Genomic DNA, 54475 nt, shown 5'->3' on the forward strand with positions numbered 1-54475 from the left:
GGTCCTGGTGGCGTCGGTCATCTCCTCCTCCTTAGAGATGGTGCAGGTACTCGTCTATCTCCCAGTCCGAGACCCAGGTGCGGTGACGTTCGGCCTCGAAACGCTTGACCGCGAGGAAGGTCTCGACGATCTCCGCGCCGAGCCCCTCCACCAGCACCTCGTCTCTCTCCAGCGCCTCGAGCGCTTCTTCCAGCGTCTCCGGCAGGGGGTCTCCGGCCTCCGGTCCCGCGGCGTGGTAGGCGTCGCCGCCGACCGGCGGCGGGGGCTCGAGGCCCCTGCGCACGCCGTCGAGGCCCGAGAAGAGCACCGCGGCGGTCGCCAGGTAGGGGTTGGCGCTGCCGTCCCCGACCCTCACCTCGACCCGGGTCGCTCTGCCGCGCTCGGCCGGGATGCGGACGAAGGCGGTGCGGTTGTCCCAGCCCCAGTTGGCGTGGGTGGGGGCGAGCGAGTCGGGCACCAGCCTGCGGTAGGCGTTCACCGTTGGGTTCAAAAACGCCATCGCGCCGCAGGCGTGGGCGAGGATGCCGGCGACGAAGCTCCGCATCAAACCGGAGACCCCGTCCGGGTCGTCCTCCTGCGCGAAGGCGTTCTCGCCCTCCCGCTCGGCCGAGAGGTGCAGGTGGAACCCCGAGCCACCCTGGTCGTTGAAAGGCTTGCCCATGAAGGTCGCGACGAGCCCGCAGGAGGCGGCGACGTCCTTCACGGCGCTCTTCAGCCGGAAGGCCCGGTCCGCGGCGGCGAGCGCCGGGCCGTGGTGCAGGTTGATCTCGTACTGCGAGTTCATAAACTCGTGGTTGGCGGCGAAGGCGCCGAGGCCCATCTTCGAGAGGTCTTCGGCGAGCCGGCGGACGACGCCCCTCGGGTCGGCCTGCGGGCCCGCGGTGTAGACCATGCTCAGGTTGTCCACGTAGCGGCGCACCCCGTTCTTCGCCTGAGGGTCGGGCACGCACAGGAAGAACTCGAGCTCGGGCCCGACCACCGGGGAGAGCCCTATCTCCTCGAAGGCGGCCACGGCCCGGCGCAGCGCCCCCCGCGGGTCGGCCGGACGCCGCGAGTTCTGGCTCACGGGCTCGAGGTCGGCGATGCAGCAGGCCACACCGGGCTCCCAGGGCAGTGGGGTGAGCGTCGAGAGGTCGGGGTAGGCGATCATGTCCGGATAGCCCTCCTCGCCGCCCACGACCGGTACGTGGCGCAGGTCGGTGCCCATGACCGCCGAGCAGAAGGCGAGCCCGTGCTCGGTCGCCCGACCGAACTCCGCGACCGGGACGTCCTTGCCCCGCGCCACCCCGTGCAGGTCCGGGTAGATCACCCGCACGGAGGTGACCGACCCGTCGAGGAGTATCTCGGGGGCCTTCTCTTCCGTCCTCTGCTCCTGAGGTGTCATGCTCTGTGGCTCCTTTCTCTCACCGCCCGCTCGAAGAACGCGTCGAAGAGCCTGAAGGCGGCTTCCTTGGCGGCGCGTTCTTTCTCCGGCGGGGCTTCGAGCAGCGCGAGCGGATCTTCCACCCCGTAGCGGGAGAGCCTGCCGGAGGAGAGGTCCTTGCGGGCCCATCCTGCGACCACGTCGACGGTGCTCTCCGGGTGGAACTGGACCCCGAGGTGGGGCCCGAACCTGAAGGCCTGCGCCGAGCGTCTGGTGCGCGCCAGCTCCTCTGCCCCGGGCGGGGTCTCGAAGCCTTCGAAATGCCACTCGAGCCAGGGCCCCGGCGGGATCTCCTCGGGGTCTTTGGTCTCTACTTCGCACCAGCCGAGCTCGGGCTCGGGCAGGGGACCGACCTCTCCGCCGAGGACGCTCGCGAGCACCTGACCGCCGAAGCACAGCCCGAGGACCGGTACCTCCTCGACGCACCTGCGGACGAGATCGAGTTCTGCGGCCACGGCGGGTTGTTCTTCTGCGTCGCGCGGGCTGTACTGCGAGCCCAGCGAGGCGACGAAGAGGTGGCGCCGGGGGTCGGGGGGCTCGCCGTCGAGCCAGGAGCGGCTCACCTCGAAGGGGATGCCCCTCTCGCGCAGCCACCCGGCGAGGAGCGCCGGCGGGGTCCTCTCGGCGTGCTGCCTTATGAGAACGGGCTTCACCGCACCACCTCGACCTTTATCGCGGTGGTGGGGCATGCCTCCTCGGCCTCGCGGGCCTTCTCTTCCAGCGAGATCTCCGCCTCCGGCCTCCAGCGCAGCACGTCGTCCTCGCCGAGGGTGAAGATCTCCGGCGCGATCCTGGCGCACTCGCCGCAGCTCTGGCACAGGTCGAGATCCACCTCTACTTCGAGCTTCCCGTCCATCCCCACTCTCCTTCCCGCACCATACGTTCGGCGTCTTCCTCGGGGACCGCGAGCGCGACGTGCAGCGTCTGGGCGGAGACCTGCGGCCGCTCGCCGGGGCCGTGAGAGAGGTCGACGTCCCACTCCTCGACCGTGCTGGAGAGCCTCCCTATGCCCTCTATCTCGACCTCGACGACGTCCCCGGGCTGCATGGGGCGCGAGTTGGCCGGGGTGCCGGTGAGGACGACGTCCCCGGGCTCGAGCGTGATGAGCCGGCACAGGTCGGCGAGCTGGTAGGCGACGCCGAAGATCATGTCGTCCGAGGTGGCTTCCTGCACGACCTCGCCGTTGAGGTACGTCCTGAGCGTGAAGTCCTCCGGGTCGAACTCCCCGGCCGGAACGACCGCGGGCCCGAGCGGCAGGAATCCGTCCTGCCCCTTGACCCGCAGCATCGAGCCGCGGTCGGCGTGCCGGAAGTCGTGCAGGCTGACGTCGTTGGCGCAGGTGTACCCCGCCACGTACGAGAGAGCCTCCTCTTCGGGGACGCCGTGCATCCTGCGCCCGACGACGACCGCGAGCTCCCCCTCGTAGTTGAGAAACCCCGTCCCCTTCGGACGCCTCAATACACCCCGGTGCCCGCCGAGGGAGCTGGGGGGCTTGAGGAAGTACGAGGGATGATCCGGCACCCTGGCCCCGTACTCCTCGACCCGGCTGCGGTAGGTGAGGTGCGGCGCGATTATCTTCGAGGGCTCGGCGGGCGCGAGATAGACGGCCTCCTCCTCGGAGATCCTGCCGCCGTCCTCCAGCGCGATCACACCTCCAGGCTCCAAAAGACCCCAGACGGGCCCGCCCTCGACCAGAACCCTCACCCTCGGTCCCCGCGAAAGATCCAAACCTTCCTCCTTCCTAAATCGTGGATAATGTATCCAAAAAGAGGGAGATTGTCAATGGAGTTTTCAGCTTGAATAAAATATCCACACAATTTAAGATCGCATGCATGTCGAACGTAAGGAGCGCTGCGGGTGGAGGGCCCATAGACGCGTCTTCGGTCGCGGACCGGGCGTACGAGCGGATCAGGGAGTACGTGCTCGGGGGGGAGGCCGAGCCGGGGACGAGGCTGGGTCAGGTCGAGCTGGCGGAGAGGTTCGGCATCTCGCGGACGCCGGTGAGGGAGGCGTTGAGGAGGCTGGCGGACGAGGGGCTGGTGGAGTTTCAGCCGAACCGGGGATATCGGGTGGCGGATCTCGGGCTCGAGGCGGTTTTGCGGCGGCTGGAGGTGAGGACGCTGCTCGAGCCGGGGATAGCACGGCTCGCGGCCGGTCGCAGGAACGGCAGGGACATAGACCTCCTGTACGGGGCTATAGAGCAGGAGGCGGCCGCCGACGACGGGGTGGAGGCGCACGATGCGAGCCGTCAGTTCCACATGCATCTCGCGCGGGCGACGGGCAACGAGGAGCTGGTGAGGGTCTTGGGTTCGCTCTGGATCGTGGAGGTGGGGCGCAGGCTCCTCTCGCGGCGGATGCTCACCTCTGACTGGAAGGACGAGGACGTCGCGGAGCACCGCCAGATAGCCTCGGCCGTCGCCGAGGGGCGTGCGGAGGACGCCGAGAGGCTCATGCTCGAGCACATAGAGCGGGCAATAGGCCACTGGAAGTACGAGTGGCAGAAGGGGTGAGCGGGCAGCGGCGCGGCCTGGACGCTACGGCTTGCCCGCCGGAACCGCCGAGACCACGGGGAGGCCGAGGGGACCTTTGAGGACCGTATCCCGGCGGCCGGGAGTAAGGCCGGCCGAGCGGAGCATGCGAGAGGCCACAGCGGGCGTACGGAACTTACCATGCAGCTTCATCGGGAGGAGCATCACCCGCAGCCAGGAAGCGGCAAAGATGTCCACCAGGACGAGAGAGCCTCCCGGCGCCAGGACCCTTCCGATCTCCTGGAGCCCTTTCTGCTGGTCCTCCCAGTGGTGGAACGAGACGGTGCTGAGGACGAGGTCGAACTCTCCATCATCGAACGGCAGGTGCTCGACCGGAGCGCAGACGAGGTTCGCCGGTGTCCCACCCTCCCTGGCCGCCTCGATCATGCCGGCCGCGGCGTCCACCCCGACGAGCCCGGCGTCGGGGAAGCGCCCCGCCGCCCGGCGCAGCAGGGCCCCCGTTCCGCAGCCCACGTCGAGCACGCGGTGTGGCCGCGGCGCCATACGGGAGGCGAGCCGCAGGGTCGCCTCGTGTACCGGCTCGAAGAAGCTGGCCTGCAGCCCGCTCTTTTCGTAGGTCGGCGCCCACCGGTCGAAGCGCCCGACGTCCCGGTCTCTCACGCGCCCTCCACCTCCCTCTCCAGCTCCGAGATCCAGGCCAGCTCGTGCTCGATGGTGCTGCGGTGGAACGAGATCACCTTCGCCGCGTAAGGACTGCGCCCGTCCCCGACGCGCGGATCCATCTCGACGGAGCGCTCCAGATGCTCCTCGAGAAACTCCCGCCTCGCCCGCAGGATGCTCCTCCTCTCTTCGGACTCCAGAAGCTCGAAGAGCGCCACCCTCACCATGAACTCCGCGTCGTTTCGCGCCAGCTCGGGCGGAAACTCCCGGAGCATCTCGCCCAGAACCTCCCGCCCCAGCCCCGTCGCCCGGTAGACGTGCCTGTCCGGCCTGCCCTCCTGACGCACGACCTCCTTCTCCACCGCCCCCATCTCCTCCAGCCGCCGCAACGCCGGGTAGAGCTGGTTGTTGTTGAGCGCGAACTCCCGCCCCAGCACCCGGCCCACCCCCCGCTTTATCTCGTACCCGTGCAGCGGTCGTTCGATCACGCTGCTAAGGATCAGGATATCCGTGTACACCGCTCACTCCTTTATGGATTAATCTAACCTAGGTTAATGTAACCTATTGGATTGGACCGGTCAAGGGACGTGCGCGGTGGGGTGGTTTCGGTTATGCTTTTCGGAAGAGGGTGCGTCTGGTGCGAGGGAAGCCGGTGAGAATCCGGCGCGGTCCCGCCACTGTGAGCGGCGATGCGACACTCCGCCTGGGGGCTCTGCCCGGTCACTGGGTCCTTTCCGGGGCCTGGGAAGGCTGCGGGGGAGGCGCTTTGGAGCCGCGAGCCAGGAGACCTGCCAGGCGCCTGAGGTCGCAGGCTCTTCGAGGAAGGAGTTCGGGCGTGGTGATCTTCTGGTCGCTTCCCGCCGGGCCCTAGAGGGCTTTTCTCTCGGGCTGGATTTCCGAGTTCGTTTCGAGGTGGGGAGGTGATTCTCTGGCATGTTCGTTAGGATGGTTTCCGTCCTGCGCGTCGTGGTGGCGTTCGCCGTGGTGGTGTTCGCGCTCGCCGGGTGCGGGGCGGGCGGGGTTTCTGGAGGGGGTTCTTCCGGGGGCGCCACGCAGGCCCGCGGTGGTGCTTCGGGGTACCCGGTCACGGTGACCGACTCGCTCGGGAGGAAGGTCACGATAGAGAAGAAGCCCGAGCGTATCGCCTCGATGGCCCCGAGCATCACCGAGACGCTCTTCGCGATCGGGGCGGGGAAGAGGGTCGTGGGGGTGACCACCGCCGACGACTACCCGCCGCAGGTCGAGCACATCACGAAGATCGGGGACTACAAAGGGGTCAACGCCGAGAAGGTCGCCTCGCTCAAGACCGACGTGCTCTTCATGTCGTTTGCGACGACTAGGCAGCAGGCGGCCGACCTGGAGAAGAAGACCGGGGCGAAGGTCGTCGTGATCAACCCGGAGAGCGTACGGGGGGCGATAGCTTCGATCGGGACGGTCGGGAAGGTCGTCGGGGACGAGAAGAAGGCCCGCGAGGTCCAGCGGCACATGCGCCGCGAGCTCTCGCAGGTGAGGAAGGAGGTCAGGGGGCTGTCTCATCCCACGGTCTTCTACGAGGTCTACCCCAAGCCGCTCCAGACGGCCGGTCCGGGCAGCTTCATAGACGACGAGATAAAGCTCGCCGGCGGGAAGAACGTCGCCGCCGGGGCGAAGAGCCCCTACCCGCAGTACTCGCTCGAGGAGCTCGTGAAGCAGAACCCGGACTACTACCTGATCGGCAGCTCCTCCGGCGATACGCCCAAGAAGGTCGCGAGCCGTCCCGGTTTCGAGGCGCTCAAGGCCGTGCGTGAGGGGCACGTCGAGGTCATAAACGACAACCTCACGACCCGTCCGGGGCCGAGGATAGTCGAGGGGGTGAAGCAGATCGCGGAGGCGATACACCCCGGTGCCTTCAAAGTCCACAGCAAGAGATAGCCTCTGGGTGGGGGCCTCCGCCGCCGCGCTGGTGTTGGTGGCGGTGCTCTCGCTCGGCGTGGGACCGGCCTGGCTCTCCCCCGGCGAGGTCGTGCGGACGCTCCTCGGGGGCGGGGACGAAGTCTCGCGGGCGATAGTCCTGCAGATCCGTCTGCCCCGCATAGCCCTCGGGATGCTTGTCGGGGGGGCGCTCGGGGTGAGCGGGGCCGCGATGCAGGGACTCTTCCGCAACCCCATGGCCGACCCGTACGTGGTGGGGGTCTCGCCGGGGGCCGCGCTCGGGGCGGTGCTCGCGATAGCCTCCGGGGCCTCCTTCGGGGCGGCCGGGCTCTCCGCGGTCCCGCCCGCCGCCTTCTGCGGGGGGCTCGCGGCGGCGTTCGCCGTGGTCGGGCTCTCGCGGCGCGGCGGGCGGTTTCCCATCGCCGATCTGCTGCTCGTCGGGCTCGCGGTCGGGGCCTTCGCCGCCGCGGTCTACTCGTTCGTCATCCTGACCTTCGCCGACCAGAGGATCTCCTCGGTGCTGTTCTGGTTGCTGGGGTCTCTGGCGCCTGCCGACTGGCGGAGGGTGGTGGACGCGCTGCCGTACCTCGTCGTCTCTTCGGCTGGGCTCCTGGCCCTCTCGCGCAGGCTCGACATCCTCTCGCTCGGGGAGGAGCAGGCCACCTACCTCGGAGTCGGGGTCGAGCGGGTGAAGCTGCTCGCGATAGGGTTCGCCGCGCTCGGCGCCTCGGCGGCGGTCGCGGTCAGCGGCGTGATCGGCTTCATCGGGCTCATCGTGCCGCACGTCGGCAGGATACTGGCCGGCCCGCGTCACGCCCTGCTGTTGCCGGTCTCGGGGCTGTGGGGGGCGGCTTTCCTCGTCGCCGCCGACGACGCGGCGCGCACCGCGATCCCCGCGATCGAGATCCCGGTCGGGATCATAACCGCCCTGTGCGGGGCGCCTTTCTTCGTGTATCTGCTCTCCAGGAGCCGCAGGCGTGGCCGGCTCTGGTGAGATCGTCTTCGAGGTGCGGGGCGTGCGCGTCGCCTACGGCGCGCACGAGGCGCTCTCGGGGGTGAGCCTGGAAGTGGGAGAGGGGGAGATGCTCGCCGTGGTCGGGCCGAACGGCAGCGGCAAGAGTACCCTGATCCGGACGCTCGCCCGGGCCCTGCGGCCGCGGGAGGGGGTGGTGCTGCTCGACGGCAGGGAGGTCGGGGATTGGGATGCGAAGCTCTTCGCCCGCCGGGTCGCGGTCGTACCGCAGGAGGGGGCGCCGGCCTTCGACTACACGGTGCGCGAGGTGGTCGAGATGGGGCGCGCCCCCTACGAGGGATGGCTCTTCCCCTCGGACCCCGGCGCGCCAGGGGCGGTCGGGCGGGCGATGGAGGACGTCGGGGTGTGGGATCTCGCGCACCGGAGGATGACCGAGCTCTCGGGCGGGGAGCGTCAGCTCGTCGCCCTCGCCCGGGCGCTCGCCCAGGAGCCCGAGGTGCTGCTGCTCGACGAGCCGACAAACCACCTCGACGTCCGGCACCAGCTCGCCTTCATGCGGGTCGTGGAGCGCCTGGGCCGCGCCGGGGCGACCGTGGTCCTCGTCGCCCACGATCTCAACCTCGCCGCCCGGCACGCCTCGAGGGTCGTCGTCATGCGCGGCGGTGAGGTCTTCGCCGCCGGTGTCCCGAGCGCCGCGCTGCGCCCCGAGGTGATCCGGGAGGTCTTCGGGGCGCAGGCGGAGGTCTTGGTCTCCCCGGCGACGGGGGATCTCATCGTGCAGAGTACCGCTTCCGGGCGGGTCACCGGGGGCGGGATACCGGAGGTGCACGTGATCTGCGGCGGCGGGTCCGGATCTCTTCTGATGCGCCGGCTCAGCGAAGAGGGGGTGGGGTTCTCCGCCGGCGTGCTCCCTCCTGGAGACCTCGACCACGCCGTCGCCCGCGCCCTCGGGGCGGAGATCGTCGAGGCGGAGCCCTTCGCCCCCATCCCCGGCGAGGTGCTGCGGCGCAACGCGGAGGCCGCACGCTCCGCGAGGCTCGTGGCCGTCTGCGGTTCCCCTCCGGGCGGCCGAGTCGTGCTCGGGGCGGCGTTCGAGGCGCTGGAGGAAGGGATCCCGGTCGCCGTGGTGGACCATCACGGAGGCGGGGACGCCGCGCCAGCTGATCTGCTCGAGGCCGGCGCGTTCGAGGCGGGACCGGAGGACTTCGTCCGGGAGCTGCGCGGCGGGATCGGCGCGCGGGGTGGCCGGGGGGAGGGCTAGTAGAATGTCTTGGGTGGTGAGTTCGAAGCAGAGAGCGAGGGGCGTCCCTTGAGGCGGCTCGGCGTGCTGATGAGCCGCAAGGAGATCGTACCCGAGCGTCTGCCGGGGAGGGTGGCGGTCGTCATAGACGTCTTCATGGCGACGACCACGCTGCTCACCATCCTCGAGAACGGTGCCCGGCGCGTCTTCCCGGTCGGGAGCCTGCAGGAGGGCGAGGAGGTCTACGCCCGGGTGGGACCGGAGGCTCTGCGCGGCGGGGAGCAGGGCGCCGAGCGGGTCGAGGGGTACGACTTCGGCCCGCTGCCCGAGGAGTACCCGCCGGAGAAGGTCGCCGGCAGGGACGTCGTCTTCCTCACGACCAACGGGACGAGGGCTATCTCCGAGGTCGCCGCCGCGGACGTCGTCCTCGTCTCCTGCCTGCGCAACGCACCCGCCACGGCGCGCTACCTCGAATCCTCGGGGGCGGAGGCGGTGTACCTGGTGTGCGCCGGATCCGGGGGGCGGTTCGACCTCGAAGACTTCCTCGGGGCCTCGGCGATAGTCTCGCGGCTCGACGTGGAGGAATGGAGCCTCAACGACGCCGCGATCCTGGCACGGGACTGGGCCGGCAGGCTCGAAGACCCGGTGGCGGTGCTCGCCCGCTCGCGCGCCGGCCGGTGGTTCGTCGAGCACGACCGGATCGAGACGCTGCGCTTCGCGGCGGACGTCGGGGCGAGCGAGGCCGTCCTCGAGGTGAGGGACGGCACGCTGCGCAGGGTCGAGGAGACGGGTGGAGGTTCCCGGGCGGCTGAGGACGAGCAGGGGGTCTGAAATTGGCTGAAACCATAAAGGTGCGCGAGGGCGAGGATTTCGACAGGAAGGCCGTCGAGGAGTATCTGCGGCGGCACATCGAGGGGCTGCCGGAGGGCAGCCTCGAGGTCGAGCAGTTCCCCTCCGGGGCCTCGAACCTGACGTATCTTCTCAGGATAGGCTCCTGGGAGGGCGTGCTCAGGCGGCCGCCGCTCGGCCCCGTCCCCCCGAAGGCGCACGACATGGAGCGCGAGTCGAGGCTGCTCACGCGCCTCAACCCCGTCTACCCGCTTGCCCCGAAGCCCTACTTCTACTGTGAGGACCGATCCGTCATCGGCGCGCCCTTCTACGTCATGGAGCGCAGGCGCGGCATCGTCATAGACGACTCCTTCCCGGAAGGGATGGAGCCCACGCCGGAGCTCTGCCGGGGCATCTCCGAGACGCTCTGCGACACGCTGGTCGGGCTGCACGCCGTCGACTACCAGGCGGCGGGGCTCGGGGACCTGGGGCACCCGGAGGGCTTCCTCGAGCGGCAGGTGGGGGGTTGGATCTCCCGCTACGAGCGGGCGAAGACCGGGGAGATACCCGAGGTCGGGCCCCTGACCCGCTGGCTCGCCTCCGACATCCCCGAGAGTCCCCCGCCGACGATCATCCACAACGACTACAAGCTCAACAACCTTATCCTGGACCCCGAAGACCCCACCGAAGTCCGCGCCGTGCTCGACTGGGAGATGGCCACGGTGGGGGACCCACTCTTCGACCTCGCCGTCTCCCTCTCCTACTACGTCGAGAAGGACGATCCGCCCGAGATCAAACGCGTGCTCCCCACCGTGACCGACGCGCCCGGCTTCATGACCCGCGAAGAGTTCATGCAGCGTTACGCCGAGAAGAGCGGGCGCGACCTCTCCCGGATGCACTGGTACCGGGTCTTCGGCTACTTCAAGCTCGCGGTCATCCTGCAGCAGATCTACGTCCGCTGGGTCCGCGGCCAGACGAAGGACGAGCGGTTCGCAACCTTCGGCGATCGGGTGAAGAACCTCATCCTCTACGCCTATTCGCTCTCGCGTTCCTCCTAGTCCTGCGCCGGGTCGGAGGTAGGGCTCACCAGTCCGTGCATGAGGAGGGCCGAGGCGGCCTCCGCCGAGAGTGGCTCGGAGATGTGGTTCCCCTGCCCCAGCTCGCATCCCATCTGGCGCAACTGCCCGAGCTGGCGGGGGGTCTCTATGCCCTCGGCGACGAGCTGCTTGCCGAGGGCCCGGGCCAGCCCGACGATCCCGGAGACCAGGATCGCATCCTCCGGGTTCCACTCCAGCCCCTCGACGAACACCCGGTCCACCTTGACCGTGTCTATGGGGAAGCGTCGCAGGTAGGAGAGCGAGGAGTATCCCGTGCCGAAGTCGTCCAGCGCCAGCCCCACGCCCAGGGATTTGATCCTCCCGAGCAGGTCGACTACCTCGGATGAGTCTTCGACCAGCACCTTCTCCGTGATCTCCAGCACCAGCCCGCCCGCCGCCAGCTCGTTGCGCTCCAGCAGGTCTTCCAGGTACCCGGCGAAGCTGCCCACCCTGAGCTGCATGCTCGAGACGTTCACGTAGACGCTCGGGAGGAAATCTCCGGCCTGCGCCTTCTGCCACTCCCCGGCCTGCGCGCAGGCCTCTTCGAGCACCCGACGGTCGATCTCCAGGATCATCCCCGTCTCCTCGGCCGCCGGGAGGAACTCCTCGGGCAGCAGGGTGCCACGCTTAGGATGGTCCCAGCGCAACAACGCCTCGATACCCCGGATCCGGCCGGTCCTCAGGTCGATCAGCGGCTGGTAGAGCAACCGTAGCTCGTCCCGCTCGATGGCGTGTTTGATCTCCTCGCACAGCTGCAGGAACTCGAGGGCCTGACGGTTCATCTCCGGGTCGAAGATCGTGTAGTCTTGCCCCTTGTCTTTCGCGTGATACATCGCCGTGTCCGCCTCCCGCAGCAGGTCGGAGGGTGCATCGGATCGGGAGGAGCTCAGGGCGATGCCGATGCTGCTCCCGACGAAGACCTCGCGCCCGGCGATGGTGAACGGCTCGCGCAATCCCCGGGTGATCCTCTCGGCGACATGCACCGCCTGCTCTTCGTCCTCTACGCTCTCCAGGAGCACCGCGAACTCGTCCCCACCGAGACGGGCCACGGTATCCGACGGGCGGACGCAGGACGCGAGGCGTGCCGCGGCGGCGACGAGCAGGTTGTCTCCCGTTTCGTGGCCGAGGGAGTCGTTTATCAGCTTGAAGCCGTCGAGGTCGAGGAAGAGGATGCCGAGGCGTTCTCCCCTCTTCTTCGAACGTGAGAGGGCTTTCTCCAGACGTTCCAGGAAGAGTGCCCGGTTGGGCAGGGACGTGAGGGTGTCGTGGTAGGCCTGGTGTGCCAGACGCTCCTCCAGCGCCTTCCGCTCGGTGACGTCGCGCAGCACCAGCTGCATCGCGGCCTTCCCTCTGTAGGAGATGCTCATCGCGGCCGCTTCGACCTCCAGCGTCTTGCCGTCGAGCCGTACCAGCCGGTACGTGTAGAGCTCGCTGCGGTACCTGTTGCTGTATCCCTGGGCTATGCGCTCCGCGGCGACCTCCCTGTAGTCCGGGTGTACGAACTCCAGAACCGCGTGGCCCACGATCTGCTCCGGCTTCGAGGCGCGCATCAGCCGGAGCCCCGCAGCGTTGACGTACTCCACCTTGCCTTCGCTGTGCACCACGACCGCATCGGGGCAGAGCTCGACGAGTCTCCGGTAGCGCTCCTCGCTCTCGGCGAGCCTCTTCTCGGCGAGACGGTTTTCGGTTATGTCCCGGGCGACGAGCAGGCATCCCGAACTCTCCTTTCCCCGCGCCGGCAGCGGCCAGCGGGAGACCGCGTAATACCGGTCCCGCACTTCCACCTCCCGGCTCTCCCCCGGTCGTATGCCCGCCCACGCGGGCATGACCTCCGGGAGATCCCTGCCGAGATGGTTCTCCCCGGAGAGGGCCGGAAGTCGCCGGGCCGCGGGGTTGGTGTCGACGATGCGCCCCATCGGGTCGAGGACTATCACCACTTCGCCCATGTGCTCCAGGATCATCTCCCGGGCTATCGGGATCACGTCGAGGAAGCGGAAGCGCGAGACGGCCCACGCCAGGAACATCCCGCCGATGGAGAACGCGACCGGCGTGGTGTCGAAGTGGCGCGGGAGCCCGGAACCGGAGACGTAGAGCAGGTTGCCTATCCACGGGCACAGGAAACCGAGCAGAAGGGTCACGCTCTGCTTTCTGTAGAGACCGCTCCGCATGAGGGGGAAGAACGAGGCGAAACCGAGCAGGATCAGGACGTAGGAGTAGACCCAGTAGACCCAGAAGGCGTCCCCGTGCTCGACGACGAGCATCCTCACCCCACCGAGGCTGCCGATGCGGAGGCTGCGCCAGATCAGGTGGTGCTGCTCGTTGGTCAGGACGAGGCCGAAGGTCACCAGCGAGGGGATGGCGAGCAGAGGCCACACGAGCGGGGGGAGCCTGCGTGCCCGCCCGGTGTACAGGGTGGCGAACGCGAACAGCGCGAGCGGGATGGCGCAGATCGCCGCGTACTGAAGCTTGGCCCAGAAGATCTTGGCCCCGAGCGAGTAGGAGGCTATCTCGAGCGCGTACCCCACGCCCCACCAGGCCGCGGCGATCATCATGAGGGCGAGCGCCATCACCCCCGGTACCCGGCGGCGTGGCAGCACGTAGAGCGCCGCCGCGGCGGAGACGCACGAGGAGAGGACGAGGACCAACTCGAACGGGGAATACTGCAGCCTGATCAGAGAGAAAAGCACGTTTTCGATCATGCTGCAGTATATCTCCCTACACTGACCTCAACCACCGGTGGGGGTGCCCGAAAGCTTCCCCGAACAAATATAATGAATCTTCCGGCGCGATGCCGCCAGCAGGACGTTCTGCCGTCTCGTCTCCGGAGGGATATGCATGGAAGAAGTCGGACACGCTCTGAACGGTGAGCAGCTCTCGCAGCTCGCCCGCTACTTCGAAGAAGCCGTCACCTTCTCGAAGCACATGGGGTGCAAGGTGGAATCGGTGGAACCGGGACGCTCGGTGATATACCTCGACGTGAAAGACATCCACCTCAACGGCAACGGTACGCTGCACGGCGGGGTCTACTCCGCGCTCATGGACAACGCGATGGGGCTCGCGGTCTCGGCGCTGGCCGGTTTCAGGACCGCGACGATCGCGCTCAACGTCAGCTTCCTCGGCGCGGTGCGCGAGGGGCGCATAACCTGCCGCTGCGAGGTGGTGCACCGTTCGCGCCGGCTGGCGACCGCCGAGGCGAAGGTCTACGACGGGGGTGGGGAGCTGGTCGCCCTGGGCACCGGTACGTTCCGGATCTTCGAGAAGCGCGGCAACCCCATCGTCTAGAGAGAGGAGGCGGTACTCTGTGGGTGCTCTGGATCTCTTCCGTCTGGATGGGAAGACGGCCCTCGTCACCGGAGGGGGACGGGGGCTCGGACGTCAGATGGCCGAAGCCCTCTCCGAGGCGGGAGCGAACGTCGTGATCTGCTCGCGCAGGATGGAGCAGCTCGAGGAGGCCCGGCGGGGGATGGAGAAGGCCGGGGGCAGGGTGCTCGCCCTCGCCTGCGACGTCACCGAGCCGGAGGACGTGGAGAGGGTGGTCTCGGCGGCCTTCGAGGAGTTCGGCGGCGTGGACGTCCTGGTCAACAACTCCGGGGCGACCTGGGGGGCGCCGGCGGTCGAGATGCCGCTGGAGAAGTTCGACCACGTCCTGCGGGTCAACGTGCGGGGGACGTTCCTGATGTCTCAGGCGGTCGGGCGGCGCATGATCGAACGCGGGAGCGGGGGCGTGATCGTCAACGTCTCCTCGGTGGCCGGGCTCGTCGGCGGCAACCCCGAGTACATGCAGACCGTCGGCTACAGCTCCTCCAAGGGCGCGGTCATCTCGATGACCCGCGATCTCGCGACCGCCTGGGCGCGCCACGGCATCCGGGTCAACGCCGTAGCCCCCGGCTGGTTCCCGACGAAGATGTCCCGCGGGCTGATGGAGATGTTCGGAGAACGGATGCTCGCCGACATCCCGATGGGGCGCTTCGGAGAGCCGGACGACATAAAGGGCGTGGTGGTTTTTCTTGCCTCCCCGGCCTCCTCGTACATGACCGGCCAGACGGTCGTCGTGGACGGCGGGGCTACGGCCTGGTAGGGGGTGCCTTGAGGGATCGCTACATAAACAACCTGCGGGTCGCGGTCGGTTCCAGCGGCGTGCCCTACGGCTACACCGTCACGATATGGACCTCGGGTGCCCTGCTCGTGCATGCGCACTATCTGCCGAGCCTGCTCGACGCGCTGCTGTTCATGGCCGGGGCGGTGCTCGGCTACGGCTTCGCCTGGTTCGTGGCCTTCGGCAGCCCGAGCGTACGCGCGGAGGTGAAGCCGCGGGGGCTCCCGGTGTGGGCGAACCTCCACTTCCTCTCGATAGGATCGGCCATCGGGCTCTCGTACCCGATCTCGCACGGCCTGCAGGACGTGCTGGCCTGGCCTGCGACCAGCTTCGTGGCCACGACGGTATACCTGCTCGTGCTGGGCATCGAGTTCACGGCGACGGAGAGGAGGCGCTAGAGGGGGCACGCCCGGTGGACGCGACCCCGCGCAAGCGTAGAATATCTTCTCGTGGCGGCTTTCTGGCTGGAGGTGGTTTCGTGCCCGATGTGACGGTCATAGGCGGAGGGCTCGCCGGGAGCGAGGCGGCCTGGCAGGCGGCCGAGGCCGGCTGCCGGGTGGAGCTCTGGGAGATGCGCCCCGTGAAGCAGACCCCGGCCCACCACACCGGCTTCTTCGCCGAGCTGGTCTGTTCCAACTCGATGGGTAACCTCTCTTTGGGCACGGCCTCCGGCCTCCTGAAGGAGGAACTCCGCAGGCTCGGATCTGTGGTGCTGCGCTGCGCCGACGCCAACAGCGTCCCCGCGGGGGGAGCTCTGGGGCTCGCCCGGGAGAGCTTCTCCCGGGCCGTCACCGAGGCCGTCGAGGGGCACCCGAACATAGAGGTGGTGCGCGAGGAGGCCACCGACATACCCGATGGACCCGCCGTGATCGCGACCGGACCCCTCACCTCCGACGCGCTGGCCGAGAAGATCACCGCGCTCTCTGGCGAGAGGCTCTACTTCTACGACGCGGCGAGCCCGATCCTCTTCCGCGACTCTCTGGACGACGAGAAGATCTACCTGGCCTCCCGCTACGGCAAGGGTGAGGCGGCCTACCTCAACTGCCCGATGGACGAGGAGGAGTACTACGCCTTCGTCGAGGCCCTGACCACCGCCGAGCTCGCCCCGATAAAGGACTTCGAGGAGAACATGTACTTCGAGGGGTGCCTGCCGGTGGAGGTGATCGCCTCCCGCGGCCCGGACACTCTGCGCTTCGGCCCGATGAAGCCGGTGGGGCTGCCGGACCCGAGGACCGGAGAGGAGCCCTTCGCGGTGGTGCAGCTGCGGCAGGACGACGCCGAAGGGCACCTGTTCAACATGGTCGGCTTCCAGACGCGCCTGAAGTGGGGCGAGCAGAAGCGGGTCTTCCGCATGATCCCGGGTCTCGAGAACGCGGAGTTCGCCCGGATGGGCGTGATGCACCGCAACACCTACATAAAGGCGAACCACACGCTGGAGGCCACCATGCGCCTCCGCACCGGGGAGCCGCTGTTCTTCGCCGGACAGCTCACCGGGGTCGAGGGCTACGTGGAGTCGACCGCGATGGGCTACATCGCCGGCGTGAACGCCGCCCGGGTGGCCCGCGGTGAGGAGCCGATAGAGCTGCCCCGGCAGACCATGATCGGGGCGCTGGCCCACTACATCACGACCAAGGACGGGACGCTGCAGCCGATAAACTCCAACTGGGGGCTCGTCCCTCCGGCTCCGAAGAAGGAGAACGGGCGCCGCCTCGGAAAGCAGGAGCGCCGGGAGCGGCAGGCCCAAATGGCGCTCACCGCCCTCGACGAGTTCCTCGGGGTCAGGGCGGCCGGGTAGGAGAGGCGTTCTCTTCCGGCGGGAAGCTGCTGAAGAAGAGCCGCTTGAGCAGCTCCCGCCGGCTCCTCACGCCGACCTTCTCGAAGACGTGCGAGAGGTGACCCTGCACCGTCGACTCCGAGATGTAGAGCGCGCGGGAGATCTGACGCGTCGAGTGGGCGCGCAGCACGAGGTTCGCTATCTCCCTCTCCCTCCCGCTCAGCCCGTAGGCGGCGACGTTGATCCTGGCGAGCTCCCTCGGCCCGCTCGGGGCGGCGACCACGACCGTCTGGGTCGCTGAGCCGTCCTGACCCTTGCCGATCGAAGCCTGCAGCGAGAGCCACCGCCCCGAACGCCCCCGCACGTGCAGGTGCGGGACCATCGATTCGTCTTCACCCTTGCGCGGTGCGAGCGTGCGCTTCAGCATGCCGACGAGCGCCCAGACCGCCTCCGGCAGGTCGCTCCCGTCTTCTCTGTAGGGCTTACGCATGCCCAGCTCCTCCAGCCACCGGTCCATCCCGCCGGCTCTCTGCACTACTTGCCCGCGACGGTCCAGGACGAGAACCCCGATGGGCTCGCCGTCCGAGGTCCTGCTCCCCGTTCCGGAGCGCAGCGCCGCCGCGCGCAGGCCGGCCGTGAGGTGCGGCAGGATGCCTTCTATGAAGGCGGCCTCCTTTGCCGAGAAGTCAGGATCACCCTTCTCCCATGCCAGGCACAGCCCACCCCAGAGCTCGCCGTCCATCGTCATCGCCGCCCGCATCTCGTGTCCGAACCCCCGCGGCCGACCGAACTCCCTGTATCTCAGCGCCCGCTCCAGCCTGCCCCCCGTGCCGTCGGAGAGGCGGGCCGTGGCGAGACCCTTCCTCGCCATCCAGCCGTACTCGTTCACGTCGTCTTCGAAGTAGATGTGCTCGAAGAAGAAGCGCACATCCTCCCGGCCGCCCATCTCCCGGTTGAAGACCATCGGGCCGGTCGGGACCCCGCTCAGCGGGTCCATCACGCTCGCCGCATAACCCTCGAAGGGCACCACCTTCTTCAGCAGCACCACCGCCTCCCGGAGAAGCTCCTCCGGGGTTCTCTGCGCATGCGCCACCCGCTTCATCCCGGCGAAAACCCGCTCCCCGGCGATGCTCTGCACCCCGGTGCGCCCGGTTATCCTGGTGAACGGCAGGACCGACCTCCTCTGGGAATTTGCTACTTGTGTTGTGAGGCATTCTAGCAGGGGGGAACGCGTGGGGAATCCGCCGTTCGGGGGGTGTTTCCTCGTCCGTGGCCTGAAAACGGCAGTTTTCTGCTATATCCCCGGTTCTTCTCCGGGGGTAGAGTGAGCCCGAAGTAGCAATATCGGGTGAGTAAAGGGGCGCCATGACCGAGCGGATGGCCGCCGGGAGGCTGGATTTCGAGGAGTTGCGCCGGGCGAGCGAGCAGGGGGATGCAGAGGCTTTGATCTCCCTCTACGCCGACGACGCCGAGCTGCAGATCGTCAACAAGAACACCCCGCCGAGCCTGCCCTGCCTGCTGCGCGGCAGAGAGGCGATAGCAGACTACCTGCGGGACGTCTGCGGTCGGGAGATGATCCACCGCATCGAGGGCGAGGTGATCGGGGAGGATCGCGCCGCGTTCAGGGAGGCGTGCGAGTACCCAGACGGGACCCGGGTCCTGGCCGCGACGACGCTGGAACTGTGTGACGGCAGGATCGCCCGGCAGGTGAGCGTCGAGGCCTGGGACGAGTAGGAGACGCGATGGAGCCGACCGGCGCGTTTGCACCCGCAGTCCTCGAGAGATGGCGCAGGCGCGAGAATCTCCTGCCGGGGGCCTTCCTCGCGGCGCTGGCCGCCGCGGGCTGGGCATACACCATCCATCAGGCGCGAGGTGCGGGGATGGGCGAAGCCACGGGCCCCGCCCTCTTCCTGGCAGGCTGGGCGACGATGATGGTCGCGATGATGCTGCCGGCTACACTTCCCCTCTTCCTGCTCTACCGCACCCTCTCCCGCCACCGCTCCGGAGCGGGCGTGGTGGCCCTGCTCGCCGGCTACCTCCTCGTCTGGATCGCCGCGGGGCTGCCGGTCTACGCCTACAGCCTCCTGATGGAGGGGATGAGCCCGCTGCTTGCGGTCCTGCCGGGGCTGCTCCTCGTCGCCGGCGGAATCTACCAGTTCACGGCGCTCAAGCGTACCTGCCACGTCCGCTGCAGCAGCCCGCTCTTCTTCCTGATGCAGCGGTGGCGCGCGGGCCCGTCCGGTGCGTTGCGGCTGGGGGTGTTGCACGGCGTGGACTGCCTGGGCTGCTGCGCGGGCCTCATGGCCGGGCTGGTCGCCCTGGGGATGATGAACCCAGCCTGGATGCTCACGGCGGCCGTCATCGTCTTCGCCGAGAAGACTCTGCCCGGCGGTCACCGCCTCGTGCGCCCTCTCGGGGTACTGATGATCGCGGGCGGCGCGGTGATCCTGGGCACTGCGCTCTCTGGAGTATGGGAAGCCGTGTGAGCCCGCGGAGAGACGTGGTGGTGGAGCTGGACCTGCGGGGGAGCATCTGCCCGGGCCCCACGGTGGAGACCCTGGCCGTGCTGAAGTCCCTCCCTCCGGGAGGCAGGCTCACGGTCATCACGGACTACCCACCCGCCCGGCAGACCATCCCCCGCCTCGTCGAGCAGAGGAGGTGCTCCTGGCGGATAACAGAAGATGATGGGAAGACCTTCCACATGGAGATAGTGAAAGGCGGATGAACATGGAGAGAGCCGACCGGAGACCCCTGATGTACGTGGGGTTGCACGGAACCGACGATCCCACGCTGGCCACGCTGCCCTTCCTCGTGGCCACGGGCGCCGGAACCGAAGAGATGGACTGCTGCATAGTGCTGGTGGGAGAAGCGGCCAGCCTGGCCAAGCCGGGCATGATCGACGCCGTGCACGGCGTGGGCTTTCCGCCGCTCGGGGATCTGGTAGAGAAGGTCAGGGACCTCGGGATACCGGTATACGTCTGAGGCTCGTGTGCGGTCGCCCGGGGGGTGACCGAGGCGGACCTCGCAAACCTGGGAGCGCGATTCACCGACCCGGTGGGCTTCTCCCAGATGGCCGCCGAACGCAGCGTGGTCTCGTTCTAGGAAGAGACGCTGCACACGACCCGGCTCACGACGGGCGGGAGAAAGGAGAGACGGATGGCGTGGCGACTGATGGGAACCTTCTTCGAGAACTGTTCCTGCGACATGGTGTGCCCCTGCTCCACCTCGGGGCTGACGATGCCGGCCGACCAGGAACGCTGCCGGGCGGTGCTCGTCTTCCACGTCGACTCCGGTTGGATCGAGGGCGTAGACGTGAGCGGGCTCACCGTGGCCGTGCTCGCCGACACGCCCCGGGTCATGGCCGACGGCGGCTGGCGGGTCGGGCTGTTCATGGACGAGGCGGCCTCCCGGGAGCAGGCCGGGATGCTCGAAGCCGTCTTCTCCGGGCAGCTGGGCGGTCCGATGGAGCTACTCGCCCCTCTGATCGGGGAGATGCTGGGCATGGAGACGGCGGCCATCGAGTACGCGGACGATGGTCGACGCCACCGGGTGAAGATCGGGGATTTCGCAGAGATCGAAGTCGAAGACTTCGTGCCACCTCAGACCCCGGAGGGGGAAGTCTCCAGGCTCACGGGGATATTTCATCCGGCCAACTCGACGCTGACTATCGCCCGGGCGACCAGCTCCCGGGTCTCAGCCTTCGGGTTGGAGTTCTCCAACGTGGAGAAGAACGGGCACTCCGCCCCCTTTGCCTGGGCGGCGTAGCACTGGAGTGACCGGTTGTGTGGTTGATGGAAGCGAAACGAACGGACGTGAGGAGGCCGATCTATGGCAGAACGAGAGAACACTGTAGGACGGACGCCCGCGGAGGAGGTCGTTCGGGAATTTGCCGGACGTTTCCGGGGCGAGGTGATCCTGCCGGATGATGAAGGATACGACCCTTCCCGCAGGGTCTTCAACGGCATGATCGACCGGCGCCCGGCCATGGTGGTCCGCTGCACCGGTGTTGCCGACGTGGTCGCCGCCGTCCTCTTCGCCCGGGCGGAAGGGCTCGAGGTGGCGGTCCGCGGCGGCGGGCACTCGGTCCCCGGCTACGGGACCTGCGACGGCGGCATGGTCATCGACCTCTCGCCGATGAAAGGCATGTGGGTGGATTCGGAAGCCCGAACGGCCCACGCCCAGGCCGGTCTTACCTGGGGCGAGTTCGACCGCGAGACGCAGCTCTTCGGGCTCGCCGTGACGGGCGGGAGGGTCTCCAGCACCGGGATCGCCGGGCTCACCCTGGGCGGTGGGAGCGGCTGGCTGGAGCGCAGCCTCGGCTTCACGGCGGACAACCTCCTCTCGGTGGAGATGGTCACCGCCGAGGGCGCTTTCGTCCGGGCGAGCGAGACCGAGAACGCGGAGCTCTTCTGGGGCTTGCGCGGAGGCGGGGGCAACTTCGGCATCGCGACCTCCTTCGAGTTCCGGCTGCATCCGGTCGGGCCGATCGTACTCGGCGGGATGCTGCTCTACCCCGCGGAGCGGGCCCCCGATCTCCTGCGCTTCTACCGCGACTTCGTCGAGACGGCGCCGGAGGAGCTCGGTGGGGGGTGCGCGTTTATCACCGCCCCTCCGGAGCCGTTCATCCCCGAGCAGGTGCAGGGGACGAAGCTCCTCGCCGTCATCGTCTGCCACGCGGGACCCATCGAGGAGGGGGAAGAGGCGATCCGGCCGCTACGCGAGGCCTTCCCGCCGGCGATGGACATGGTCCAGCCGATGCCCTACACGGTGGTCCAGACGCTGCTCGACGCTGCCAACCCTCCCGGGATGCAGCACTACTGGAAGGCGGGCTTCATGAACGGGTTGCCGGACGAGGCCATAGACATCATCGTCGAGAGCGCGCTGCGGATGACCTCGCCGCTGACGGCGCTGGCGCTCTTCCCGATGGGCGGTGCGATCTCCCGCGTGGGAGAAGACGATACCCCGCTCGGACCGCGGGGTGCCCTCTACAACTACCACGCGCTCGCGCAGTGGGCCGACCCGGCCGGGTTCGAGCAGCATGCGGGCTGGGCCAGGGAGCTCGACGCGGCGCTCCGACCCTGGACCGACGAGCGCATCTACCTCAACTTCATCGGCGACGAGGGAGAGGAGCGCGTACGCACCGGCTACGGTCCCGAGAAGTACCGGCGGCTCGCCGCCCTCAAGCGCGAGTACGACCCGGACAACTTCTTCCACCTCAACCAGAACGTACGGCCAGCGGGGTAGAAGGGGCGCTCTGGACACGAGGTCGGACGCGGTCGAGGTGAACGAGCGGGGCGCGTGCATACCCGCACCGGCGATTTCACCTCGGTGACCTGCGCCGTTGCGGCAACCTGGGCAGCCCCCGGCCCGCCGGCCGGGAGACGACCTCCACCGAAGAGCAGGCGGACGATGCGGAGGTGCGGGCCCTACAGCTTCGCCGCAACCTCCTGCTCGAGCGCCGTCTCCAGGATCGTCGCGACCAGCTCGTCGAAGTCCAGCCCGGCGGCCTCCGCCGCGAGCGGCAGCGTCGAGGTCTCGGTGAAGCCCGGGATCGTCTTCACGTCGAGCACCCACGGGGTTTCACCCTCGAGGACCAGGTCCACCCGCGCGAAGGACGAGCAGCCCAGCGTCCGGTAGGCCGTGAGCGCCGTCTCCTCCACCCGCGCCGCGTCCTCCGGCGGGATCTCGGCGGGTATCGCGAAGTCGGTCGCGCCGGGGGTGTACTTCGCCTGGAAGTCGTAGTAGGCGCCCTCGGGCGGTCGGATCTCTACGAGCCCGAGTGCCCGAGGCGGCTCGCCCGGAGGCTCGAGGATCGGCACCGCTATCTCCGTCCCCTCCACCCAGCGTTCGAGCAGGATCTTGGTGTCGTAGCCGAACGCCTCGTAGACGGCATCCGGGAGTGCCTCCGCACCCTCGACCCGGCTGAGGCCCAGCCCCGAGCCCTCCCTGCAGGGCTTGACCGCGAGCGGGTAGCCGAGGCCGGAGGCCGCGGGTTCCAGCGCCGCCGCCGCGCCCATCTCGCGCATCGCCCTTCGGGTGAAGGTACGGAAGGGCGGCGTCGGGAGCCCGGCAGAGATCAGCAGCCGTTTGGCGTAGTCCTTGTCCGAGCAGCGGACGCTCGCGTGCGGTCCGCTGCCTGTGTAGGGGATGCCGAGCGCCTCGAGCAGCGCCTGTACCGTGCCGTCCTCCCCGCCGATGCCGTGCAGGCACACGAAGGCCGCGTCCGGCGAGAGGTCCACGAGTGTCTCGGTCAGGCGCTCTTCGAGGTCCAGCTCGTGCACCTCGTGGCCCAGCCTCTGCAGGGCGTGGGCCACCCGCCTGCCGGTGGCCAAAGAGACGTCGCGCTCCATCGAGCGCCCCCCGCGCAGGACGACGAGGCGCGCCACTACCCCTCCTCCCGGCCCGCCGCCTGACGGGAGCGGTCGGCGCTCTTCTCACGGGACGATCCCCTGGCTCCCCTCTCGAGCGCGCTTCTGAGCTCCATGCGGTCTCTTATGACCCCGGAGAGCAGCTCTATGCCGCGCCTTATCCTCTCGGGTTCGACGAAGGAGAAGTTGAGCCGCATGCAGTTCCGGCCCGAGCCGTCGGCGTAGAAGCCTTCTCCGGGTACGTAGGCGACGCCGCCCGCGACCGCCCGCGGCAGCATCGCGCTCGCGTCCAGGTAGGAGGGGAGCGTCACCCACACGAAGAGGCCGCCTCTTGGGTGGGTCCAGTGGACCTCCTTCGGCATGTATTCCGCCAGGGAGTCGAGCATCGTCCTCAGGCGTTCGCGGTAGATCTCTATCTGCCGCCGAACGTAGCCCTTCCAGTCGCCCTCCCGGAAGTAGGTCGAGATGATCATCTGCGAAAGGTTCGAGGAGCACAGGTCCGCGCCCTGCTTGCCCACGTTTATCTTGTGGATTATCCCCGGCTGGGCGTGCACCCACCCGAGCCTCACGCCGGGGGCGAAGATCTTGGAGAAGGTCCCCAGGTAGATGACCCGCCCGACCTCGCCGTCCTCCTCCTGTTCGATCGCCGCGAGCGAGGGGAGCGGATCTCCCTCGAAGCGCAGCATACCGTAGGGGTTGTCCTCGACGATGACGAGGTCGAACTTTCGCGCCAGCTCGAGCAGCTCCCTGCGCCTCGCCTCGCTCATCGTCACACCCGCTGGGTTGTGGAAGTTGGGGACCGTGTAGATGAACTTCGGGCGGATGCCGCGCCTTCTCGCATCCTCCAGGATCTCCCGGGCCTTCGAGACGATCATGCCCGAGCGGTCCATCGGTACGTGCACGACCTGCGGACCGTAGGAGGCGAAGGCGTTCAGCGCCCCCACGTAGGTCGGGCCCTCGCAGAGGATCATGTCCCCCTCGTCGAGGAAGGCCTTGCCGACCAGGTCGAGCGCCTGCTGGGCCCCGGTGGTTACGAAGACGTTCTCCTGGCGGGCCGGTATGCCCTCCTCGGCCATCACCTCGACGATGACGTCCTTGGTGCTCTCTATCCCGCCGGTCGGACCGTACTGCAGCGCCAGCGCCGAGTCGCGGCTGATTGAGGAGAAGATCTCTCGCAGGGCCTCCTCGCCGAATGCCCTGGTGTCCGGGAAACCTCCGGCGAGCGAGATGATCCCGGGGCGCGAGGAGCCGTCCATCAGGTCGCGCACCGCGCTGGACTTCATCCCCTTCACCCGCCGGGCGTAGAGGAAATCGAAGCGGTCGAGGTCTACGAGCGGCACCGCATCACCTTCTTCCCACTATCGCAGGGACTGACAGCTGCCCACACGGCGCGACTCTACCACAGCGCCTTCCCCAATTGTAGACTTCGGATCATGGACCCGATCTTCGTCACATCCAACCCGGACAAACGCCGGGAGGTGGAGGACATCCTCGGCATGAAGCTGCTCTCCGCCTCGCCGGAGGTTCACGAGATCCAACACCTCGATTTCGCCGAGGTGGCCCGCGCGAAGGCGGCCTCGGCCCGCGACGCCCTCGGCGATCCGCCGGAGCCCGTCATCGTGGAGGATTCCGGCATCGTCTTCCGCGCCTGGAACGGACTCCCGGGCGCGTTCAGCCGCTGGTTTCTGGAGGCGGTGGGGGTGGAGGGGATGCTCGGGATGCTCTCCGGTGAGCGCGACCGCCGGGCGCTCGCCGTCTGCGTGGTCGCCGTCTCGATGAGGGGGGAGGGGATCAAAACCTTCCGCGGCGAGGTCCAGGGAGAGGTGGCGACGGCTCCGCGGGGTGCCGGCGGCTTCGGCTGGGACCCCATCTTCGTCCCCGAAGGTTCCTCCCTGACCTACGCCGAGATGGGGGAGGTCAAGCACGAGGATTCTCATCGGGCGAGGGCGTTCAGGGAGGCGGGCCGGTGGCTTGCGAGGAGGGGCTGACGAGGACCGTTTGGCCTTTTGAAGTCTGGTATTCTTTGGATGAAGAGCGAGATGAGTTCTCAACGGGAAGGGGCCTTATGCCGGCTAAAGACGGACGCTCGGAGAACGGTGACGTAGGGGCCCGCGGCGAGGGAGCCGTGGCGACCACCCCGGAGAATCTGGCCGAGCTATACCAGAAGATGGTCCTGATCCGGGCCTTCGAGGACGCCTGTCAGAGGGCCTTCCGTCAGGGCAAGATCGGCGGGTATCTGCACGTCTACACGGGCGAGGAGGCCGTGGCGACCGGCTTCCTCGACGCCTACCGCGAGGGCGACAGGGTGATAACTGCCTACCGCGACCACCCGCACGCCCTGCTCCTGGGAGCCTCGCCCGGCGAGGTCATGGCCGAGCTCTACGGCAAGCGGACCGGGCTCGTGAAGGGCAAGGGCGGGTCGATGCACCTCTTCGACGTCAAGCGCGGTCTCATGGGCGGCTACGGCATCGTCGGAGGGCACATCCCCGTCGGGGTCGGGCTCGCCTACGCCCTCAAGTACCAGAACACCGACCACATCGTCCAGCTCTTCCTCGGCGACGGGGCGATCAACCAGGGCGCCTTCCACGAGGCGGCGAACCTGGCCGGTCTCTGGGGCAAGGACGAGATGTGCCCCTGCCTGTTCATAATCGAGAACAACCAGTACGGCATGGGCACCTCGGTCGAGCGGGCCACCGCGATGACCGACCTGGCGGCCAAGTTCGACTCCTACGCGATCGAGCACGAGAAGGTCGATGGCATGGACCTCCTCGCCGTCCTCGAGTGCGCCCACCGGGCCACCGAACGGGTGCGCGAGAGCGGAAGGCCCTACGCGGTCGAGGCCATCACCTACAGGATCGCGCCGCACGGGGCGGCCGACTTCCTCGAGAAGTACCGCACCAAGGAAGAGGTCGAGAAGTGGCGCGAGCGAGACCCGATAGGCATGGTCGAGAAGCGGCTGCTGGATTCGGGTGATCTCGACGAGGAGAGGATAGAGGAGATAAAGCAGGAGGCCAAACGAGAGGTGGAGGAGGCCGTGAGGTTCGCCGAAGAGAGCGAGGAGCCACCCGCCGAGGAGCTCTACACCGACGTCTACGCTGGGGAGGGGGAGGAGTAGATGGCCGAGACCAAGACCTACCGGGAGGCCCTCAGGGAGGCCATGGTCCACGAGATGGACCGGGACGAGAGCGTCATCCTGATGGGCGAGGACATCGGCGTCTACGGCGGGACCCACCTCATCACCGACGGGCTCTACGACAAGTACGGTCCCCGGCGGGTCATAGACACCCCCATCTCCGAGAACGGCTTCACCGGGGCGGCGGTCGGGATGGCGATGATGGGGATGCGGCCCGTGGTCGAGATGATGACCTGGAACTTCTCGTTCCTCGCGGCCGACCAGATCATCCAGAACGCCGCCAAGGTGCGCTACTTCTCCGGCGGGCAGGTCAAGGTGCCGCTCGTGATCCGCGGTCCCAACGGAGGGGGCGTCCAGCTCTCCGCCCAGCACACCCACTCGCTGGAGAGCTTCTACGGGCACTTCCCGGGTCTGAAGGTCGTCGCCCCGGTGACCCCGAACGACGCCAAGGGGATGATGCTCACCGCCATCCGGGACGACAACTGCGTGATCTTCCTGGAGGCCGGAGCGCTCTACGGGACCAAGGGCGAGGTCGAGGAGGGCGACAACGCCGTGCCGTTCGGCAAGGCCAGAATCGCCCGCGAGGGCTCGGACGTGACGCTCATCGCCTACGGGCGGCAGGTCAACCTGTGCCTGCGGGCGGCCGAGACGCTCGAAGAGGAGGATGGCGTGGACGCGGAGGTGATAGACCTCCGCTCGCTACGCCCCTTCGACGAGGATGCCATAGTCGAGTCGGTGAAGAAGACGCACCGGGCCGTGGCGGTCGAGGAGCAGTGGCGCTGGTTCGGGGTGGCGAGCGAGGTCGCGGCGATCATCCAGGAGAAGGCCTTCGACTACCTCGACGCGCCGGTCGAACGGGTGAGCGGAGCCGAGACCCCCGCACCATACGCGCGCAACCTGGAGCTTCTGGCCTTCCCGAGCGAGAAGGAAGTCGCGAACGCCGCCCGGTGGGCTCTCTACATGGAGGAGAAGTAAGTTGCCGGAAGTGATCATGCCCAAGATGGGCGACGCCATGGAGGAAGGCACCCTCCTCCGCTGGCTCAAGAGCCAGGGGGACGAGGTGGAGGCCGGGGAGCCGATAGCCGAGATCGAGACCGACAAGGTCACGATGGAGCTCGAGGCCGAGGACTCGGGTACCCTGGCCGAGCTCTACGCCGAGGAGGGGCAGGACGTCCCCGTCGGCGAGGCGATAGCCTTCATCGCCGGCGAGGGTGAGGAGGTGCCCGAGCGCGGCGGCGGGGAGGAGCGGGAGGAGACCCCGGCCGAAGAGGGTGGATCGGGTGGAGACCCCGAGGCCGCCACGGCCACCCGCGAGGAGGAGCGTCCCGCCCCGTCCACCCAGCGCACCGACGGGCACTTCCGCGCCTCGCCGATCGTGCGGCGCCTGGCGCGTGAGAACAACCTCGACCTCTCCAAGATAAAGGGCACCGGTCCCCAGGGGCGCATCGTCGAGCGCGACGTGCGGGCGGCCCTGGAGAGGGGAGGAGCGGAGGCGGCTGAGGAGCGGGAGGAGGCCGCTCCACGCCCGGCCCCGGCGCCGGAGCCTGCCGGCGAGCCGGGCACCGAGCTCGTGCAGCCGAGCCGGATGCAGAAGATCATCGGCGAGCGGATGCAGCAGGCCAAGCGCGAGATACCCCACTTCTACGCGACGATCGAGGCGGACGTCGGGGAGCTCGCACAGCTGCGGCGCGACCTCAACGAGAGGCTCGCCGACGAGGGGATAAAGCTCTCGGTGAACGACTTCGTGATGAAGGCGTGCGCGCTGGCGCTGAGGAAGTTCCCGATGCTCAACGCACTGTGGACCGGCGACGGGATAGAGGTGCACGAGAGGGTCGACCTCGCGATGGCCGTCGCGCTCGAGTCCGGGCTCATCACCCCGGTCATAAGGGATGCGGCGAACAAGACCCTCTCTGCGATCTCCGCGGAGGCCAAGGACCTCGCCTCCCGGGCGCGTGACGGGAAGCTCAGGCCCGAGGAGTACCAGGGCGGCACCTTCACCGTCTCGAACATGGGCATGTTCGGGGTGGAGAGCTTCTCGGCGATCATAAACCCGCCGCAGGCCGCGATCGTCGCGGTCTCGAGCATCGTCCGGCGCCCCGGCTTCGACGAGGAGGGGAACGTCGTGCCGGTGGACTCCATGAAGCTCACGCTCTCCGCCGACCACCGCATCGTCAACGGGGCCGAGGGGGCGCAGTACATGGCCGAGGTCAGGCGTCTTCTGGAGAACCCGATGCTGCTCGTGGTCTGAGGGCGGAACGCTGGCGGTACGAGCGAAGGGGCCCGGTAAACCGGGCCCCTTCGCCTTCTTCTCTCTGCGCCGTCGCTCCGGCTGGGTTATTCTAAGCACAAGCCGTCCGGGAGGTTCCGGACGGGGATTTCGGCTCTTTTGGAAAGGAGGAGCTGTGGCGCCAGAACCATCGACCATCCGCAACGTCTGCCTCATCGGACACCGGGGAAGCGGCAAGACGTCTCTGGCGGAGGGCATGATCTCGCTCGCATCCGGCAGGGGGTCCGTATCGAGAGGGGTCCTCGACCACACCGAGGAGGAGTCCGAGCACGGGATGACCCTCGGCATGAACATGGCCACCCTCGAGTGGAAGGGGCGCCAGGTCAATGTCCTCGACACCCCGGGCGACGGGGGTTTCATCGGGGACGCGTTCGTCGCCCAGCGGGCGGCCGACTGCGCCATCCTGGTCGTGCACGCGCAGGACCCGATCCAGGTGGTGACCGAGCGCGTCTGGCGGCGGGGCGAGAAGGAGGACATCCCGCACATCATCGTGGTCAACCACCTCGACCGCGAGCGGACCGACTTCGGGGAGGTGCTGGAGCGGCTCCGGGAGAGGTTCGGCCAGCACGTCGTACCGATGAACCTGCCCGTCGGGCGCGAGGGGGATCTCCGCGGCGTCTACGGCCTGCTCAGCCAGACGGCCTACGTGGACGGCGGGCAGAGCCAGAGTATCCCCGAGGGGATGGAGGAAGAGGTCGAGCGGGCGCGGCTTCAGATCCTCGAGACGATCGCCGAGAGCGACGACAGCCTGCTCGAGAAGTACCTCGAAGGGGAGGAGCTCTCGACCGAGGAGATGTTCGAGGGGTTGAGGCGCGGGATCGCCGACGGTGTCATCATCCCGGTCCTGGCGGCGAGCGCGGAGCGCATGATCGGGGTGGACCGGCTGCTCGACATGATCGCCGGGAGCGCACCGAGCCCGCTCGACCGCTCGCGCTGGGTGGACGAGGAGGGGCGCGAATTCTCCTGCGACCCCGAGGGGCCCTTCGCCGCCTACGTCTTCAAAACCTACGTCGACCCGTTCTCCGGGCGGCTGAGCGTGATGCGGGTGGTGAGCGGGCGCTGTCGTTCGGATGAGGCGCTCGTGAACCCCCGCACCGGGTCGAACGAACGCCTCGGCGGGATCTCGCACCTGGTGGGCAAGGAACGCGTCGGGGTGGACGAGGCGGTCGCCGGGGACATCATCGCGGTCGCCAAGCTGAAGGACACCGCCACCTTCGACACCCTCTGTCGTCCTGAGTCGCCGGTGCGCTTCCCGGCGGTCGAGCTGCCGGAGCCTACGGCGGCGTTCGCCGTACGGGCGAAGGCCCGCGGCGAGGAGGAGAAGGTCTTCGACGCGATCCGCCGGATCGTCGACGAGGACCCCTCGCTCCGCCTCGAGCGGTCGGAGGACACTGGGGAGGACATCTTCTCCGGGCTCACCCAGATGCACGTGGAGATAGCACTCGAGCGCATAGGACGCCGCTACGGGGTCGAGGTCGAGGCCGAAGAGCCGAGGGTGCCCCTCAAGGAGACGATCTCCACGAGTTCGAAGGCGCAGGGTCGCTACAAGAAACAGACCGGCGGCCGGGGCCAGTACGGCGACTGCCACATCGAGATCTCCCCGCTGCCCCGCGGCGCGGGCTTCGAGTTCGTCGACGAGATCGTCGGCGGCGCCATCCCCCGGCAGTTCATCCCCGCCGTCGAGAAGGGGGTGCTCGAGGCGATGCGCGAGGGACCGATCGCCGGTTACCCGGTCGTCGACGTGCGCGTCCGGCTCTACGACGGGAGCTACCACTCGGTCGACTCCTCGGAGATGGCGTTCAAGATGGCCGGTTCCATAGCGTTCAAGAACGCCGTCGAGAACGCCCGTCCCGTCCTCTTGGAGCCCTACGTCAAGGTCGAGATCCTCGCCCCGACCGAGCTCGTCGGGGACATCATGGGGGACCTCTCCGGGCGGCGCGGGCGTCCGATGGGGATGGACCCGCGGGGCGAGCGCCAGCTCATCCAGGCCGAGGTCCCGCAGATAGAGATGCGTACCTACGCCAGGGACCTCCGCTCGATCAGCGGCGGACGGGCCAACTTCCACGTCGAGTTCTCCCACTACGAGGAGGTCCCCCAGAACATGGTCGAGAAGGTCCTCGCCGCCAACGAGCGCGAGGAGGCCGGGCAGAAGGTCGGCTGAAAGACGATGAGGGGCCTTCCCGGAACGGGAAGGCCCCTCATCCTTCTCTTCTTCGCGCTCGTCTAGACCCGCAGCACCTTCGCCATCGGCGGGCGTTCGACTAGCTCCTCGACGTGCTCCTGAAGTTTGAGACCGTCGGGGGTCGCGACCGCGTGCAGGTAGTCGGAGAACTGCAGGAGCGAACCGGGCAGGCCCGGGTCCTGCTGCTGCACCAGGCGCCCCTCCTCGCGCAGCCTGCGGGCGACGGCCCGCAGCACGGCGTAGGACATCCGGGAGAGGTCGCGCAGGGGCTGGTGGCGGTTCTGCCGGGTACCGAGGTCCACCTGCGCCATGGCCCCGAGCCCGACCTGTTTGAGGACGTCTATCATGATCCCGGTCTCGACCGCGTACCCGGTGAGGAACGGGATGGAGTTGAACAGCTCGCGGTCCGCGACGAACTCGCCCGCGAGCGGCTGCACGAAGCCCGTTAGCTCCGGGTAGAACAGGTTGAAGAGCGGTTTGGTAGTGAGCTCGGTCACCCTCCCGCCGCCGTCCTCCTCGACGGTCTCGCCGCTTCTGAACGGCCGGCGGTAGGCCGCCTTCACGTAGCGCACCTGCGGGACGAAAAGGATCGGCCCGAGGATGCCGTAGACGAACTGCGGCTTGAAGTCGCGGGTGTCCGCGTCCACGTACATAACCAGATCCCCGCGCGCGACGGCGAGCGAGCGCCACATCGCGTCCCCCTTGCCGTGCGCTCCACCCAGGTAGGACATCAGCTCGTTCTCGGAGTAGACCTCTGCGCCGTGGCGGGAGGCGACTTCCGCCGTTCCGTCCTCAGAGTCGGCGTCCACGACCATTATCTGGTCCACGATCGAGGAGGACGCCTCCTCGTTGACCGCGTGGATCTCGTCGATTATCCCGCCGACGGTGTCGGCCACGTTGCGCGAGGGCAGGACGAGGCTCACCGTCAGGCCTAGCTCACGTTTGCGTTTTGCCAGCTCTTGCAGGTCCGAGAACTGCCGGTAGTCATATGAACGATGCTTAAACCACTCAGCAGCGTCTGCGGACTCTATACGCCTGTTGTCAACCCTGATATCGCCCATGGTGATAAATGCTAACCTGATTTCATGCGCTTGTCTAGCAAGCATGGGTAAAGCGATGGTTGAGAGTGTGGGGTGGTAGAATCGTTGTCCTTCCACCCGTGGAGAGGTTTTGCTCGTATGAGATGCAGAGAATAGCTGGTTGATATGCGTATAGTTCTCACCAACGACGACGGTATAGACGCTCCGGGGCTCCTGGCGGCCCGCCGGGCGCTGGAGGAGATCGGGGAGGTGCTCACCGTGGCGCCGGACCGCAACCGCTCCGGCGTGGCCCGGGCGATCTCTTTCGGGCGTTCGCTCAGGGTAGAGGAGCGCGAGATGGCGGACGGCAGGGTCGGCTACGCGTGCAGCGGAACCCCCGTCGACTGCGTCCGGCTGGTCGCCCTCGGGCTCATGGATTTCAGGCCGGATATCGTGATCTCCGGGATAAACCACGGCGAGAACCTGGGCGACGACATAACGTATTCCGGCACGGTAGCGGCTGCCTTCGAGGGGATCATGATCGGGGTGCCCGGGATAGCGGTCTCGCTGTGCACCGAGCGACCCTGGCACGAGAGCGCCGAGGAGGATCCTCGCTCCGAGCCGCACGAGCTGCACTTCGAGCCGGTCGCCTCGTTCACGGCGCGCCTGGCGAAGGTCGCGCTGCGGGGGCTGCCGCCGGGGCGCATCCTGAGCGTGAACGCACCCAACCTGCCGGCGGAAGAGATAAGGGGGGCCGAGGTGACGCGGCTGGGGCGCAGGTTCTACAAGGACGAGCTGATCCGGGTCGAGGACGATCAGGGGCGGGTGGCCTACGACATCTACAACCACCCTCCCGGCTACCACGACGAAGAGGGAACCGACTTCGCCGCCATAAGCCTCGGCAAGATCAGCGTGACCCCGGTCCACCTGCAGCTGACCGACGAGGCGACCATAGAGAAGATCTCGGCCTGGAACCTGGATGCTCTTTTGCCGGAAAGCGAGAGGAAAGGAAGCCGCAGGTGATCGAAGCCGCCCTCTTCGACTTCGACGGGACGCTCGTGGACACGACCGAGTTGATCTACCACTCGATGCGCCACGCGGTGCGGGAGGTGATGGGCCTGGAGCCGCCGCGGGAGGTGCTGCTCGCGAACGTGGGCCAGCCCCTGCCGCGCCAGATGGAGCTTCTGGTCGAGACCGTCGCCGATGGCCGTCCGGACCGGGAGCGCCTCGCCGACCGGCTGCTCGAGGTCTACGTCCGGGACAACATCGCCAACCACGACGCTCTGATCCGGGAGTTCCCCGGCGTGGTCGAGGCTCTCTCGCGTCTGCAGGACGCGGGGCTCAAGGTGGCCGTGGTCACCTCCAAGAGCCGGGCCTCGGTGGAGATGGCCCTGAGAGCCATCCCCTCGCTCGGCGGGGTGACGGACAGGTTCGTCACGATGGAGGACACCGCCGAGCACAAGCCTCATCCGGCCCCTCTCCTCAAGGGGCTCGAGCTCCTGGGCGGCGTCCCGCCGGAGAGGGCCGTCTACGTCGGCGACTCACCGCACGACGTCGCCGCCGCGCACGCCGCCCGGATGAGGTGCATCGCGGTGAGCTGGGGTGCGTTCTCCGAGGATGTCCTGAGGGATGCCGGCCCCGAGTACCTGGTCCCCGACGTGGGCTCCGCCGCCGATGTGATACTGAAGCTGCGGGAGGCGCGGCAGGCCGGTACGGGGCGTCTCGCCTAGAGCCGGGATACCGCCTTCGCGAGCCGTTCCAGCTCCTCTTCGGTGTTGAAGAGGTGCACGCTCGCCCGCACGTAGGGGTACGGGTCGGGGATGAAGCGGAGCACGAAGCCCCGTTCGAGCAGCCGGGCGTTCACCTCCTCCGCGGTGAGGCCCTCGACCTCGAAGCTCACCAGCCCCGAGGGGGGAGGCGTGGGGGTGCGCAGGTGCACCCGCGGGATCTCGTCCAGCATCGAAGCCAGGAGCCCGGCCCTGCGGCGGATCTCCTCCGGGCCCGCCTCTCCGCGGTCGGCGGCCTCGCGCGCGGCCCGGGCGAAGCCCGCGGCCAGCGCCGGGCTCGTCGTCGAGGATTCGAACCTGCGGGCGTCCTCTCTCAGTTCGTAGTGCCCCTCGTAGTCGAAGGGACCGGCGAGCGAGGCGTAGCCGAGGTTCGTACTGTAGGCCTTGCAGCCCGGACGGACGTAGAGCCCGCCCATCCCCTCCGGGCCGAGCAGCCACTTGTGTCCGGTGAAGGCGTACATGTCGGCCCCGGTCGCCGGCGCGTCGACGGATATGTTGCCGACCGACTGCGCGCCGTCCACGACGGTCGGCACCCCGCGATCGCGCGCCGCGGCGCAGATCTCCTCGAGCGGCCAGACCGCCCCGGTGGTCCAGTCCACGTGCGAGAGCGCGACGAGCCGGGTGCGGGGCGTGATGGCCCGCGCCACCTTCTCCGCGGTCACCGGAGGGGAGAGTAGCTTCACCTTCACCCCGTAGCGGGACCCGAGGTGGTAGAGCGGGACCAGACACCCCGGATGCTCCGTCGCGGTCGAGACCACCTCGTCGCTCTCCGACCAGTCCATCGAGTGGACGGCGAGGTTGATCCCGTGGGTGGTGCTCTGGGTGAGGGCTATATCCTGCGGGTTCGCCCCGAGAAGGCGGGCTGCGGCCTCGCGCGCCTCGTCCAGCGATTCCCTCTGGCGGGCGTAGAGTCCCGAACCCTCCGCGTAGGCCGGCCCGTAGCAGAGATCCTCCGCCCTGCGGGAGGCCTCGATCACGCTGAACGGCGGAGGGCCGCTGCCGCCCGAGTTCAGGTAGACGAACTCGCCGGATTTCAGGGCCGGGAACATCTCTCGAGGAAGATCTGGTCTGGCTATCGCGGGCTCCTTTCCTCTCTTTCGGGACGCCTCTGCCTCTCCTGTATAATAGCCCTCCCATGCTCGGTGGCGGATTCACGCGGCGCAGACGCAGGAGGAAGGAGCGGGGCAGGTTCTGGCGCAGGGTCAGAACGCTCGTCGTCCTCTTCTGTTGCGCCTGCGTGCTCGGGGTGGCGGCCTTCACCACGGCCTTCGCCTACACCTACTTCCGGGTCGCGAAGAGCCTGCCGCGCCTGAGCGACTACAAATCCATCCAGCTCGCCCAGACCTCCACCGTCTACGACAGGAACGGGCACGTCGTCGACGAGCTCTATGGTACCCAGAACCGCTACGTGGTCCCGCTCGACCGGATGAGCCCGCACCTCAGGCGCGCCGTCGTCGCCATAGAGGACCACCGCTTCTACGAGCACGGCGGGCTGGACTTCGAGGCCATCGCCCGGGCCGCCGAGACGGACATCGCCACCCTCTCGATCAGGGAGGGCGGCTCGACGATAACCCAGCAGCTCATAAAGAACACCTACATCTCCCCCAAGGAGCGGTACGTGCCGAGCTTCCAGCGCAAGATAGAGGAGGCGGCGCTGGCCTGGCAGTACGACAAGAAGCACTCCAAGCACGAGATCCTCGAGGAATACCTCAACACCGTCTACTTCGGGGAGAACGCCTACGGGGCGGAGGCCGCCGCCCGCACCTACTTCGACGAGCACGCGAGCCAGCTCACCCTCCCGCAGGCCGCTCTGCTCGCCGGCATCATAAACCTCCCTACCGCATACGATCCCTACATACACCCCAAAGAGGCCCTCAAGAGGCGCAACGTCGTGTTGGACAAGATGCTGCAGTACGGTTACATAACCAAACAGCAGCACGATAGGGCCGTGAAGACCCCCATAGAGCTCCGGCGGGGCACGGTCAAGTCGAGAAAAGACGACCAGTACTTCCTCGACGCCGTGCGCCGGGAGCTCGCGAGGAGATTCGGGGACAAGATGATCTACGGCGGGGGGCTCAAGATCTACACCACGCTGGATCAGAACCTCCAGAAGGCGGCCACCGACGCGGTGAAGGAGACCCTGAACCCTTCGGCCGGCGACCCTTCGGCGGCGCTGGTCTCCGTCGACCCGTCGACCGGCGCGGTCCGGGCGCTGGTCGGCGGCAGCGACTACAGCAAGGTCAAGTTCAACCTAGCGACCCAGGCGCACCGGCAGCCGGGGAGCTCGTTCAAGGTCTTCGACCTCGCCACGGCGATCCACCAGGGGATCTCCCCGAAGACCATGTACGTCTCCAAGAACCTCGACATCCCGATGCCCCCCGGATCGAAGCAACCCTATTACCACGTCGAGAACTACGGCGGCATCCAGCGCGGACCCATAACCATCGAGAAGGCCACCGAGCAGTCGGACAACACGGTCTTCGTCCAGCTCGCGCTCGATGTTGGAATGAAGAACATAGTCGCGATGGCGCATAAGATGGGGATAACCAGCAAGCTCGACACCTACCCCTCGGCGGCGATCGGCGGACTCACCTACGGGGTCACGCCGCTCGAGATGGCCTCGGCCTACTCGACGCTCGCCAACCATGGGGTGCACATGAAACCCTACCTCATCCAGAAGGTCACCCGCGAGGAGAACGGCCGTCAGGTCGTCCTCTACCGCCACAAGCCCAAGAGTAACCGGGCGCTCTCGCGCGACGAGGCGGCAGCGGTGACGCAGGTTCTCGAGAAGGTCGTGCAGAAGGGTACCCCGAGCTACTACCACAACCTCGACGCCGAGATCGGACGCCCCTCGGCGGGCAAGACCGGGACGACCGAGAACTTCGTCGACGCGTGGTACGTGGGGTACATCCCGCAGCTCTCCACGAGCGTCTGGGTGGGTTATCCCAAGAGGCGCAAGCCGATGGTGAACATAGACGGGCTCTCGGTGGTGAACGGCGAGAACTTCCCGCTGGATATCTGGTCACGCTACATGCAGGTTGCCGTGCGGCAGTTCCCACGGGTCATCCCGTTCGACACCCCGAGTTCGTCCTTCCACCTCGAGGTGAAGAAGAACGGACACGCCTACGTCCCGCCCCGGAAGCCGAAGAAGCACGGGTCCACGAGCGAGAGCAAAGGAACTACCTCGTCGACGGCTTCCCGGACGGGGGGAGGGGCGAGCCCCTCGCGCTCCGGCGCGGCGCCTTCTCCCGCCCGGACTCCGCAAAAAACGGTGGCTGCACCTTCCCAGGGCGGGGGAGTTCCCGCTCCTTCCCAGCAGCAGACCTTCCCTTCCCTGCAGGGCGGCAGCCTCTTCGGCAAAAACGGAATCTTCGGGGGCAACCTCTTCGGACACTAGGAAGGAGCCTCCTCGAAGGCCTATCCCTCGCTTCTCAGGCGTTCAGGGTGTCCAGTATCTCCTCGTGCAACAGGCCGTTGGTCGCCAGAAGGCCATCCGAACCCAGCGTCCAGGGCCGGCCGCTCAGATCGGTGGCCCTCCCCCCGGCCTCGGAGACCAGCAGCGCGGTCGGCGCGTAGTCCCAGAGGGTGTTGCGGGTGCCGATCGAGGCGTCGAGGTGCCCGGCGGCGAGCCAGGCGCCTCGGATGCCGGCGCTACCCAGGGCCCTTATCTGCCAGCAGGCGTCGAGGACCTTCTGCAGGCCGTCCCTGTACGGCCCCCGCTTGACCGGCAGGGAGAGGTCGACGCCGACGAAGGCGTACTCCAGGGAGCCCGCTCCTCCGACCGAGAGGCGCATCCTCTCGCCCCCGACATCGCAGAATGCACCCCCGCCGAGGCTTGCGTGATAGAGCCTTCCGAGGAGCGGGACGGCGACGGCGGTGTGGGTGACCCGGCCTCCCTCGACGACCGAGACGCAGCAACAGAACAGCGGGTTGGCGCGGGAGAAGTTGGCGGTGCCGTCGAGCGGGTCCAAAAGCCAACCGCGTCCCTCCTCGGGAACCTCACCTCCGCGTTCCTCCGAGAGGATGGCATCCTCCGGGTAGCGCTCCTCGATGCGCGAGACGAGGAGCCGCTCGCACATGAGGTCCACCTCGGTCACTACGTCCCTGGGCGCCTTCTCCCGCACCTCGCCCGGACGCTCGTAGCGGGAGAGCTGGAGCTCTCCCGCCTGTCGAGCTATCTCGCAGACGAAGTCGTGCAGCCCGGGGCCGCTACCTGAGATACTCACGCAGGTTCTGGGTGCGGCGCTGCTCGCGCAGCAGGTTGAGGGTCTTCATCTGGATCTGACGCACCCGCTCGCGCGTGATGTCGAACTCGCGGCCGACCTCCTCCAGGGTGCGCGGACGGTCGTCCTTCATCCCGAAGCGCAGCTCGATGATCTGACGTTCCCGCTCCGGGAGCTCGTTGAGGGCCTCGCGCAGCTGCGCCTTCAGGAGCGACTCGCTGACCGCGTCGGTGGGGGCCGTGCAGCTCTGGTCCTCGAGGAAGTCGCCGAGCTCCGAGGAGTCCTCTTCTCCCACCGGGGTCTCCAGGCTTATCGCCTTCTGGCTTATCTCCTGCAACCGGAGGATCTCCTCGACCTCCACCCCGAGCTCCCGGGCTATCTCCTCGTCGGTGGGCTCGCGCCCCAGCGCCTGGGTCATCCTGCGGTGGGTGCGGTGGTATTTGTTGACCTTCTCGACCATGTGCACCGGGATGCGGATGGTGCGGCCCTTGTCCGCTATCGCCCGCGTGATGGCCTGCCTGATCCACCAGGTCGCGTACGTGGAGAACTTGTAGCCCTTGGTGTGGTCGAACTTCTCCGCCGCCCGGATGAGCCCGAGGTTGCCCTCCTGGATGAGGTCCAGGAAGGAGACCCCCCGGTTGCGGTACTTCTTCGCTATCGAGACGACGAGGCGGAGGTTGGCCTCGACCAGCTTGTCCTTGGATTTTTTGCAGCCCCGCGCGATACCTTTGGCAAGCCTTATCTCGTCCGCGTGGGTGAGCAGCGGCACCCGGCCTATCTCGGCCAGGTACATCCGGATCGAATCCCCCGTGGCGACCGCCTGCGCCAGCTGCGCCGCAGGGTTGTTGTCGGGGCTTTTGATGTCCGCCTCCCGACCCTCGGGAGAGTCGTCCTCACCCTCTACTACGGCTATCGACTCCTCCTCGAGCGTCGCGTATAGCTCCTCGACCTCGGACGCCGAGAGGTCGCCTTCGTGGAGTAAGTCGGCGATCTCCTCCGTGCTGACGAACCCTTGACTCCTACCGCGGCTTAGGAGTTCGTCGGTCCTCTCATTCAGCATGGTGGCGTTCTCGGTCGTCATCCATCTCCTCTCCTGTCTCGGGGCCGCCAGGCTGCCACGGCCACTTTGACTGCCCGAAGAAGCATCCATGGATCGCTGTTACATTTCTGTAACACAACTCGATTAGGTTAACACAGCGCACCGGTGCAGTCACCTCATCGGACGATTTTTGTCCCGCGGGCCAGAGGTCGGACTTCGCGGGGTCGGGTGGGTATGTCGGGCCGGGCTCCTGCTAAACTACCGGCGATGTTCGTGGAGAGTGGACGTCTGGCCCGCATACTGGGCACGAGTATACCCGAGGGCGTGCGGGGTGTGGAGGGGGTGACGCACGACTCCCGGCGGGTGCGGGAGGGGTATGCGTTCGTGGCGGTGCCGGGTTTCAAGCAGGATGGGCTGCGGTTCGTCCCGGAGGCTTTGAGGCGGGGGGCCGCGCTCGTAGTCGCGGAGCGGCCGGTAGAGGGGGCCCCGGTGGCGGTGGTGCCGGATGCGCGGGAGGCGCTCGCCGCTCTGGCCTGTGCGGTCTGCGGGGATCCTTCGCGCGGGCTCGAGGTGTACGGCATAACCGGGACCAACGGCAAGACGACGACCTCCTACATGCTGTACGAGATCCTCGCGGCCCGGTTCGGGGAAGACACCTGTGGGCTCATGGGGACGGCGGGGACGCTCGTTGGTGGGGAGGAGGCCTATTCCGGGCGCACGACGCCCGAGGCCCCGGAGGTGCAGGGGACGCTCGCGGAGATGGTGCGGCGGGGGATCCGGCGGGTCGTCATGGAGGTCTCCTCGCACGGGATCGCGCTCAAGAGGGTTTGGGGGACGCGTTTTTCCGGTGCGATCTTCACCAACCTCAGCCGGGATCATCTCGACCTGCACGGCACGATGGAGGAGTACTACAGGACCAAGCGCAAGCTCTTCTTCTGGGCTGAGGGGCCCAGGGTCGTCGGCGTCTCGGACGGTTGGGGCCGGCGTCTGGCCTCCGAGATCGAGGGGTCGAAGACCTTCGGGGTGGATCCTGATGCCGACTACCGGGTCGGGGAGGTGCGTGAGGAGGGCGGAGGGAGCTCGTTCGTGCTGCGCGGGCCACGGGGGGTGGGGAGGCTCCGGATCCCGCTCCCCGGCGGCTACAACGTACTCAACGCGGCCGGGGCCGCGGCTTTTGCGCTCGAGATCGGGGTCGGGTTCGAGACGGTGGCGCGGGCGCTCGAAGGGATGCGCCAGGTTCCGGGCAGGCTCGAGCGGGTGCCGAATCCTCTCGGGTTCGAGGTCGTCGTGGACTACGCGCACACCGAGGTGGGGCTGGAGGAGCTGCTCGGGACGGTGCGCCCGATGGCCCGTGGACGGGTGATCTGCGTCTTCGGGGCCGCGGGCGAGCGCGACAGGGCGAAGCGGCCGCTCATGGGCGAGGTCGCCTCCAGGCTCGCCGACTGGAGCGTGATCACCACCGACGACGCCTACTCGGAGGACCCGCGTGAGATAGCCGAGGATGTCGCGGCCGGGGCCGATCCGGGGCGGACGGAGATCGTGCTCGACCGTCGGGAGGCGATACGCCGGGCGCTCGAGGCGGCCCGACCGGGGGACGTCGTCGTGGTGGCCGGCAAGGGGCACGAGCGGGTGCAGCATCTCCCCGAGGGGGACGTGCCGTTCCACGATGCGACCGTGGTGAGGGAGCTTCTGGCTGAAATCGGCGGCCGGGAGGAGGCTGGATAGGGGATGCAGAAGGAGGCGAAGGCCGAGGTGCTGCGGCGCCTGAAGAGCGTCGAGGGGCACGTGCGAGGGGTGGAGAAGATGGTCGAGGAGGGGGAGGCGACCTATGCGGAGATCGTGCAGCAGACCAACGCCATCTTCTCTGCCATCCGCAGGATAAACACGCTCCTGCTCAAGGACTTCGTCGAGGAGCGGGCCGGCCGGGAGGGAGCCTCTGAGGAGCTCATCACGGACCTCGTGAAGGCCATAGACCGGGTGACCAGGTAGCGTACGGTGGGGCCGAGAGGTCTACTCTCCCTGTTCGCGGCGCTCGTCCCGCTGCTCGTGGCTCTCGCGGGGGTTGCCTCTTTCTTCCTGCTCCGGGCCGGATACGGCATCCTTGTCGGAGGGCTCGTACCTTTCGCCGGACTTCTCTTGATGGTCGTCTTGCTCGGCTTGCTCTTCGCCCGGGCCGCCGGAAGAGGCGGGAGAGGATAGTCCGGGGGGCGTGTTGTATAGTCTTTCAGGTCATGGATCGGGATAGAGAAGAGACGCGAACCGAGGATCTCGAGGAGAAAGTCTCCCGTCTCGAGCGCCTCGCCGGCAGGCTCGAGGAGGCTCCCGCGGAGGAGGTCTCCGGGATACTGGACCACGCCCTGAGCCTCCTGGAGGAGGTCGGGAGCGGGATAGAGGAGAGGCTCGGGGAGCTGGAGAGGAACGAGCGAGAGGTCGGCAGGGTCCTCGAGGAAGTGGACTTCGGGCCGCTCGATGAGGCGCTGCGGGAGCTGGAGCGTCGTCCGGAGGACGAGGATGGATGATCTCGCCGCGCGCGTGCGGGAGGCCGCGCTGCTGGAGGGGGAATTCGTGCTCTCCAGCGGCAAGAAGAGCCGATTCTACGTCGACAAGTACCTCTTCTCCACCGACCCGGAGCTGCTCGGGGAGATCGCCCGACGGCTCGTCGGACGAATCCCGCCCGGCGTCCGGCGGCTCGCTGGGGTGGAGCTCGGCGCCGTGCCGCTGGTAGTGGCGGCTTCCCTGCAGAGCGGGCTTCCCTACGTAATCGTCCGCCGTTCCGGGAAGGAGTACGGGACGGGCAGGGAGGTCGAGGGCCGGCTGCGGGAGGGGGAGGACGTCGTGCTGCTGGAGGACGTCGTGACCACGGGGGCGCAGGCTCTCGCCGCGGCGGAGAAGCTGAGCGCGCTGGGTTGCCAGGTGGAGAAGATCGTCGCGGTGCTCGACCGCAGGGAACGCCCCGCGGCGACCCTGGGGCGTTTTCGTTTCGAATCCCTGCTTAAGATGAGCGATCTCGGGGTAGATATGGCGGTTTGAGACGGGTATACCTCTCTGGTATAGTCCGCAAGATGTAGCCGATGGTAGCAAGAGAAGCGAAGAGGAAAGGGAGGACCGGGAGATGAACAAGACCCAGCTCATCCAGGAGATCGCAGAGCGGGCCAACGGCTCTCGAAGCGAGGCCCAGAGGTTCTTCGACGCCTTCACCGAGGTGATCACCTCCGAGCTCAAGAAGGGGTCCGAGGTCCAGATCACCGGGTTCGGCAAGTTCTACGTGCAGGAGAGGGCTGCCCGGCAGGGGGTGAACCCGCAGACGCAGCAGAAGATCAACATCCCCGCCTCCAAGGTACCGAAGTTCACCGCCGGCAACGCCCTCAAGGAGGCGATCAAGTAGCGCATTATTCCGGAGGCGCCTCCGCCGCGCTCCCGGTGGTGCGTTGGAAGCGCTGACCGAGTCCGCCCGGCGCAGGCGCAGCCCGCTCGTCGTAGGGCTCGACCCCATGCCGGGCAGGCTACCCGCTCCGCTTCGCTCTCTGGAGGAGGACGAGGTGGAGCGGACGAGGGAATTCTGTCTCGGTGTCCTGGAGGCGGTGGCGGAGGAGGCGGCGGCGATCAAGCTGCAGGCCGCCTGCTACGAGCGCCTCGGGCCGGAGGGCATGCGGGTCTACCGGGAGCTCATCGAAGCTTCGGGGGGGCTCGGGCTTCCGGTCATAGCGGACGTCAAGCGCGGCGACATAGGGGAGGTGGCCGCGGCCTACGCGGAGGCGCACCTGGAGGTCTACGGCGCCTCGTGTGTGACGGTGAACCCGTACATGGGCGAGGATGCGGTCGTCCCGTTTCTCGAGAAGGTGCGGGAGCTCGGGCGCGGGGGCGGTGTGTTCGTGCTCGTGGCGACCTCCAACCCCTCGGCCGCCGGCGTACAGTCGTCGACGAACCCCCCGCTCTTCGAGGTTGCGGCCCGGCTGGTGGAGAGGCTGGGGTTAGATCAGGGGGGACACCCGGATGCCGGGGCCGTCGTCGGGGCTACGCGGCCGGAGGTCGGGAAGAGGGTGCGCGAGCTTCTGCCGGAGCACCTGTTTCTGGTCCCGGGGTACGGTGCACAGGGGGGAGGTGTGCGGGAGGTCGTTCCTCTGCTGGACGAGAGGGGATCGGGCGTGCTGGTGAACAGCAGCCGCGGCGTACTCTACGCCTACGAGGGGAGACCTGATCTAGACTGGAAAGATGCCGCACGCGAAGCGGCGAGGTGGGCGCGAGAGGATCTCCTCTCCGGTGGTGTGCGTGCGGGGTAGGGGCATCCGCTAGGCGGTGAAGATGTCCACCAGGGCGGCTATCGTCACCGCTATGGTGAGTATGGCGACGATGGCACCGAGGATCTGAACCGCGCTCTCTCTCGACATCTCCTTTCGACCTCCCTCTCTCGTCGTTTTTCAGCGTTTCTCCGGGGGCCTGGCGTCTTTCCCGGAGGTCATTTCCTTCAGGTCGCGGGCGAGTATTCGGGTGTTTTCCTCGTAGTATCCGTTTTGCACGAGGATTATTCTACCGTCGTGGATCAGGAACAGCCTCGGCACCCGCTTGACGTTGTACATGGATGAGAGCCTGCCGCCACCGTCGGTCAGGACCGTGTAGGGCGTGTCGTGGGTGGTGGGCGCGTCTCCTATATACACCGCGGCGAAAGTGACCCTGGTCCCGTCGAACCTGCGGGCGAGCCGGGTGAAGCTCCGGCGGGCCTGCGAGGATTGAGCGTCCAGCGAGTCCCAGAAGACCAGGACGTAGGTGCCGCGTCGGGTGAGCCTGAACGGCCGGCCCGAGACGCTCTTCGCCGTGAAGGTCGGGGCCTTCTGCCCCGCGTCCGGCGCCGGTTGCGGCAGCGTGAGCGTGCCGGTGGCCGTCTCCGCACCGGCGAAGAGCCTGTAGATGGCTGCCACGACTATCACCACGATGACGACGGCGAGAAAGCGTCTCATGCCGGGCGGATGTAAGGCTCGGAGAAGCAGCGCATGACGCCGCGATTATACTTGTCTGCCGGGGGCCTTGTCGCCCGCCGGGGAGACATGGGGCCCGGAGAGAGCGGGAGGTGCTCGGGAGGTATATGCCCTGTAGGTGGATCGTCACCGTGTTTGCGGCCGTGGTCTTCCTGGTGGGGGGCGCGACCGTCGCGCACGCCGCCGTCCATCCGCCGGCGGTGCACGCGAAAGCCTGGGTTCTCGTCGATCTTCGGAGCGGTCGTTATCTCGCCGGCAAAGACCAGAACCTCAGGCTTCCGATGGCCTCCACGACCAAGATCATGGACGCCATCCTCGCGCTCGGGGCGGGTCATCTCGACCGGAAGGTGACCGTCTCCCGGCGAGCCGCCGCGTACGCGAGAGCCCCGTACAGCAACGCCGGGCTCGCGGTGGGGGAGAGGTTGACGCGGAGGGAACTGCTGGAGGCCGCGCTCATCCCGTCCGCCGATGACGCCGCGTACGCGCTGGCCCAGTCGCTCGGCGGAGGAAGCACGAAGAGGTTCGTGGCCGAGATGAACGAGGAGGCGGGGAGGATCGGGCTGCACGACACCCACTTCGAGAACCCGATAGGCCTCGACCAGGAAGGGCACTACACCAGCGCCCGCGACCTGGCGAAGATGACCCGGGTCGCCTGGCGTCATCCGCTCTTTCGGCGGATCGTCGGGACGGGCTACACCACGTTGCGGGTCGGGGGCAGGGAGATACCGCTCGTCAACACCAACCGGCTCCTCTTCGATTACCCGGGGGCCGAGGGCGTCAAGACCGGCACCACGCCGAAGGCCGGTGATTGCCTCGTCGCCGCGGCGCGGCGCGGCGACGAGTCCTACCTGGTCGTGCTGCTCGACGATGGTGAGCGTTTCCCGGACGCGGCCAGCCTCCTCGACTACGCCTTCGCGCACTACGATCACAGGGTGCTCGTGCGGGCTGGCCGGGAGTACGCCAGCGTGGGGGTTCCGTACCGCAGGGGCGAGAAGGTGAAGCTTCTCGCCGGGCGTAGCGTCTCCTACACGGTCGGTGAAGGGGACGGGATCGAACGCAGGGTGCACGTGCGCGAGAAGCTCCCGGACGCGGTGCGCAGGGGTGAGAAGCTCGGCGAGGTCACGGTCGAAGTCGACGGCAGGATCGTGGGCAGGAGCCCACTGGTCGCCGGACGCGGATACGCCGCCGCGCACTGGTGGCAGAAGTTATGGTATACAGTTCGGGGGATCTTCGGATAGGGATGAGGCCTGTTCTGGAAGAGAGACCGAAGGGTACGGGTGCGCCATGATCCTGACCGTGAACTTGAATGCTGCTGTGGACCGCACGCTCGTCGTGCCCAACCTCACGCTCGGACACCGGCACAGGGCCCAGGAAGAGATAGCCCTCGCCGGCGGCAAAGGTATAAACGTCGCGCGGGGACTCAGGGGGCTCGGGGTGCCGGTGCTGGTCACCGGGTTCGCCGGCGGGCGCAACGGGGACGCCATACGCGACGGGCTCTCCGAGGCGGCGATCCCCTTCGATCTGGTCGAGATAGCCGGAAACTCCCGCACCTCCACCGCGCTCATCGATCCGACGGGTGGCACGCAGACCGAGATAAACGAGCACGGCCCCTCGATAAAGCCCGAGGAGGCCCGGGAGTTCGTCCGACGCTTCGAGCACCTGATGGAGTACGCGACGGCCGTCGTCTTCGCCGGGAGCCTGCCGCGTGATCTGGAGGCCGGGTACCTCGTGGATCTGCTGCACCGGGCGAGGGAACGGGGGCTCTACACGGTCGTGGACTCCACGCCGACGGTCCTCCAGGCGGCGCTCAAGGCGAACCCGGCGCTCGTCAGCCCCAACCAGGGGGAGGCGGAGAGCGTGGTCGGCTTCGACTTCATAGAGGAAGAGGACTTCCCCAGGGGGCTCACCCGGCTCTCGGAACTCGGAGCGCAAGCGGCGTGCATAACCTCGCCCGATGGTTACTCGTACGCCCGATTCATGGATGGGACGGTGCTCTGCGCCCGGGCTCCGAAGGTCGAAGCGCTCTCGACCATCGGCAGCGGGGACGCCTATCTCGCCGGGCTCCTGGCCGGGCTTCTGCACCGCAGGCTGCCGGAGACCGAGGCTATAAAACTGGCCGCCGGGTGTGCCGCTGCGAACGTGGAGACCCTCGGGGCGGGTGTTTTCGAGCCGCGTCGGGCCGAAGAGCTCGCCGATGAGGTGCGCGTCGAGGCCATCGGCAGCTTCGAGGCGGGCAGTGTGCGGTAGGGGGCTTCGGGGGGCGTGCTAGAATCCTCTCGCCCGAGGAGAGACGAAAGACAGGAGGTGTTACGCAGAGCATGGCGGTCAAGGAGATAACCGATTCGACCTTCGAAGAGGAGGTCCTCAAGAGCGACAAGCCGGTAATAGTGGACTTCTGGGCCCCGTGGTGCGCGCCCTGCCGCCGCGTCTCACCGGTGCTGGAAGAGTTCTCCGAGAGCCGCGACGACGTGCGCTTCGTCAAGGTGAACGTCGACGACAATCCGAATGCGGCCATGAGCTACAACGTCTCGAGCATCCCGACGATCATACGCTTCGAGAACGGCAGGGCGACGAGGAAGGCCATAGGGGCGCTGCCCAAGCGGCAGCTCTCCGAGCAGCTCGGGCTCGATTGAACAGCGCGGGCGCTGCGGCTAAAATTTCCGCTTGAGAAATCCGGAGGCCGCAGATTCCCCGGGCCTTCGTGGGTGGCAAGCCTCAGATGGAGAAGGAGGTAAGAGATGAAGTTCAAACCGCTAGGTGAGCGTGCCCTGGTCAAGCTCGTCGAGCGCGAGGAGAAGACCGAATCCGGCATCGTGCTCCCCGACACGGCCAAGGAGAAGCCGCAGACCGCCGAGGTGGTGGCCGTCGGCGAGTTCGAGGACGGGGTAAAGGTCAACCCGGGAGACGTGGTCGTCTTCGCCAAGTACTCCGGCACCGAGATCAAACTCGACGGCGAGGAGTACATGATCCTGGATGCCGACGACATCCTCGGGGTGGTGGAGGACTGAGAGAAGGCGAAGAGCCGCCCTTCCGGGCGGTCTTCCGGGGGCCGGGCATCTTCCGCGCCGGGGTGCCCGGCCCCTTTCCCGTCCGGAGAGCTCTTCGGCTCGCTACAGGGGGGAGGCTGGATCAGGGCCGTGCAGGTGCTACGCAGGGGAGATCGGGGCCGGGAGGTGGTGGACCTTCAGACCCGGCTCAACGCTCTCGGGTATGACCTCGGCGACCGGGGCATAGACGGGGTCTTCCGGGAGGAGACCGAGCTCGCGGTCAAGTCCTTCCAGCGTGAGGTGGGCATAGAGGCCGACGGCGTCGTCGGCCGGATCACCTGGCGGGAACTCGTGGAGGCGGGGTACCGTCCTGGGAGCCGTCTGCTCTATCTGCGTCAGCCGCCCCTCAGGGGCGCGGACGTCGCCGAGCTGCAGCGGATGCTCAACGACCTGGGCTTCGATCCAGGGGCGGTAAACGGCCTCTTCGACCAGCGTACGGCGCGTGCCGTGCTCGATTTCCAGAGAAACGCCGGACTCGAGGTGGACGGTGTGGTGGACGAGAAGGTCTTCCGCGTCCTCTACACCTACTCGAGCCAGACGCTCGGTACCTACCAGATCCCCGACAAGAACGACGGATACTTCCCGGACGACCTGTTCGACGGCGCGATCGTGGTGGACGCCGCCCACGGCGGGGAGGATGCCGGGTACGTGTGCCCGGACGGGTTCTCGGAGGCGGAGCTGAACCTGGCCGTGGCGCGGGAGCTCGCCCGGATCCTCCCGGCGCGGGAGGTGATCCTGACCCGCAGCGAGGACGTCTACGTCTCCCCGGAGGACCGGGCGTATCTGGCGAATTCCTCGGGGGCGAAGATGGTTCTCTCCATCCACCACGCCCACCACCACACCCCTTCGGCCCGTGGTACGGCCACGTTCTACTTCGAGCGGATGGGCTACCGCTCCCACCGGGGCAGGATGGCCGCGACCTACGTCCAGCGCGGGATCTGCCGGGCCCTCGGCACCTGCGACATCGGGGAGTTCGGCCGCTCCTACGACATCCTGCGCGAGACGAACATCCCGGCGGTCATGGTCGAGCCGCTCTTTCTCACGAACCCGAGGGAGCTGGAGATGGCCCGCGATCCTTCCTACCCGGAGACCCTCGCCCGGGCGATGACCGAGGCCCTCGAGCTCTACGCCAGCCGGGATAGAGGGTTCATCGCCGTCTGAGGCTGAAAGGGTGGTTTTCGCTGGTATAATACCTGCTCAGTCGGGACGTAGCGCAGCCTGGTAGCGCGCCTCGTTCGGGACGAGGAGGTCGGAGGTTCAAATCCTCTCGTCCCGACTTCTTTTTGCTTATATCCCCGCCTCTTCGGCTTCGGCCATGAGCTCCTCCCAGTCCGCGTAGAGCCCTTCGAGCGTGCTCTTGAGCTGGCGGTGCTCGGTAACGAGCCGGCGCGAGCGCTCGCCGTCGGAGTAGAGTTCTGATGTGGCGAGCTCCTTCTCCAGGCGGTTTATGCGGCGCTCGGTTGCGTCTATCTCGCCCTCGACGGCGACGAGCCGGGTGGCGAGGACGTTCTGCTTCCGGTCCATGCCCGGGCGCAGGCGCCGTCGGGTCTTCTTCGAGGAGTCCTTCGCGTCGAGGCGGCGGTGGGAGAGGTAGTAACCGTAGCCGCCGGGGTAGCTCCGGAGGGTGCGGCCCTCGAGCTCGACGATGCGGGTCGCGATCCTGCGCAGGAAGTAGCGGTCGTGCGAGACGAAGAGGATCGTCCCCCGGTAGTCGAGCAGCGCCTCCTCCAGGGCTTCGCGGGCGGGGATGTCGAGGTCGTTGGTCGGCTCGTCGAGGAGCAGGAAGTTGGCGTCGCTCGCGACGATCTCGGCGAGGGAGAGCAGGCTCTTCTGCCCGCCGGAGAGGACCGCGACCTTCCTGAAGACGTCGTCGCCGGAGAAGAGGAAGGCGCCGAGCAGGTCGCGGGCGTCCGCAGGGTCGAGGCCGGTGGCGTCCCGCAGCTCGTCGAGCACGGTCTTCCCCGGGTCGAGCCGGGCGAGCTGCTGGTCCTGGTAGGCCGGGATGACGTTGTGCCCGAGGCGTACGGTGCCCGAGAGCGGCTCGAGCTCGCCCGAGGCGAGGCGCATGATCGTGCTCTTGCCGGTCCCGTTGGGGCCGAGGAGCGCCACCCGCTCGCCGCGCTCGACGACGAGGTCGATCTCTTCGAGGAGCATCTCCTGTTCATCCTCGTGCCGGTAGCGCACGTCCTCCATCTCCAGGACGACGCGTCCGGCGCGCACCCTCTCGCCCCCGAGGTCGAGATGGACCTTCTTCTGGCGGGTGGAGGGGACCTCTATCTTCTCCATCCTCTCCAGGAGCTTCTGCTTGCTCTTGGCCTGGCTCGCCTTGCGGGCCTTGGCCCGGTTCTTTTCGATGAAGCGCTCAAGCTGCGCCCTTCTCTCCTCGTTGGCCCTGGCCTTGCGGGCGAGCTGTTCGGTTCGGGCCCGCTTCTGGGCGACGTACTCCGAATAGCCGCCGGTGTAGCGCGTGATCCTGCCGTCCTCGAGCTCGAGGATGGAGGTTACGACGTTGTCCAGGAAGTAGCGGTCGTGGGAGACGACGAGCACGGCCGAGCGGGTGTTCTTGATGAACCCCTCGAGCCACTCTATCGCCCCGAGGTCGAGGTGGTTGGTCGGCTCGTCGAGCAGGATGAGATCCGGCTCGGAGAGCAGGAGGCGTGCGAGGGCGATGCGGCTCTGCTCCCCACCGGAGAAGGATCCGGCCGGGCGCTTCCAGTCCTCCGGCTCGAAGCCGAGCGAGGAGAGCGCCGAGGCCGCCCGCGCCCGGTACTCGTAGCCCCCGTCGCGCTCGAACTCGGCCTGCAGTCGTCCGTAGCGCTCGAGCAGGGCCTCGGAGGGGGCTTCGGAGATCAAACGCTCCAGCTCCGCGAGCTCTTCTTCGCGGCGGATCAGGGGCTCGAAGGCCGAGAGCATCTCTTCCTCGACGGGCCTTCGCCCGCGCTCGCCGGCGTAGAGCTGTTGCGGGGTCATCCCCACGACGGCCCCGCCGACGAGCTCGACGCTCCCCGCGTCGGGCTCCTCCCGGCCGCCGAGGATGTTCAGGAGCGTCGTCTTGCCGGCGCCGTTGCGCCCGACGAGGCCGACCTTCTCCCCGGACTCCACGGCGAGGGAGGCCCCGGAGAGGACCTTCACCTCGCCGCCGTGGTACTTTACGAGATCCCTTGCGACAATCACCTTCATGCCGCAGAGATTATACAAAGGTGACCCGCTCTCCCCGGACGAGCGCGACGAGCTGGAGTGCGACCTGATCTCTTTCTGCGACCGCGAGCTGGACCTGCTCGGGGACGTCGGGGGTTTCCGCGTCCTCTACGCGGGAGGGGCATCCCCGCTCTGGATCGAAGGCCTCGCCCGGCGCGTCGGATCCGGCGGGAGCCTCACCGCGCTCGAGGCGGACCCGGAGAGGATCGAGGCGGCCCGTACCCTGCTCCCGCAGGCGGAAGTCCCCTGCCCCGTGCGCCTCGTCCGTGGGGACGTCTTCGACCCGCCCTTCGCCGGAGAGACCTTCGACCTCGTCTACTCCGCCGGGCTCTTCCACGAGCTCGACGTGGGGAGAAGACCGGCCAGCGAGGCCCTCCGCGCCCTCGCCCGCGTGACGCGCCCCGGCGGGCGGGTCGCGACGAGCGATTTCGTGGACAAAGTGCCCGCGACGCAGCTCGAGGACGAGAACCTCCAGCGCCTCGCCGCCCGCGAGCGCTCGGGCGCCGTGCTCTACGGCATCGGCCCGCCCGGGCGTCTGATCTCGCTGCACGAGGCCGTCCTCGCGCGCGTTCGCTGGCGGATCTCGCCGCCTTTCCGCATCCGGCACCTCGAGAAGCTCGTCCTGCGGGAGCTCTGCGATCCCGCCGGCCCCTACCCGGCCCTCGCCCGCTCTCACCCCGGGCGGATCGAAGCCCTCCGCCAGCGTATCCTGCGCGAAGGGTACACCCGACCGGCCACCCTCTACGTCGAGGGCACCGTCTCGACGGAAGTTTGTAAAAAATAGACCATATGGGGGATGTGCCGCGCCCGTACCTCCTGCAACATCGGTTGCAGGAAGGCCGGAGAAAGGCTTCGGGTGGAAGGAGGTGAGGGAGGCTGTCGTTGGGCTCGTATCTCCGGCTGCTGACTACGGGAGAAGGAAGGAGTCATGAGGGTTCGTATAAAACTTCTCGTCGCCTCGATCTTCGCCGTATTGCTGGCGTCCGCCGCCGTGGCGGGCGTCGTGCTGGCGAAGAGCCCGGCCCGTTCCGGGACGGTGTTCGTCGGTCCCGGGCAGTCGATACAGGCTGCGGTAAACCACGCCCGGCCGGGCACGACCATCATCGTACGCGGCACCCACCGCGAGAGCGTGGTGATCCGCAAGGATGGGTTGCGGCTGTTGGGTCGGCACGCCGTGATAAGACCGCCCGCCAGGCCGGGTCCGTGCGGCTCCGTAGGTCTCTGCGTCCTCGGGGACGTGAACCCCGCTACCGGACAGGTCGCGGGCTACGTGAGCGGCGTCGGCATCTTTGGTTTCACGGTCCGCGACTTCGATGAGTTCGGGATCTTCGCCCTCGGCGCCAGGGACGCCACGTTCATGCACAACCGCGCCGTGGACAACGGCGAGTACGGCATCGCGGCGTTCGACTCGACCGGGACGCGGATGATCTCCAACACCACGAGCGGCTCCACCGGGGAGGCCGGGCTCTACGTCGGCGACTCGCCGCACGCGAACGCGACGGTGGTGGGCAACGATTCCTACGGCAACGAGTTCGGTATCCTGGTCCGCAACGCCACCCACGGCAGGATCGCGGGCAACGATTTCCACGACAACTGCCTGGGTGCGCTCTTCCTGGCCGACGAGCCGGGACCGGCCGGCGCGTTCAGGATGGTCGGCAATAAGGTACAGAACAACTCGCGCTCGTGTCCGGCGCACGAGGAGATACCGGACATCTCCGGGGTCGGCGTCGCGATCCTCGGCGCGCACGACGTGAGCCTCGCCGGCAACTCGATCACCGGCAACGTCGCCTCGGGTTCGAGCATTGTCAGGGGTGGGGTCGTCGTGGTGCGTGGTCTCGGCGGGACGCCGCCGAAGGACAACTCCGTCGTCGGCAACACGATAGTGCGCAACGGGCCGGATATCTTCTGGGATGGCTCTGGGTCGGGCAACCGGTTCGTCGGCAACCGGTGCAACACCAGCGTTCCGGGGGGGCTGTGCAGGAGGTAGGTTTACCTGAAGGAGAGCCGCCGCCCGGCGGCTCTCCTCATCGGTCGAGGACTATGGTGACGGGACCGTCGTTCACGAGCGCGACCTCCATCACCGCGCCGAAGACGCCTCTCTTCACCGTCCCCACCCCGGCCTCACGCAGCTTCTCGCAGAAGTATTCGAAGAGCGGCTCTGCCTCCTCCGGCCGGGCCGCCCGCACGAAGCTCGGCCTCTTGCCCCGGCTGGTGTCGGCGAGCAGGGTGAACTGGGAGACGGCGAGGATCTCGCCGCCGGTGTCCTTCACGCTCAGGTTCATCTTTCCCGCCTCGTCGCCGAAGATGCGCAGACCCGCTATCTTCCCTGCGAGCCAGTCGGCCTGGGGTTCTCCGTCCCCTTCGGCGACCCCCACCAGCAGGAGCAGGCCGCGTCCGATCTCTGCGACCTTCTCCCCGCCGACCGAGACCGAGGCCTCCCTGACCCGCTGCAGGACTACCCTCACAGCTCCGAGATGGGCCTGCGGCCCCGGTAGCCATCCTCGACCTCGTGCCAGTAGCGCACGCTCTCCTCTCTGGGGTGCCAGCAGAGGAAGACCAGCTCCCCGCCTCGCTCGCAGGGGAAGTCCATGATCCCCGCGTCGAGGTCCTTGAGCATGACGCCCAGCTCCCGGATCCGCTCCATGCTCCTGTAGAGCCCGTGGGCCTCCGCCAGGTACTCCGAGGCGGCCCTGCTCCCGCTGTCGGCTGGGGCGTTCTCCATCACCTCCTCCACCTGGAGGTTCCTGTCGCGCATCGCGTCCCGGTGTCTTGCGACCTCGGCGAAGAGCTCCCTGAGCCGGGGCAGGAGCCCGTTCGCCTCCTCCACGGTGAACAGTTTGATGAAGCGGTCCTCACCCATCCTGCCCTAACGGCCGACGGCGAGCCTCTCCGCCAGCACCTCCGGGAGCCCGGCCCTGCGGATCCTCTCCTGCGCGCCCTCGATGTCGTACTCGACGAACCGGTAGGTGACGCACGGACCTCCCTCCCCCTCCTCCACGAGCACGTACGAGGCGAAGGTGTCCCCGTCGCGCGGCTGGCCGACGGAGCCCGGGTTGACCAGATAGGGACCGTGCGATCCCAGGTCCAGCCACTTCTCGCCGGAGACGGATCCGTTCGGGGCCGGGGCTATCGCCTTGACGTGGGTGTGGCCGAAGAAGCACACCTCCACCTCCGGGTGGTCCCGGCGCAGTATCTCCAGGTTCTCGCTCGCGGTGACGCCGTTTAGGATGTACTCGTCGGGGTCGCGTATCGAACCGTGCACGAACATGGCGTCGTGGTGCCGCATCGTCCTCGGCCGCGAAAGGAGGAAGGCGGCGTTGTCTTTCCTCAGCTGGCCCCGGGTCCAGATCACCGCCGCGGCCGCGACCGGGTTGAACCAGGCGAGGTCCGTGCTCAGATCGGTCACCGCGAGGTCGTGGTTGCCGGTGATGAGCGGCATCCCGGCCTCGCGCACGATGTCGCAGCACTCGTTGGGGCTCGCCCCGTAGCCTATGACGTCCCCGAGGCAGAAGACCCGCTCCACACCCTCGGGCATGTCGTCCAGCACGGCCTCGAGCGCCTCCAGGTTGGCGTGGATGTCCGAGATCACCGCGTACATGACCCGATCCGGGCTAGTTTACCCGTTTAGCGGCCGCTTAACAAAGCGATTGAAGAAGAAAGGCTCTCCTGATAGCATATCTAGCTGGTTCGTGGGCCTGTAGCTCAGGGGATAGAGCAACGGTTTCCGGGGCCGTGTGTCGCAGGTTCGAATCCTGCCAGGCCCGCTTCTCCCGGTATCTTCGTTCACCCCTCGCTCCGAGACTCCTGTTATCCGCCCGGGTTCTGCGGGTAAGAGATCGTGGGACGCCGACCGGTGATATCTGATGGGAGGTTTTCGAGCGGTATGCAGAAGGTAAAGGCGAACGGAGCGGAGATACCTATCCTCGGTTTCGGAACCTACCGGCTCCCGGAAGGGGATGCCGAACGGATGGTCTTGCACGCGCTCGGCGTCGGCTACAGGCACGTCGACACCGCGCAGATGTACGGCAACGAGGCCGGTGTCGGCCGGGCGCTGGAATCTTCGGGGGTCGGCAGGGAGGAGGTCTTCCTCACCACCAAGGTCTGGCCGGACCGCTTCAGGCACGACGACCTGCTGAACTCGGTGGACGAGAGCCTCCGGAGATTGCGCACGGAGTACGTGGACCTCCTGCTCCTGCACTGGCCCAACCCCGAGGTGCCGCTCGAGGAGACGATCGGGGCCCTGAACGAGGTGCGATCCGCGGGGAAGACGCGGCACATCGGGGTCAGCAACTTCACGACGAAGCTCGTCGAGCGGGCCGTCTCCCTGAGCGAGGCGCCGCTCGTCACCGACCAGGTCGAGTACCATCCGTATCTGGACCAGTCGAAGCTGCTCGGGAAGCTGCGCTCCGAGGGGATGGCGCTCACGGCCTACAGCCCGCTCGCGAAGGGGCGGGTGCAGGAGGACGAGACGCTGCGCGAGATCGGAAGCTCCCACGGCAAGAGCCCGGGGCAGGTGGCGCTGCGGTGGTTGATCCAGCAGGAGGGGGTCGTCGCCATCCCGAAGACCGCGAACCCGGGGCGGGCCGAGGAGAACTTCGACATCTTCGACTTCGAGCTCTCCCAGGAGGAGATGGAGAGGATCTCGTCCCTCGCCCGTCCCGACGGGCGGATCACCAGCCCGGCCGGGCTCGCGCCCGAGTGGGACTGAAGAGGAGAGAAAGATGATCA

At 67.7% G+C, this 54475-nt stretch carries 60 protein-coding genes, 2 tRNA genes and 1 riboswitch (2 of these 63 running past the window's edge); of the genes, 42 read left to right on the forward strand and 20 right to left on the reverse strand.

The annotated features are described in order from the left end of the window. The 5 genes in view from AC6EKW_RS06305 to AC6EKW_RS06325 are tightly spaced (at most 10 nt apart) and all read right to left on the reverse strand, a layout consistent with a single transcriptional unit that may run on beyond the window. On the reverse strand, positions 1-21 hold the start of the coding sequence (locus AC6EKW_RS06305) for a cytochrome P450 (protein ID WP_498513945.1). Its footprint begins 1215 nt before the window's first position; 21 of the gene's 1236 nt are visible here — the first part of the coding sequence; the start codon lies at positions 19-21; its stop codon lies beyond the left edge, outside the window. Between the two features lie 10 nt (positions 22-31). Beyond that, positions 32-1384: a glutamine synthetase family protein gene (locus tag AC6EKW_RS06310; protein WP_273887865.1), complete on the reverse strand. Its 1353-nt coding sequence runs from the start codon at positions 1382-1384 to the stop codon at positions 32-34. After that, positions 1381-2076, reverse strand: a complete 696-nt coding sequence (locus AC6EKW_RS06315) for a type 1 glutamine amidotransferase (RefSeq protein ID WP_498513946.1) — start codon at positions 2074-2076, stop codon at positions 1381-1383. Before AC6EKW_RS06315 ends, AC6EKW_RS06310 begins: the two co-directional genes overlap by 4 nt. Continuing rightward, entirely contained in the window at positions 2073-2279 is a 207-nt protein-coding gene (locus AC6EKW_RS06320) for a ferredoxin (protein WP_273841875.1), read from the reverse strand. The genes AC6EKW_RS06315 and AC6EKW_RS06320 overlap by 4 nt, the downstream gene beginning before the upstream one ends. Then, positions 2258-3151 carry a fumarylacetoacetate hydrolase family protein gene (locus AC6EKW_RS06325; RefSeq protein WP_498513947.1) on the reverse strand — a complete coding sequence of 298 codons (894 nt, stop codon included), beginning with the start codon at positions 3149-3151 and terminating at the stop codon, positions 2258-2260. The genes AC6EKW_RS06320 and AC6EKW_RS06325 overlap by 22 nt, the downstream gene beginning before the upstream one ends. A gap of 104 nt (positions 3152-3255) precedes the next feature. Here AC6EKW_RS06325 and AC6EKW_RS06330 point away from each other — a divergent pair, with 104 nt between their 5' ends. Continuing rightward, positions 3256-3933 carry a GntR family transcriptional regulator gene (locus AC6EKW_RS06330; protein WP_273887868.1) on the forward strand — a complete coding sequence of 226 codons (678 nt, stop codon included), beginning with the start codon at positions 3256-3258 and terminating at the stop codon, positions 3931-3933. A 24-nt stretch (positions 3934-3957) separates the two neighbouring features. On the opposite strand, the gene AC6EKW_RS06335 is transcribed toward AC6EKW_RS06330, so the two are convergent. Then, positions 3958-4572 (reverse strand): class I SAM-dependent methyltransferase, encoded by a 615-nt coding sequence (locus tag AC6EKW_RS06335; protein WP_498513948.1) that lies wholly within the window; start codon positions 4570-4572, stop codon positions 3958-3960. Further along, positions 4569-5090, reverse strand: coding sequence for a PadR family transcriptional regulator (locus AC6EKW_RS06340; protein WP_498513949.1), 522 nt, complete (start codon positions 5088-5090; stop codon positions 4569-4571). Before AC6EKW_RS06340 ends, AC6EKW_RS06335 begins: the two co-directional genes overlap by 4 nt. Before the next feature lie 100 nt (positions 5091-5190). Next, positions 5191-5382, forward strand: a riboswitch (cobalamin riboswitch). A 123-nt stretch (positions 5383-5505) separates the two neighbouring features. Here AC6EKW_RS06340 and AC6EKW_RS06345 point away from each other — a divergent pair. Genes AC6EKW_RS06345 through AC6EKW_RS06365 form a run of 5 tightly spaced genes read left to right on the forward strand, consistent with a single transcriptional unit; the run spans position 5506 to position 10582 of the window. Beyond that, complete coding sequence (locus tag AC6EKW_RS06345) at positions 5506-6483, forward strand: ABC transporter substrate-binding protein (RefSeq protein ID WP_498513950.1); 978 nt, start codon at positions 5506-5508, stop codon at positions 6481-6483. Positions 6484-6490: 7 nt separating this feature from the next. Continuing rightward, complete coding sequence (locus tag AC6EKW_RS06350; protein WP_498513951.1) at positions 6491-7477, forward strand: FecCD family ABC transporter permease; 987 nt, start codon at positions 6491-6493, stop codon at positions 7475-7477. Then, entirely contained in the window at positions 7461-8717 is a 1257-nt protein-coding gene (locus AC6EKW_RS06355) for an ABC transporter ATP-binding protein (protein WP_498513952.1), read from the forward strand. Before AC6EKW_RS06350 ends, AC6EKW_RS06355 begins: the two co-directional genes overlap by 17 nt. Positions 8718-8726: 9 nt before the next feature. Then, positions 8727-9527, forward strand: coding sequence for a 2-phosphosulfolactate phosphatase (locus AC6EKW_RS06360; RefSeq protein ID WP_498513953.1), 801 nt, complete (start codon positions 8727-8729; stop codon positions 9525-9527). Positions 9528-9529: 2 nt separating this feature from the next. Beyond that, positions 9530-10582 (forward strand): phosphotransferase family protein, encoded by a 1053-nt coding sequence (locus AC6EKW_RS06365; RefSeq protein WP_498513954.1) that lies wholly within the window; start codon positions 9530-9532, stop codon positions 10580-10582. Here AC6EKW_RS06365 and AC6EKW_RS06370 read toward each other — a convergent pair. Next, positions 10579-13320: an EAL domain-containing protein gene (locus tag AC6EKW_RS06370; RefSeq protein WP_498513955.1), complete on the reverse strand. Its 2742-nt coding sequence runs from the start codon at positions 13318-13320 to the stop codon at positions 10579-10581. The genes AC6EKW_RS06365 and AC6EKW_RS06370 overlap by 4 nt on opposite strands. A gap of 136 nt (positions 13321-13456) precedes the next feature. Between AC6EKW_RS06370 and AC6EKW_RS06375 the strand changes: the two genes are divergently transcribed. The 4 genes from AC6EKW_RS06375 to trmFO all read left to right on the forward strand — a co-directional run bounded on the left by AC6EKW_RS06375 (position 13457) and on the right by trmFO (position 16512). Next, the gene (locus tag AC6EKW_RS06375; protein ID WP_273887879.1) at positions 13457-13903 is read left to right on the forward strand and encodes a PaaI family thioesterase; all 447 of its coding nucleotides are present in this window, start codon (positions 13457-13459) and stop codon (positions 13901-13903) included. A 19-nt stretch (positions 13904-13922) separates the two neighbouring features. Further along, complete coding sequence (locus AC6EKW_RS06380; protein ID WP_273887880.1) at positions 13923-14699, forward strand: SDR family oxidoreductase; 777 nt, start codon at positions 13923-13925, stop codon at positions 14697-14699. An 8-nt stretch (positions 14700-14707) separates the two neighbouring features. Beyond that, on the forward strand, positions 14708-15115 hold the full coding sequence (locus AC6EKW_RS06385) for a hypothetical protein (RefSeq protein WP_273887881.1): 408 nt from the start codon (positions 14708-14710) through the stop codon (positions 15113-15115). Positions 15116-15195: 80 nt separating this feature from the next. Then, positions 15196-16512 (forward strand): methylenetetrahydrofolate--tRNA-(uracil(54)-C(5))-methyltransferase (FADH(2)-oxidizing) TrmFO, encoded by a 1317-nt coding sequence (trmFO, locus tag AC6EKW_RS06390; protein WP_498513956.1) that lies wholly within the window; start codon positions 15196-15198, stop codon positions 16510-16512. Here trmFO and AC6EKW_RS06395 read toward each other — a convergent pair. After that, on the reverse strand, positions 16496-17629 hold the full coding sequence (locus tag AC6EKW_RS06395) for a helix-turn-helix transcriptional regulator (RefSeq protein ID WP_498513957.1): 1134 nt from the start codon (positions 17627-17629) through the stop codon (positions 16496-16498). The genes trmFO and AC6EKW_RS06395 overlap by 17 nt on opposite strands. 227 nt (positions 17630-17856) lie before the next feature. Here AC6EKW_RS06395 and AC6EKW_RS06400 point away from each other — a divergent pair, with 227 nt between their 5' ends. From AC6EKW_RS06400 to AC6EKW_RS06425, 6 genes are all read left to right on the forward strand, one after another. Next, positions 17857-18225 carry a nuclear transport factor 2 family protein gene (locus AC6EKW_RS06400; RefSeq protein ID WP_498513958.1) on the forward strand — a complete coding sequence of 123 codons (369 nt, stop codon included), beginning with the start codon at positions 17857-17859 and terminating at the stop codon, positions 18223-18225. Between the two features lie 8 nt (positions 18226-18233). Next, positions 18234-18977, forward strand: a complete 744-nt coding sequence (locus AC6EKW_RS06405; RefSeq protein ID WP_498513959.1) for a DUF2182 domain-containing protein — start codon at positions 18234-18236, stop codon at positions 18975-18977. Continuing rightward, positions 18974-19216, forward strand: coding sequence for a sulfurtransferase TusA family protein (locus AC6EKW_RS06410; protein ID WP_498513960.1), 243 nt, complete (start codon positions 18974-18976; stop codon positions 19214-19216). Before AC6EKW_RS06405 ends, AC6EKW_RS06410 begins: the two co-directional genes overlap by 4 nt. Then, a complete protein-coding gene (locus AC6EKW_RS06415; protein WP_143528915.1) occupies positions 19213-19473 on the forward strand; it encodes a DsrE family protein in 261 nt (86 codons plus the stop codon). Before AC6EKW_RS06410 ends, AC6EKW_RS06415 begins: the two co-directional genes overlap by 4 nt. 174 nt (positions 19474-19647) lie before the next feature. Beyond that, positions 19648-20256, forward strand: coding sequence for a DUF1326 domain-containing protein (locus tag AC6EKW_RS06420; RefSeq protein ID WP_498513961.1), 609 nt, complete (start codon positions 19648-19650; stop codon positions 20254-20256). Positions 20257-20319: 63 nt separating this feature from the next. Next, positions 20320-21735 (forward strand): FAD-binding oxidoreductase, encoded by a 1416-nt coding sequence (locus AC6EKW_RS06425; protein WP_273887888.1) that lies wholly within the window; start codon positions 20320-20322, stop codon positions 21733-21735. 182 nt (positions 21736-21917) lie between these two features. Here AC6EKW_RS06425 and AC6EKW_RS06430 read toward each other — a convergent pair whose 3' ends face one another. Then, entirely contained in the window at positions 21918-22877 is a 960-nt protein-coding gene (locus AC6EKW_RS06430) for a D-alanine--D-alanine ligase family protein (protein WP_498513962.1), read from the reverse strand. After that, entirely contained in the window at positions 22877-24199 is a 1323-nt protein-coding gene (locus tag AC6EKW_RS06435) for an aminotransferase-like domain-containing protein (RefSeq protein ID WP_273887890.1), read from the reverse strand. The genes AC6EKW_RS06430 and AC6EKW_RS06435 overlap by 1 nt, the downstream gene beginning before the upstream one ends. 93 nt (positions 24200-24292) lie before the next feature. Between AC6EKW_RS06435 and AC6EKW_RS06440 the strand changes: the two genes are divergently transcribed. The 5 genes from AC6EKW_RS06440 (at position 24293) to fusA (ending at position 30440) form a co-directional block, all read left to right on the forward strand. Next, positions 24293-24847, forward strand: coding sequence for a non-canonical purine NTP pyrophosphatase (locus AC6EKW_RS06440; RefSeq protein ID WP_273887891.1), 555 nt, complete (start codon positions 24293-24295; stop codon positions 24845-24847). Positions 24848-24924: 77 nt separating this feature from the next. After that, a complete protein-coding gene (pdhA, locus tag AC6EKW_RS06445; protein WP_273887892.1) occupies positions 24925-25974 on the forward strand; it encodes a pyruvate dehydrogenase (acetyl-transferring) E1 component subunit alpha in 1050 nt (349 codons plus the stop codon). Beyond that, complete coding sequence (locus tag AC6EKW_RS06450) at positions 25975-26967, forward strand: alpha-ketoacid dehydrogenase subunit beta (RefSeq protein ID WP_273887893.1); 993 nt, start codon at positions 25975-25977, stop codon at positions 26965-26967. Positions 26968-26977: 10 nt separating this feature from the next. Continuing rightward, positions 26978-28240 carry a dihydrolipoamide acetyltransferase family protein gene (locus tag AC6EKW_RS06455; protein ID WP_273887957.1) on the forward strand — a complete coding sequence of 421 codons (1263 nt, stop codon included), beginning with the start codon at positions 26978-26980 and terminating at the stop codon, positions 28238-28240. Between the two features lie 154 nt (positions 28241-28394). Continuing rightward, positions 28395-30440, forward strand: a complete 2046-nt coding sequence (fusA, locus tag AC6EKW_RS06460) for an elongation factor G (RefSeq protein WP_273887894.1) — start codon at positions 28395-28397, stop codon at positions 30438-30440. A 62-nt stretch (positions 30441-30502) separates the two neighbouring features. Here the strand turns inward: fusA and AC6EKW_RS06465 are convergent, their stop codons facing one another. Further along, positions 30503-31567 (reverse strand): glucosyl-3-phosphoglycerate synthase, encoded by a 1065-nt coding sequence (locus AC6EKW_RS06465; RefSeq protein WP_337958746.1) that lies wholly within the window; start codon positions 31565-31567, stop codon positions 30503-30505. Between the two features lie 99 nt (positions 31568-31666). Between AC6EKW_RS06465 and surE the strand changes: the two genes are divergently transcribed. Beyond that, entirely contained in the window at positions 31667-32503 is an 837-nt protein-coding gene (surE, locus tag AC6EKW_RS06470; RefSeq protein WP_273887896.1) for a 5'/3'-nucleotidase SurE, read from the forward strand. Further along, positions 32500-33210, forward strand: coding sequence for an HAD family hydrolase (locus AC6EKW_RS06475; protein WP_273887897.1), 711 nt, complete (start codon positions 32500-32502; stop codon positions 33208-33210). Before surE ends, AC6EKW_RS06475 begins: the two co-directional genes overlap by 4 nt. On the opposite strand, the gene AC6EKW_RS06480 is transcribed toward AC6EKW_RS06475, so the two are convergent. Next, positions 33207-34316, reverse strand: coding sequence for an aminotransferase class V-fold PLP-dependent enzyme (locus AC6EKW_RS06480; RefSeq protein ID WP_498513963.1), 1110 nt, complete (start codon positions 34314-34316; stop codon positions 33207-33209). The two genes, AC6EKW_RS06475 and AC6EKW_RS06480, sit on opposite strands and share 4 nt — an antisense overlap. 86 nt (positions 34317-34402) lie before the next feature. On the opposite strand from AC6EKW_RS06480, the gene AC6EKW_RS06485 reads away from it, so the two are divergent. Then, positions 34403-36664, forward strand: coding sequence for a transglycosylase domain-containing protein (locus AC6EKW_RS06485; protein WP_498513964.1), 2262 nt, complete (start codon positions 34403-34405; stop codon positions 36662-36664). A gap of 34 nt (positions 36665-36698) precedes the next feature. Here AC6EKW_RS06485 and AC6EKW_RS06490 read toward each other — a convergent pair whose 3' ends face one another. Continuing rightward, entirely contained in the window at positions 36699-37493 is a 795-nt protein-coding gene (locus tag AC6EKW_RS06490) for an inositol monophosphatase family protein (RefSeq protein ID WP_273887900.1), read from the reverse strand. Beyond that, the gene (locus AC6EKW_RS06495; protein WP_273887901.1) at positions 37477-38571 is read right to left on the reverse strand and encodes a sigma-70 family RNA polymerase sigma factor; all 1095 of its coding nucleotides are present in this window, start codon (positions 38569-38571) and stop codon (positions 37477-37479) included. The genes AC6EKW_RS06490 and AC6EKW_RS06495 overlap by 17 nt, the downstream gene beginning before the upstream one ends. A 225-nt stretch (positions 38572-38796) precedes the next feature. Here AC6EKW_RS06495 and AC6EKW_RS06500 point away from each other — a divergent pair, with 225 nt between their 5' ends. The 7 genes from AC6EKW_RS06500 to pyrF all read left to right on the forward strand — a co-directional run bounded on the left by AC6EKW_RS06500 (position 38797) and on the right by pyrF (position 42809). Further along, positions 38797-40254: a UDP-N-acetylmuramoyl-L-alanyl-D-glutamate--2,6-diaminopimelate ligase gene (locus AC6EKW_RS06500; protein WP_273887958.1), complete on the forward strand. Its 1458-nt coding sequence runs from the start codon at positions 38797-38799 to the stop codon at positions 40252-40254. Positions 40255-40257: 3 nt separating this feature from the next. Further along, positions 40258-40518, forward strand: coding sequence for a metal-sensitive transcriptional regulator (locus tag AC6EKW_RS06505; RefSeq protein WP_273887902.1), 261 nt, complete (start codon positions 40258-40260; stop codon positions 40516-40518). Positions 40519-40524: 6 nt separating this feature from the next. Continuing rightward, positions 40525-40728 (forward strand): hypothetical protein, encoded by a 204-nt coding sequence (locus tag AC6EKW_RS06510; RefSeq protein WP_273887903.1) that lies wholly within the window; start codon positions 40525-40527, stop codon positions 40726-40728. Positions 40729-40760: 32 nt separating this feature from the next. Next, positions 40761-41048: a hypothetical protein gene (locus tag AC6EKW_RS06515; protein ID WP_273887905.1), complete on the forward strand. Its 288-nt coding sequence runs from the start codon at positions 40761-40763 to the stop codon at positions 41046-41048. Continuing rightward, positions 41041-41559: an orotate phosphoribosyltransferase gene (gene pyrE / locus AC6EKW_RS06520; RefSeq protein ID WP_273887906.1), complete on the forward strand. Its 519-nt coding sequence runs from the start codon at positions 41041-41043 to the stop codon at positions 41557-41559. Before AC6EKW_RS06515 ends, pyrE begins: the two co-directional genes overlap by 8 nt. An 82-nt stretch (positions 41560-41641) precedes the next feature. Continuing rightward, on the forward strand, positions 41642-41914 hold the full coding sequence (locus tag AC6EKW_RS06525; protein WP_273887907.1) for an HU family DNA-binding protein: 273 nt from the start codon (positions 41642-41644) through the stop codon (positions 41912-41914). A gap of 43 nt (positions 41915-41957) precedes the next feature. Further along, positions 41958-42809 (forward strand): orotidine-5'-phosphate decarboxylase, encoded by an 852-nt coding sequence (pyrF, locus tag AC6EKW_RS06530; protein WP_273887908.1) that lies wholly within the window; start codon positions 41958-41960, stop codon positions 42807-42809. Positions 42810-42947: 138 nt separating this feature from the next. Here the strand turns inward: pyrF and AC6EKW_RS06535 are convergent, their stop codons facing one another. Continuing rightward, entirely contained in the window at positions 42948-43484 is a 537-nt protein-coding gene (locus tag AC6EKW_RS06535; RefSeq protein ID WP_273887909.1) for a peroxiredoxin family protein, read from the reverse strand. A 125-nt stretch (positions 43485-43609) separates the two neighbouring features. Here AC6EKW_RS06535 and AC6EKW_RS06540 point away from each other — a divergent pair, with 125 nt between their 5' ends. The 6 genes from AC6EKW_RS06540 (at position 43610) to AC6EKW_RS06565 (ending at position 47825) form a co-directional block, all read left to right on the forward strand. Then, on the forward strand, positions 43610-44740 hold the full coding sequence (locus AC6EKW_RS06540; RefSeq protein WP_273887910.1) for a D-alanyl-D-alanine carboxypeptidase family protein: 1131 nt from the start codon (positions 43610-43612) through the stop codon (positions 44738-44740). Between the two features lie 46 nt (positions 44741-44786). Then, complete coding sequence (locus AC6EKW_RS06545) at positions 44787-45749, forward strand: 1-phosphofructokinase family hexose kinase (protein ID WP_273887911.1); 963 nt, start codon at positions 44787-44789, stop codon at positions 45747-45749. A gap of 71 nt (positions 45750-45820) precedes the next feature. Continuing rightward, entirely contained in the window at positions 45821-46135 is a 315-nt protein-coding gene (trxA, locus tag AC6EKW_RS06550) for a thioredoxin (protein ID WP_273887913.1), read from the forward strand. Positions 46136-46240: 105 nt separating this feature from the next. Then, complete coding sequence (gene groES / locus AC6EKW_RS06555; RefSeq protein ID WP_273841963.1) at positions 46241-46510, forward strand: co-chaperone GroES; 270 nt, start codon at positions 46241-46243, stop codon at positions 46508-46510. Between the two features lie 129 nt (positions 46511-46639). Further along, positions 46640-47710 carry an N-acetylmuramoyl-L-alanine amidase gene (locus AC6EKW_RS06560; protein WP_498513965.1) on the forward strand — a complete coding sequence of 357 codons (1071 nt, stop codon included), beginning with the start codon at positions 46640-46642 and terminating at the stop codon, positions 47708-47710. 41 nt (positions 47711-47751) lie between these two features. Continuing rightward, positions 47752-47825 (forward strand) — tRNA-Pro (locus AC6EKW_RS06565). An 11-nt stretch (positions 47826-47836) separates the two neighbouring features. On the opposite strand, the gene AC6EKW_RS06570 is transcribed toward AC6EKW_RS06565, so the two are convergent. After that, entirely contained in the window at positions 47837-49729 is a 1893-nt protein-coding gene (locus AC6EKW_RS06570) for an ABC-F family ATP-binding cassette domain-containing protein (protein WP_273887915.1), read from the reverse strand. Between AC6EKW_RS06570 and AC6EKW_RS06575 the strand changes: the two genes are divergently transcribed. Beyond that, positions 49728-50531 carry a class I SAM-dependent methyltransferase gene (locus tag AC6EKW_RS06575; RefSeq protein WP_498513966.1) on the forward strand — a complete coding sequence of 268 codons (804 nt, stop codon included), beginning with the start codon at positions 49728-49730 and terminating at the stop codon, positions 50529-50531. The genes AC6EKW_RS06570 and AC6EKW_RS06575 overlap by 2 nt on opposite strands. 144 nt (positions 50532-50675) lie before the next feature. Further along, positions 50676-51734 carry a right-handed parallel beta-helix repeat-containing protein gene (locus AC6EKW_RS06580; protein WP_498513967.1) on the forward strand — a complete coding sequence of 353 codons (1059 nt, stop codon included), beginning with the start codon at positions 50676-50678 and terminating at the stop codon, positions 51732-51734. Positions 51735-51771: 37 nt separating this feature from the next. On the opposite strand, the gene dtd is transcribed toward AC6EKW_RS06580, so the two are convergent. The 3 genes from dtd to AC6EKW_RS06595 are packed head-to-tail and all read right to left on the reverse strand — an operon-like array spanning position 51772 to position 53345. Further along, entirely contained in the window at positions 51772-52212 is a 441-nt protein-coding gene (dtd, locus tag AC6EKW_RS06585; protein ID WP_498513968.1) for a D-aminoacyl-tRNA deacylase, read from the reverse strand. After that, entirely contained in the window at positions 52209-52607 is a 399-nt protein-coding gene (locus AC6EKW_RS06590) for a DUF2203 domain-containing protein (protein ID WP_498513969.1), read from the reverse strand. Before AC6EKW_RS06590 ends, dtd begins: the two co-directional genes overlap by 4 nt. A gap of 6 nt (positions 52608-52613) precedes the next feature. Further along, the gene (locus tag AC6EKW_RS06595) at positions 52614-53345 is read right to left on the reverse strand and encodes a metallophosphoesterase family protein (RefSeq protein ID WP_273887922.1); all 732 of its coding nucleotides are present in this window, start codon (positions 53343-53345) and stop codon (positions 52614-52616) included. Positions 53346-53438: 93 nt separating this feature from the next. On the opposite strand from AC6EKW_RS06595, the gene AC6EKW_RS06600 reads away from it, so the two are divergent. The 3 genes from AC6EKW_RS06600 to AC6EKW_RS06610 all read left to right on the forward strand — a co-directional run. Then, positions 53439-53511: transfer RNA gene (locus tag AC6EKW_RS06600), tRNA-Arg, on the forward strand. A 119-nt stretch (positions 53512-53630) separates the two neighbouring features. After that, entirely contained in the window at positions 53631-54455 is an 825-nt protein-coding gene (locus AC6EKW_RS06605) for an aldo/keto reductase (protein ID WP_498513970.1), read from the forward strand. A 13-nt stretch (positions 54456-54468) separates the two neighbouring features. Next, positions 54469-54475, forward strand: the beginning of a protein-coding gene (locus tag AC6EKW_RS06610; RefSeq protein ID WP_498513971.1) for an MTH1187 family thiamine-binding protein. The gene runs 308 nt beyond the window's last position; 7 of the gene's 315 nt are visible here — the first part of the coding sequence; its start codon is at positions 54469-54471; its stop codon lies beyond the right edge, outside the window.

Source organism: Rubrobacter sp. M3-4 (assembly GCF_059772285.1).

Coding starts and splice junctions, on each gene's coding strand:
- AC6EKW_RS06405 (WP_498513959.1), top strand. CDS start 18,234: ATGGAGCCGACCGGCGCGTTTGCACCCGCAGTCCTCGAGAGATGGCGC.
- AC6EKW_RS06605 (WP_498513970.1), top strand. CDS start 53,631: ATGCAGAAGGTAAAGGCGAACGGAGCGGAGATACCTATCCTCGGTTTC.
- AC6EKW_RS06590 (WP_498513969.1), bottom strand. CDS start 52,607: ATGGGTGAGGACCGCTTCATCAAACTGTTCACCGTGGAGGAGGCGAAC.
- AC6EKW_RS06515 (WP_273887905.1), top strand. CDS start 40,761: ATGGATCGGGATAGAGAAGAGACGCGAACCGAGGATCTCGAGGAGAAA.
- AC6EKW_RS06495 (WP_273887901.1), bottom strand. CDS start 38,571: ATGACGACCGAGAACGCCACCATGCTGAATGAGAGGACCGACGAACTC.
- AC6EKW_RS06465 (WP_337958746.1), bottom strand. CDS start 31,567: ATGCTTGCTAGACAAGCGCATGAAATCAGGTTAGCATTTATCACCATG.
- AC6EKW_RS06570 (WP_273887915.1), bottom strand. CDS start 49,729: ATGAAGGTGATTGTCGCAAGGGATCTCGTAAAGTACCACGGCGGCGAG.
- AC6EKW_RS06500 (WP_273887958.1), top strand. CDS start 38,797: ATGTTCGTGGAGAGTGGACGTCTGGCCCGCATACTGGGCACGAGTATA.
- AC6EKW_RS06425 (WP_273887888.1), top strand. CDS start 20,320: ATGGCAGAACGAGAGAACACTGTAGGACGGACGCCCGCGGAGGAGGTC.
- surE (WP_273887896.1), top strand. CDS start 31,667: ATGCGTATAGTTCTCACCAACGACGACGGTATAGACGCTCCGGGGCTC.
- AC6EKW_RS06370 (WP_498513955.1), bottom strand. CDS start 13,320: ATGATCGAAAACGTGCTTTTCTCTCTGATCAGGCTGCAGTATTCCCCG.
- AC6EKW_RS06345 (WP_498513950.1), top strand. CDS start 5,506: ATGTTCGTTAGGATGGTTTCCGTCCTGCGCGTCGTGGTGGCGTTCGCC.
- AC6EKW_RS06330 (WP_273887868.1), top strand. CDS start 3,256: ATGTCGAACGTAAGGAGCGCTGCGGGTGGAGGGCCCATAGACGCGTCT.
- groES (WP_273841963.1), top strand. CDS start 46,241: ATGAAGTTCAAACCGCTAGGTGAGCGTGCCCTGGTCAAGCTCGTCGAG.
- AC6EKW_RS06575 (WP_498513966.1), top strand. CDS start 49,728: ATGCCGCAGAGATTATACAAAGGTGACCCGCTCTCCCCGGACGAGCGC.
- AC6EKW_RS06375 (WP_273887879.1), top strand. CDS start 13,457: ATGGAAGAAGTCGGACACGCTCTGAACGGTGAGCAGCTCTCGCAGCTC.
- AC6EKW_RS06505 (WP_273887902.1), top strand. CDS start 40,258: ATGCAGAAGGAGGCGAAGGCCGAGGTGCTGCGGCGCCTGAAGAGCGTC.
- AC6EKW_RS06320 (WP_273841875.1), bottom strand. CDS start 2,279: ATGGACGGGAAGCTCGAAGTAGAGGTGGATCTCGACCTGTGCCAGAGC.
- AC6EKW_RS06595 (WP_273887922.1), bottom strand. CDS start 53,345: ATGTACGCGGTGATCTCGGACATCCACGCCAACCTGGAGGCGCTCGAG.
- AC6EKW_RS06400 (WP_498513958.1), top strand. CDS start 17,857: ATGACCGAGCGGATGGCCGCCGGGAGGCTGGATTTCGAGGAGTTGCGC.
- AC6EKW_RS06540 (WP_273887910.1), top strand. CDS start 43,610: ATGCCCTGTAGGTGGATCGTCACCGTGTTTGCGGCCGTGGTCTTCCTG.
- AC6EKW_RS06310 (WP_273887865.1), bottom strand. CDS start 1,384: ATGACACCTCAGGAGCAGAGGACGGAAGAGAAGGCCCCCGAGATACTC.
- AC6EKW_RS06420 (WP_498513961.1), top strand. CDS start 19,648: ATGGCGTGGCGACTGATGGGAACCTTCTTCGAGAACTGTTCCTGCGAC.
- AC6EKW_RS06415 (WP_143528915.1), top strand. CDS start 19,213: ATGAACATGGAGAGAGCCGACCGGAGACCCCTGATGTACGTGGGGTTG.
- pdhA (WP_273887892.1), top strand. CDS start 24,925: ATGCCGGCTAAAGACGGACGCTCGGAGAACGGTGACGTAGGGGCCCGC.
- AC6EKW_RS06440 (WP_273887891.1), top strand. CDS start 24,293: ATGGACCCGATCTTCGTCACATCCAACCCGGACAAACGCCGGGAGGTG.
- pyrE (WP_273887906.1), top strand. CDS start 41,041: ATGGATGATCTCGCCGCGCGCGTGCGGGAGGCCGCGCTGCTGGAGGGG.
- AC6EKW_RS06450 (WP_273887893.1), top strand. CDS start 25,975: ATGGCCGAGACCAAGACCTACCGGGAGGCCCTCAGGGAGGCCATGGTC.
- AC6EKW_RS06485 (WP_498513964.1), top strand. CDS start 34,403: ATGCTCGGTGGCGGATTCACGCGGCGCAGACGCAGGAGGAAGGAGCGG.
- AC6EKW_RS06480 (WP_498513963.1), bottom strand. CDS start 34,316: ATGTTCCCGGCCCTGAAATCCGGCGAGTTCGTCTACCTGAACTCGGGC.
- AC6EKW_RS06580 (WP_498513967.1), top strand. CDS start 50,676: ATGAGGGTTCGTATAAAACTTCTCGTCGCCTCGATCTTCGCCGTATTG.
- AC6EKW_RS06525 (WP_273887907.1), top strand. CDS start 41,642: ATGAACAAGACCCAGCTCATCCAGGAGATCGCAGAGCGGGCCAACGGC.
- AC6EKW_RS06545 (WP_273887911.1), top strand. CDS start 44,787: ATGATCCTGACCGTGAACTTGAATGCTGCTGTGGACCGCACGCTCGTC.
- AC6EKW_RS06535 (WP_273887909.1), bottom strand. CDS start 43,484: ATGAGACGCTTTCTCGCCGTCGTCATCGTGGTGATAGTCGTGGCAGCC.
- trxA (WP_273887913.1), top strand. CDS start 45,821: ATGGCGGTCAAGGAGATAACCGATTCGACCTTCGAAGAGGAGGTCCTC.